This window comes from Hydrogenophaga pseudoflava (assembly GCF_004353865.1).
Taxonomy (GTDB): Bacteria; Pseudomonadota; Gammaproteobacteria; order Burkholderiales; family Burkholderiaceae_C; genus Hydrogenophaga; species Hydrogenophaga pseudoflava.
The window spans coordinates 4,379,597-4,435,440 of sequence record NZ_CP037867.1; the positions used below are offsets into that span (position 1 = coordinate 4,379,597).

Genomic DNA, 55,844 nt, shown 5'->3' on the forward strand with positions numbered 1-55,844 from the left:
CGAGGCGCCCAGCCCCACGCCGCCCGAGCTGCGCGAACTCCAGCAACAGCTGGCCACGGCGCGCGAGGACCTCACCCGGCTGCAGCAGACGCAGGACCAGATCACCCAGACCGTGGCCGAACTGGCCGAACAGAACACCCGGCTGGTGGCCGCGGTGGAGCTGCTGCGCACGCGCACGCGGCTGCTGATGGGGGCGGTGGTGGTGCTGGCGGTGGTGCTGGCCGCCTGGTATTTCAGCGCCGCTTGAAGGGCACCTGGTAGAGCCAGACCGGCTTGCCCTGGACGGTTTCGAGCCGGGCTTTCGGTGTGAAACCGGCGGCCTCGAACTCCAGGCTGGCCAGCCAGGCGCCGGGTGCCAGCTCGGCGGCGGCCTTCTCCATCGCGCGCGGCATGCTCTCGGGCCGCTGGAACAGATAGACCATGTGGTAGCCCGACCAGTCTTCGGCCCATATGTCGGCGCGGCGCACCGTTGCGAAGCGGCAGCGCAGCCGGCACAGCAGGGCCAGCGGCCAGCTCCACTCCAGGCCGTGGACCTGCGCCCGCGGGTACTGGCGGTGCAACGCGATCAGGCCGGCGCCGAGCCCGCAGCCGGCATCCACCACCGCCGCGCCATCGGGCAGCGGCGCCTTCTGCGCCAGCCCGTCCAGTGCGTTCCCCGGCGTGGGGAACAGCGGCGCGTCACCCCAGCTGCCCAGCGGGTACAGGGCCAGCAGCAGTGCCAGCGGCAGCAGCCAGACCCAGCCCGGCACGGCAGCGGCCGCGCCGCTGGCCAGCAGCGAAAGCGGAAAACCGGCGAGCATGAACAGGCGCCGCCAGGGTGTGCGGCCGGTCCAGGCGGCCAGGCCGGCGGCCAGCAGAGCGGGCACAAAGGCCGCCACCGGCCCCAGACCCACCGCCTGAAGGCCCATGAACAAGCCCCAGGCCAGTGCCCAGGTCAGCAGCGCGGGAAGCGGCCAGATCAGCATGCGGGCATTGTCATCGTTCGCGGCGCGGCCACAGCGCAGTCACCGGCGTCGCCAAGGCGATGGTGGCGGCTTGCCTCGGCGGCACGGCGTGTCTATGGTGCGTCTTCCACCACAACATTCAGGAGACACCCCAATGGCCCTCGCCCCCCGCTTTTCCGTGCTCGTCTCAGGCTACACCTTCTTCGAAAGCCCGCGCTGGCGCGACGACCACCTGTGGCTGTCGGACTTCTACACCCACCAGATCATCCGCGTCGACCGGCAGGGCCGGGTGGAAAAAATCGCCGACGTGCCGCAACAGCCCTCGGGCATGGGCTGGCTGCCCGACGGCCGCCTGCTGGTGGTCTCGATGCGCGACCGCAAGGTGTTGCGCCGCGAGGCCGACGGCCGCCTCGTCACGCACGCCGATCTGTCGTCCGTCGCGAACGGTCATGTCAACGACATGGTGGTGGACGCGCAAGGCCGTGCCTACGTGGGCAACTTCGGTTTCGACCTGATGGGCGGCGGCGCGCCACACACCGCCACGCTGGCGCGCGTCGACCCCGACGGCTCGGTGCACGCGGCGGCCGAAGGCCTGTACTTCCCCAACGGCAGCATGATCACGCCCGACGGCCAGACCCTGATCGTCGCGGAAACCATGGGCAACCGCATCTCGGCCTTCGACATCCAGCCCGACGGCCAGCTGGGGCCGCGCCGCGACTGGGCCGCCTGGGGTCCGTTGCCGGCCATGACCGACGTGCCGAGCGTGCTGGGCGCGCTCAAGGCGGCACCCGACGGCGCCACGCTGGACGCCGAGGGCGCGGTGTGGTTCGCCGACGCCGTGGGCCACCGCGTGGTGCGCATGGCCCCGGGCGGCGAGATCCTGGAGAGCATTTCCACCGGGGACCAGGGCGCCTTCGCCTGCACACTCGGCGGCCCCGATGGCCGCACCCTGTTCATCTGCGTGGCGCCGGACTTCCTGGAGCACGCGCGCCAGGCTGCGCGCGAGGCGGCCATCTGGACCACCACCGTGAACGTGCCAGGCGCCGGACGGCCCTGAACCCCGCCGCCCGCCCGACGGGCGGGCCGTTCAGCGCGCCAGCACCGGCGCGAGCACCTGGCCGGTGTGCGTGCCCAGCCGCACCACGTCTTCCGGCGTCGCCGCCGCCACGATGCGGCCGCCGCCCGAGCCGCCTTCGGGGCCCAGGTCGATGATCCAGTCGGCCTCGGCCATCACGTCCAGGTCGTGCTCGATCACGACCACGCTGTGGCCGCCGTCCACCAGGCGGTGCAGCACGCGGATCAGTTTTTCCACGTCGGCCATGTGCAGGCCCACCGTGGGTTCGTCCAGCACGTACAAGGTGTGCGGCGCCTTCTGGCCGCGGCGGCCGATGTCGTCGCGCACCTTGCTGAGCTCGGTCACCAGCTTGATGCGCTGCGCCTCTCCGCCCGACAACGTAGGTGAGGGCTGGCCCAGCGTGAGGTAACCCAGGCCCACGTCCTTGAGCAGCTGCAGCGGGTGGCTGATGGCGGGCATGCTGGCGAAGAACTCGACCGCCTCGTCCACCGCCATCTGCAGCACGTCGCCGATGTTCTTGCCCTTCCAGGTGACGGCCAGGGTCTCGGGGTTGAAGCGCGCGCCGTGGCAGACCTCGCAGGGCACCTTCACATCCGGCAGGAAGCTCATCTCGATGGTGCGCAGGCCCTGCCCTTCGCAGGCGGGGCAGCGGCCTTCGCCGGTGTTGAAGCTGAAGCGGCCCGGGCCGTAGCCGCGCGCCTTGGCTTCCAGCGTGTCGGCGAACAGCTTGCGCACCGTGTCCCAGAAGCCGATGTAGGTGGCCGGGCAGGAGCGCGGCGTCTTGCCGATCGGCGTCTGGTCGACCTCGAGCACGCGGTCCACGGTCTCGCTGCCCAGCAGCTTGCTGCAGCCGGTCCAGGCGGGGCGCACACCCTCGTTGTCCCAGGCCTGGCGGCCGGCGAAGGTGCTGCGCATCGACACCGCCTCGGCCACATTGGTCAGCAGCACGTCGCGCGCCAGCGTGGACTTGCCGGAACCGCTGACGCCGGTGACCACCACCAGGCGCTTGAGCGGCACGGCCACGTCCACCTGCTGCAGGTTGTGCATGGTGGCGCCGCGCAGTTCGAGCTGCTCACCGTCGGCGGTGACGGCGCGCCGCGGCTGCAGCGGGTGCTTCATGGCATGCAACAGGTAACGCCCGGTCAGCGACTCTTCGCTCGCCGACAGGTCGGCCACCGTGCCTTGCGCCACCACGCGGCCGCCGCGTTTGCCGGCGCTGGGTCCGATGTCGATGATGTGGTCGGCGCGGCGGATCGTGTCTTCGTCGTGCTCCACCACCACCAGGGTGTTGCCCATGTCGCCCAGCTTGTGCAGAGCGTCCAGCAGGATCTGGTTGTCGCGCGGGTGCAGGCCGATGGTGGGCTCGTCCAGCACGTAGCACACGCCCTGCAGGTTGGAACCCAGTTGTGCCGCTAGGCGGATGCGCTGCGCCTCGCCACCGCTGAGCGTGGGGGCGCCGCGGTCCAGCGTCAGATAGGACAGCCCCACTTCTTCGAGGAAGGCCAGGCGGCTTTCGATTTCGGGCAGCAGGTCACGAGCAATGTCGGCTTCCCGACTGCTCAAGCCTCCGTCGGCCATGAGCGCACGGACCTTCTGCCGCACCTCGCTCACCGACAGGCGCGCGATGTCGGTGATGCCCACGCCGCCGAACTTCACCGCCCGCGCCTGCGCATTCAGCCGCGTGCCTTCGCACGTCGGACAGGCCTCGTCGGTCAGGTCTTCCACCTCGGGCTCGGCGAAGCTCTGCTCGCGGCCCTTCTGGTCGTCGTCGCGCACCGAATCGTCCAGCGCCTTGCGCTGCTCACGCGAGAGCTTGACGCCCGTGCCCACACAGTCGGGGCACCAGCCGTGCTTGCTGTTGTACGAGAACAGGCGCGGGTCCAGTTCGGGGTAACTGGTGCCGCAGGTCGGGCAGGCGCGCGTGGTGGAGAACACCTCCAGTTTGCCCAAGCCGGCGGTGGAACGCCCCTCGGCCAGCGCGGGCGCGAGGCCGTCAAGATCGGTCAGCAAGTGCAGCGTGCCCTTGCCGATTTCGAGCGCCTTGGTCAGCTGGGTGCGCAGCCAGGCTTCGTTCGCCGGGTCCACCACGCCGTCGGCCACCGGCAGTTCGATGGTGTGTTCCTTGAAACGGTCGATGCGCGGGAAACCGGTGGTGGGCAGGAACTCGCCGTCCACTCGCAGGTGCGTGTAGCCGCGCGGACGCGCCCAGTCGGCCAGCTCGGTGTAGACGCCCTTGCGGTTGACCACCAGCGGCGCCAGCAGGCCAATGTGGCGGCCGCGGTAGCGGGTGAGGATGGCGGCGGCGATGCTCTCGGGGCTTTGCGGCATCACGGCCGAGCCGTCGTGCACGCAGTGCTGCGTGCCCAGCTTCACGTACAGCAGGCGAAGGAAGTGCCAGACCTCGGTGGTGGTGCCCACCGTGGACTTGCGACCGCCGCGCGAGAGCCGCTGCTCGATCGCCACGGTGGGCGGGATGCCGTAGACCGCGTCCACCTCGGGCCGGCCCGCGGGCTGCACGATGCTGCGCGCGTAGGCGTTGAGCGATTCGAGGTAGCGCCGCTGGCCCTCGTTGAACAGGATGTCAAACGCCAGCGTGGACTTGCCCGAACCGCTGACGCCGGAGATGACGTTGAACTTGCCGCGCGGAATGTCGACGCTCAGGTTCTTGAGGTTGTGCTCCTTGGCGTTGACGATGCGGATGGCGTTGCTGTGGCTTTCGGCGCGGGCGGCCGCGGCCTGTTGGCGCTGCGGCTGCTTCAGGTAGTCGACCAGCCGGCCTTCGTGCACCGCGTGCACCTCGCCCATGGACGCTGCGTACTCGCGCAGCGCCCTGGCGGTGTGGCTGCTTGCGTGTTGGCGCACCTCTTCGGGCGGGCCTTCGGCCACCACCAGGCCACCGCCCGAACCGCCTTCGGGGCCGAGGTCGATCAGCCAGTCGGCGCTGCGGATCACGTCCAGGTTGTGTTCGATCACGATCAGCGAATGCCCGGCTTCGAGCAGCTTGCGCAGCGAGCGCATGAGCTTGGCGATGTCGTCGAAGTGCAGGCCGGTGGTCGGCTCGTCGAAAAGGAACAGCGTGCCCTTGCGGGCCAGCGCCTGGCGGCTGGCCGCGCTGTTCTTCGCGGCCTCGGCCAGGAAGCCCGCGAGCTTGAGGCGCTGCGCCTCACCGCCCGAGAGCGTGGGCACAGGCTGGCCCAGCTTCACGTACTCCAGCCCCACGTCCACGATGGGCTGCAGCACGCGGATGACCTCGCGGTCGGCCTTGAACAGGTCGGCGGCTTCGCTGACGGTGAGTTCGAGCACATCGGCCACGTTGAGCATCCGCCCGCCGCGTTCGATGCGCACCTCCAGCACCTCGGGCCGGTAACGCTTGCCATCGCAGTCCGGGCAGCGCAGATAGACATCGCTCAGGAACTGCATTTCCACGTGCTCGAAGCCCGAGCCGCCGCAGGTCGGGCAGCGCCCGTCACCGCTGTTGAAGCTGAACTTGGCCGCGGTGTAGCTGCGCTGGCGCGCAAGCGGCGCGTCGGCGAACAGCGCGCGGATGGCGTCCCAGGCGCCGACGTAGCTGACCGGGTTGGAGCGCGCGGTCTTGCCGATGGGCGACTGGTCCACATAGACCACCTCGCTCAGGAAGTCGGCACCCAGCAGGCGGTCGTGCGCGCCAGGTGACTCGGTGGCCTTGCCGAAATGGCGCAGCAGCGCGGGCGCGAGCACGTCCTGGATCAGCGTGGACTTGCCCGAGCCCGACACGCCGGTGACCACGGTCAGGCGCTGCAGCGGGAGCTCGACGTAGAGGTTCTGCAGGTTGTGCTCGCGCGCGCCTTCGAGGATCAGGCGCGGCGTGCTGTCGGTGACCATGCGCTTGAAGCCCATGCCCACGGTCTTGCGGGCGCCGAGGTAGGCGCCCGTCAGCGTGTCGGCGCTGCGGATGGCCTCGGGCGTGCCGTCGAACACGATCTGCCCGCCGCGCTCGCCGGGGCCGGGGCCCATGTCGATCAGGCGGTCGGCCGCCAGCATCACGGCCGGGTCGTGCTCGACCACCACCAGAGTGTTGCCGGCATCGCGCAGGCGCAACATGGCGTCGTTGATGCGCGCCATGTCGCGCGGGTGCAGGCCGATGCTGGGTTCGTCCAGCACGAACAGGGTGTTGACCAGCGAGGTGCCGAGCGCGGTGGTGAGGTTGATGCGCTGGACTTCGCCGCCGCTGAGCGTGCGGCTCTGGCGGTCGAGCGTGAGGTAGCCGATGCCGACCTCGCACAAGTAGCGCAAGCGGGTGTTGATCTCTTCGAAGAGCAGCTTCAGGGCCTGCTGTTCACCCGAGGCTTTGGGTGCGCCCGGGTCCGGCGATGCGGGTGGGTGGGTGGAGTGCCCGGGGAAGGAATCGGAGCCTGCGACTGACGCCCCCGGGCGCTCCGCCCGCGCGCCCGCGTCGCCAGCGAGAGAAACCGACAGATCGGAGAAGAAGCGCCGCAGATCGGTCAGCGGCATCAGCATCAGGTCGTGCAGGCACAGGCCGGGCAGGGCTTCAAGCTGCGCGCGCGACCACTTCACCCCGGTCGGCAGGTAGCGCCTGCCGGCCGGCAGCACCGCGTCGGCCTGCGCCTTCGTGCCGATGCGCCACAGCAGGCTGTCGGTCTTCAGGCGCGCGCCGCCACAGCTGGGGCATTCGGTGTAGCTGCGGTACTTGGACAGCAGCACCCGGATGTGCATCTTGTAGGCCTTGCTCTCCAGGTACTCGAAGAACCGCGCCACGCCGTACCACTGCTTGCCCCACTGGCCGTCCTTGTAGCTGGGGGTGCCGCCGATGACCCACTGCTTCTGCTCGGACGTGAGCTTGTTCCAGGGCGTGTCGCGCGGGATGCCTGAGGCTTCCGCATGGCGCATCAGGTCGTCCTGGCATTCCTTCCACGCGGGGGTCTGGAACACCTTGATCGCACCGTTGCGCAGCGTGAGCTTTTCGTCGGGGATCACCAGGCCGTAGTCCACGCCGATGACGCGACCGAAACCGCGGCAGGCCTCGCAGGCGCCGACGGCGGAGTTGAAGGAGAAGGCCGAGGGCGTGGGTTCGGTGTAGCGGATGTCGCTTTCCGGGCAGTGCAGCCCGGTGCTGAAACGCCAGATGTCCGGCTCGCCCTCCTCGCGAAGCACATAGACCATCAGCTTGCCCGCGCCGCGCTTGAGCCCGGCTTCGATGGCTTCCATCACCCGCGCCGGTTCGGCGTTGCCGAGGCGGAAGCGGTCGGCCACCACGTCCAGCAGCTTCACGGCTTCGATCACCGGCTTGGCCTTCTTGCCCTTGGCCGGCGCTTCTTCCTTCGCTTCGCGCTGCACGGTGCGCTCGGCCTGCACGCGGGTGTAACCACTGGCCGAGAGCCACTGCTCCACCTCTTCGGGCGTGGTGGACGCGGGCAGCTCGACCGGGAAGGTCACCACCAGCCGCGGATCGCCCTGCTCGGCGGAACGCCTTTGCAGTTCCGCAAAGATCGACTCCGGCGAATCGTGCCGCACCGGCAGCGCGGTGGCGCGGTCGAACAGCTGCGCCCCGCGCGCGAACAGCAGCTTGAGGTGGTCGTTCAGCTCGGTCATGGTGCCGACCGTGGAGCGCGACGAGCGCACCGGGTTGGTCTGGTCGATGGCAATGGCCGGGGGCACGCCCTCGACCTTGTCCACCGCCGGCTTGTCCATGCGGTCCAGGAACTGGCGCGCGTAGGCGCTGAAGGTCTCGACGTAGCGCCGCTGGCCTTCGGCGAACAGGGTGTCGAACACCAGGCTGGACTTGCCCGACCCGCTGGGGCCGGTGACCACCGTCAGCTCGCCGGTGCGGATGTCCAGATCGAGGTTCTTGAGGTTGTGCTGGCGGGCACCGCGGATGCGGATCGTGCCGCCACCGTCTGCGGGCGCCTCGGCGGGGGACAGGGGTTCGTCGGCGGGGCGGAGATCGTCGGACATGCAGGCCTTCCTGAGAGGGAGCCGAACATTCTAGGAGCCGCACGTCGGGCTGTCCGGGGGCTACGTCATTCCCCCAATGCCGCACCCCCATCCACTGCCTAGACTGGCGCTCCCAAAGGAGACAGACGAATGACAAACACAACAAGCGTGCGCCGGACCCTCGGCGCCATGGGGCTGGCCGCTGCACTGGCCTGGCCCGCAGCCGCCTGGTCACAGATCCGCATCGGCCAGACCGCCGGCTTCAGCGGCCCCGTGGCCGCCGGGGTGAAAGAAACCACCGACGGCGCCAGGCTGTACTTCGACGCCATCAACGCCAAAGGCGGGGTGAACGGAGAGAAGATCGACCTGGTGTCGCTGGACGACAAGTTCGACCCCAAGCTGGCGGCCGAAAACGCCCGGAAGCTGGCCGACGACAAGGAGGTGGTCAGCCTGTTCCTGAACCGCGGCACCCCGCACACGCAGGCCATCCTGCCGGTGCTGGCGGACGCCAAGCTGCCCCTGGTGGGCCCGTCCACCGGCGCCATGGTGCTGCACCGACCCGTCAACCCGTGGGTGTTCAACGTGCGCGCCACCTACCAGCGCGAGGCCGAGCGCGCGGTGCAGCACCTGAGCCTGATCGGCATGGACCGCATCGGCGTGCTGCACGTGGAGGACAGCTTCGGCGCCGACCTGCTCGAAGGCGCCCAGAAGGGCTTTTCGTCGGTGGGCAAGAGCCCGCTGTTCATCGAGAAGTTCGACCGCGCCCAATGGGACTTCAGCGCGATCGCCCCCCGCATCGCCAGCTCGGGCGCGCAGGCGGTGCTGTTCATCGGCTCGGGCGTGGCGGTGGCCGATGGCGTGGCCGCGATCCGCAAGGCCGGCTCGCGCGCCCAGATCATCACCAACTCCAACAACGCCTCCGGCGGCTTCGTGAAGTCCCTGGGCACCCACGCCTCGGGCACCATCGTCACCCAGGTCTTCCCGTACGAGCGCTCGCTCTCGGTGGCCATGGTGAAGGAGGCGATGGACCTGGCCAAGGCCAAGGGACTGGAGGGCGTGAGCCCGGCGATGCTGGAAGGCTTCGCGGCGGCCAAGGTGCTGGTGGCGGGCCTGCAGCGCGCCGGCGCCAACCCGACACGGGCCAAGCTGCGCGACGCGCTGGAAGGGCTGTCCAAACTGGACATCGGCGGCCTTGAGGTGGGCTTCGGGCCGAACGACCACACCGGCCTGGAGTTTGTCGACCTGTCCATCATCGACAGCGGCGGCAAGTTCCGCCGCTGACCCCCTCAGCCCAGGAACCCGAGATTCCTGGTGCTGAAATTGGTGAGGTTCGGCAGGATGGTGTTGAGCTGCGGGTCCGAGGCACCGAACCAGCGCAGCAGGGTCGCGGCGTACTGGTCGACCGAGGTGGTGGGAATCCACCGCCCGTGCAGCTCCCAGGAGGAGACGCCGACGTCGTTGGGGCCACCGGCCACCAGCTCGGGATAGCTGCCATAAACCGCCCCACCCTGCACCGCACCGCCCATCACCAGATGGTGGTTGCCCCAGGCGTGGTCGGTGCCGGAGCTGCTGTTGGGCACGAAGGTGCGGCCGAAGTCACTCTGGGTGAACAGGGTCACGTTGTTGCCCATACCGATGGCCGCCATCGCGTTGTAGAAGCAGGCCATCGCGTCGGCCAGGCCCTGCAGCAGGCGGGCGTGCACGCCGCTCAGGCTGTCCGCTGCGATCTGCTCGTTGTGCGTGTCGTAGCCGCCCTGCTGGGCAAAGAAGATCTGGCGGTCGCCCTGCACGGTGGCACGCCCGGCCACCAGCTTGGCAATCTGGTAGAGCTGGCGGCCGAGGTCGGTGCCGATCGCCCCCTGTGCATTGGTCAGCGGCGCGAAGGCCGTGTCGATCAGGGTCGGCGCCGCCGGGTTGGGCTCCACCCCGACGATGGCGCCCAGCCGGGACGACACCTCGAACGCCGTGCGCTGCTGCTGCGCGTAGGCGTCCAGCAGCACGTTGGAGCTGCCCAGGTTGCCCGGCTGGTACAGCGCCTCCAGCGCGGTCTTGCGCGCGACCGTGGGTGCCCAGGTGCCCTCCAGGCCTTCCACCCCGAAGGTGTCGCCCGGCCCCGGCAGCACCAGGGGCGTGCCGAGCGCGGACAGGCCGAAGTGGCCGTTGCCTCCCACGGAGATCACCGGATTGGTGGTGCCCAGGGTGTCGGTGGCGCGACCGCCCCAGCCGGTGCGTTCGAGTGAACGGGCGCTGGACGCCTCCCACTCGATCTGCTGGTCCGAGTGCGAGAACAGATTGTCCGGAATCAGCGGCGAGGTGCCCGGCAGGCTGCGGAACTCGGTCTTGGTCAGCGGTCCGAAGAGCGGACCGACGTTGGCCACGGCGGCGATCTTGCGCGCGCTGCACACCGGCGCCAGCGCGGCCATGGACGGGTGCAGGCCCACGTCTGTGCCCGCCATCGGCACCAGGCTGTTGCGCGGCAGGGCGAGGGCGCCGCGCGCCGTGGCGTACTGGTTGTAGCGCGTGGTGTCGGTCGGCACCACCGTGTTCTGCCCGTCGTTGCCGCCGTACAGGAAGACGCACACCAGGGCCTTGTAGCCGTCGGCCTGGGCCTTCACCGGGTTCTGCAGCAGGGCCGACAGGCTGCCCACCCCGAGTGCGCCCGCCAGTGACGCGCCGCCCCAGCGAAGCCACTGCCGCCGGTCCATCGGCGCCCACTGCGATGCATGTTGTCGGTTCATGTCGGTCACATCCCTTCAGCGGACCAGGTGGTACTGGGGCGAGGCAAACACCAGGAAGGCGGCCTGGCGCACCCGGTTGGTCCGGTCACTGGAGGTCCCGGACCCAAACTGGTTGACCGCAGAAATCACCGCCGTGCGCGACGTGGCGGGCAGCAGCTCGCCCAGCGCCAGCATGGAGATGCGGTCCACCAGACGGCCGGCATCGGTCACATCCGCCTCGAACCCGCTGAGATTGACCCGGGTGCCCACCGCGCCGGGCACAGTCGAGCTGGCACCGGAGCCATTCCAGAAGATGAGGTAGTTGAGGTAGTTGATCCGGTTGAGCGCGGTGTTGGCGTTGTGGATGCCGAAGGCCGGCCCCACCAGCGCGGTGCCGGCCACCGGGTAATCCGGCGAATAGAAGTTGAACACCGACGGCGGACGGAAGACGTGCTGGCGCATCTCTTCGCCCCACCACCAGCCCAGCGCCTCGCCATCGGTCCGGCCGTTGAGGGCGCGCAGCACGCCGGTGAACAGCTGAATGGGCTCGCGCAGCCGGCCGGCCGAGCTGGCCACTGTCGTGCTGCGGGCTTCTGCATCCAGCAGCACCGCGGCCACGGTGGCGGCGAGATCGCCCTTCCGGCCGGTGCCCAAACGGCCGTGCCGGCCGGCGCTGAACGCCCCCGCCACGCGCTGTACGTACGCAGGGCTCGGGTTGCTCGTCACCAGCTGCTGGATCAGGTGCCGGCTCACGAACGGCGCCACGTTCTGGTGGGCCATGATGCTGTCGAGCACCGCCTCCAGCGCCGCCGGCGCAGTGTTGCCCGAAGGCAGGCTCACCCCGGACAGCAGCGAGCGCGCCGCGGTGTTGTGGAACGACGCCACCGAGACCATGTCGCCGTCGTAGAACTGGCAGTTGGCGCCCCGGGGCCAGCAGCCCCACGGCGTGGCGCCACCAGGGGGATAGGTCCAGCCGGTGAGTGCGTGGGCGTAGGCGCGCACACGCTCGTTGTCGTAGGTGGGCGTGCAGCTGCCGCCCTGCAGCGAGCCGTCCGGGTTGAGCAGGCAGGTGCCCAGCGAGAACAGCTGCAGCAGCTCGCGGGCGAAATTCTCGTTGGGCGCGTCCTTGTCGTTGTTGACATGGTCGAGGTAGTCGCCCATGACCGGCGACAGGATGACCTTGCGCAGCAGGTCGCGGTAGTTGCCGAATGCGTGGTCCAACAGCATGTTGTGGTAGTTGCGCAGACCATAGGTGCCGCTGACCTCGTAGTTGGACACCACCAGCATCTGCTGCAACGCCAGCCCGACGCGCTGGCGCAACTGGTCCTGACCGGTCACCGCATTGCGGTAGAAGTCCCAGACCAGGGGTGTGGACGAATACCAGTCGCGCCAGCACTGGTCGCCCCGGTTGTCGCAGAAGTCGGCGCCCTGGCTGGTGTGCTTGTGCACGGCGTTGGTGCCGCCGCTGGTGTAGCGGGACCGGGGCAATGGCACGATGACGGGTACGCGCGGCCCATTGGGACTGGGCTTGAAGGCCTGGCGCTGCAGGCTCATCTGGTCGGCGACCCAGCGCGAGGCCCCCCACTCGCGGATCTGCGTCACCAGCGACTCGGTGGGCCCGAAGGTCGCCTGGTTGGCCAGCCGCACCGCATCGGCCTGCGTCATCACAAGGGCCTTGGGCGCTCCACCCTCGCCGGCCTCCGGCACAGGTTCATCGTCGAAGACCGAACTCAGGCTGGGCCAGCTGGTCCCTGTGGAACCCCCAGACTCCGACGCCGCCGTCTTCCGGGCCGAGGTCCGATCTGTACCGCCTGCAGTTTCACCGCCGCCGCAGGCCGCGAGCGCCGCCACCACGACCACCAGCGGCAGCCGAAGCCAGAGGCGCCGGCGCGAGGGGCCGGGCAGTGCGATAGGGGGCGCTGTGGCGTTCATGGGCCGCCAATGTAGGCGGCCGAACCCGGACCGCGAAGGACCGGATTCGGCCGCTGTTACATGCCACAAACAACTTACAGAACGTGACAACCCCGTCGGGTGCACGCACACCAGGCCCGCCGCCTGGTTGAGAAAGGCGCCCGCCGGGCGCTCAGTCCTTGACGATCAGCACTGGCAGGCGGGTGTGCGTGAGCACCTTCTGCGCCACGCTGCCCAGCACCAGCGCCTTGACGCCCTGGCGGCCGTGCGAGGCCATCACGATCAGGTCGCAGCCTTCGGCCTGCGCCGTTTCGATCACCCCTTCGTAGACCACGTTGCGCTCGATGGTGTCGCCGGCAAACGGCACGCCTTCGGCCGCGAAGACCTTGCCCAGCTCATCCAGCGCCTGCCCGGCCACGCTGCGCGATTCGGCCAGGTAGGCCTGCAGGCCGGCGGCCGATGCGTCCCCGATGCCGATGTAGGGGAACGGGTCGATGACGTAGACACCGATCACCTGGGCGCCGTGCGCCTTGGCCAGCTGCACGGCGGTGGAGGCCGCACGCAGGGCCAGCGCGGAACCGTCGGTGGGGACGAGGATTTTCTTGAACATGTCGTATCTCCTTGTGGGTGAGCGCATTTCTCAGAGCGCCTGGGCGCCGGGACAGGCCCAGGACACAGTCATATTAGTGGCATCCTGCGCCAGCAGCTCTGCGCGAGATCAATGAGGCCGCTTCAGGCCTTGCGCTGCACGCCCACGGGCAGACGGTGCGCCGCCTCCCAGTCGCCGCACTGGAACCACGCCGCGCCGTCCAGGCTTTCGCGCAGCATCGGCAGCGCGTCCAGCCCCCAGAACACCCGCCCACCCGCGACCATGGACGGCACACCGAACAGGCCCAGCGCCAGCGCCCGCTCGGTGTTGTCGCGCAGCCGCTGCTTCACCACCTCGCTGTCGGGTTCGTTCCAGGGTTTGTCGCGCTGCCGCATGTGGTCCTGCAGCTGCGATTGCAGGGCCTGCAGACGCACGGGGTCGAGCGGGTCTGCGCCGCCGTGCCAGACGTGGTGGAACAGCTGCTCGGTCACATACCGGTTGGTCTGGCCGGGCGCGTCGTCGGTGGAGGCGCACAGCCCCAGGCGCAGCAGCGGCAGCGGGTTGAAGGGGTGCATCGCTGGCAGGTCCAGCCGCACGCCGTGGTGCTGCGCCAGCCAGAGCACCTGGCGGTAGGTCCAGTCGCGCTTGGACGGGATCTCGGCCGGGCCGAGCTGTCCGTGCGCCTTGAGCAGCGCCGCGAACAGTACCGGGCGGTAGTGCACCAGCACACTCAGTCCTTCGAGGGCCTGGGGCAGCCGCTCGAAGGCCAGGTGGGCGTAAGGCGAGATCGGGTCGTAGAAAAAGTCGATCTCGTGCAGGGTGGCGGACATGGCGGCGGAGGGGATCAGGTGATGGTGCGCGGCACCTGGCGCGACTCGATGCGCTCCCAGATCGCCAGCCGCTGTGCTTCGCCGGCCTGGCCCCAGCCCGCGATTTCTTCCACCGTGCGGTAGCAGCCGCTGCACAGACCGGTGGCCGCGTTCATCTGGCAGACCGAGATGCAGGGCGAAGGCACCTCGGGGTCGAGGTGGCGCGCGCGCGCGTCTTCCAGGTTGATCAGGGGTTTGGGGCGCGGTGGCGGTGGGGCCTCGCGGCGCCCGAAGAGTTTCTTGAACATCTTGAAAAGCTCAGGGGGAAGGCGGCACCGTCACGTCGTGCACCGGCGCGCCGGTCAACCGTGTCAGGTCGTCGGGGGTCAGGCGGAACACGCCGTGCGGGTGGCCGGCCGCGGCCCAGATCACGTCGAAGCGGAACAGCTGGTCGTCGATCAGCGTGACCGGCGGCTCGGCGTGCGCCAGCGGCGACACACCACCGATGGAGAAACCGGTCTTGGCCTTGACGAAATCGGCATCGGCACGGCCGAGCTTGCCGCCCTCGGCGCAGACGATGGCCTGGACCTTCTTTTCGTCGACGCGCAGGTCGCCCGAGGTGATGACCAGCACGGCCGCGTCGTCGGACTTGCGGCGGAAGATGATGCTCTTGGCGATCTGGCCCAGGGCCACTCCCAGCACATCGGCGGCCTGCTGCGCGGTGCGCGCCGCGTCGTCGAGCATCACCGGCGCGTGCGGATGGCCCAGTGCGGCCAGCACCTCGGTCACGCGCAGCACGCCGGGTGGAAGGGGTACGGAAGCAGAGAGGTTCATGGCCCGCGATGGTAGCGGGCTCAGCCGCCCTTGCGCACCAGCAGCAGGCTCGCCCCCATGGCCATCAGCACGCCGCCGAACACGCGGTTCTGCGCGCGCCGCGCCTTCGCCGTGGCCAGCCAGCGCTGCGCGCGCGAGGCCAGGAAAGCGTAGCCGTGCATCACGATCAGGTCCACACCCACCGAGGTGGCGAGCAGGATCAGCAGCTGCAGCCACAGCGGCCGCTGCGGGTCGATGAACTGCGGCAGCACCGCCACCATGAACACGATGCCCTTGGGGTTGGTCACATTGGTCATGAAGCCGGTCAGCACCCGCTCGCGCACCGACGGCAGGCCGGCGTGCTTCACCAGCGCCTCGCCAGCGGCGGGGGCCTGCTGCGCGACCGGCGCGCGCCACTGCTTCACGCCGAGGTAGATCAGGTAGGCCGCGCCCACCAACTTGACCACGGTGAACGCGGCCGCCGAGGCCAGCAGCAGCGCGCCCACGCCCACCCCGGCGATCAGCAGGATCACCGCCAGTCCCAGCTGCAGGCCGGCGATCGTGGCGCTGGTCTGGCGCACGCCATAGGCCAGGCCATGGCTCATCGACAGCACGGCACCGGAACCTGGCGAAATCGCGATCACCCAGGACGCTGCAAAAAAAGCAAGCCAGACACTGAACTCCATGGCGATCACCCTGCCCGTTTCGCCAGCAGCGCCCGCGCCACGCGCGAGCCGCTCGGGCGGCCGAGGTGCCCGCTGATGAATTGGCCGGCGTCGACCAGTTTGTCCAGGTCAATGCCGGTCTCGATGCCCATGCCGTGCAGCAGGTAGACCACGTCCTCGGTCGCGACGTTGCCGGTGGCGCCCTTGGCATACGGGCAGCCGCCCAGCCCCGCGACCGACGACTGGAAGTTCCAGACCCCCATCTCCAGCGCCGCCAGCGTGTTGGACAGCGCCTGGCCGTAGGTGTCGTGGAAATGGCCGCTGATGTGGTCGATGCCGAAGTGCTGCAGCGTCGCCCCGATGGCGGCCTGCACCTTGCGCGGCGTGCCCACGCCGATGGTGTCCGCCACGTCCACACGCTCGACGCCGATGCCCTTCATCAGCCCGGCTAGGTAGGCCACGCGCTCGGGCGCGATGTCGCCCTCGTAGGGGCACCCCACGGTGCAGCTCATCGCACCGCGCACCGCGATGCCGGCCGCCTTGGCCGCCGCGACCACGGGCGCAAAGCGTTCGATGCTCTCGGCGATGGAGCAGTTGATGTTCTTCTGGCTGAAGGCCTCGCTGGCGGCGCCGAAGACGACGATCTCGTCGGGCTTGTCGAGCACCGCTGCCTCGTAGCCCTTGAGGTTGGGCGTGAGCACCGAGTAGCGCACGCCGCCCTGGCGCGTCATGCCCGCCATGACCTCGTGGTTGTCGGCCATCTGCGGCACCCACTTCGGACTGACGTAACTGGTGACCTCGATCTCCTTCAGGCCCGCAGCCTGCAGGCGGTGCACGAGCTCGATCTTGACCGCCGCCGGCACCGGCTGCTTCTCGTTCTGCAGGCCGTCGCGCGGGCCGACGTCGATGAGGCGGACTTTCGATGGGATGTTCATGGTGTGTCTCTTCTTCAATAGCCGCGGACCGGGTCCACGACACCGGCCACCGGCTGGCCGGCTTCGAGCGCGCGGATCTTGCCGGCGATCTGGGCAATGCTCTCGTCGCGCAGCGTGCGCGCCGACGTGTGGGGTGTGACGGTGATTTTCGGGTGCTGCCAGAAGGGGTGGCCGGCGGGCAGCGGCTCGGTGCGGAACACGTCCAGCGTGGCGCCGGCCATGTGGCCGCTGTCCAGCAGGGCCAGCAGGTCGTCTTCCACCAGGTGGGCGCCGCGCGCCACGTTGATCAGGTAGCCGCCCGGCTTGAGCCGGCCCAGCGTCTTGCGGTTGAGGATGTCGCGTGTGTCCGGCGTGAGCGGCAGCAGGTTCACCAGCACCCGGCTGTTGCCGAGGAAGGTGTCCAAGCCGACCTCGCCGCTGTGGGTCACCACACCCTCGATGGCCTTGGGGCTGCGGCTCCAGCCGAAGACCGGAAACTCGAACACCCGCAGCGCCTTCGCCACGCGCTCACCCAGAACGCCCAGCCCCATCACGCCGACCGGGAAGTCCTTGCGCTCGCGCGGCTTGCGGAACGACCACTGGCCGGCCTTCACGTCGGCCTCGTAGCCGTCGAACTCGCGGAAGTGGCGGATCACGGCGTGGCACACGTACTCGGCCATCTGCACCGACATGCCCGCATCATCCAGACGCACGACCTTCACACCTGGCGGCAGACGCAGCTTCAGCAGCGCATCGACGCCGGCACCGATGTTGAACAGGCCCTTGAGCGCGGGCTGTTCGTCCAGAAACTGTTGGGGCGGCGCCCAGACCACGGCGTGGTCGGCCTGGGGCGCGCCGGCTTGCCAGACGGTGACGGTGGCGCCGGGCAGCGCCGCGCGCAGGCCCTCCAGCCAGGGCTCGGCCTTGGTGTCGGTGCAGCAGAATGTGATGTTCATGCGCCGAGCTTAGCGGGCCCGGAGCCGCCGGGCCGCCCCAAGGCGACGAGCGCCCCCTTGGGGGGCAGCGCCGGACACGCAGTGCCGAGCGTGGGGGCACCCATTCTTACCCTTGGGTTCACGCGGTGGCGACCGCCAGCTTCAACAGTTCCGCGCCCTCGGCCACCTGGTCGCCCGGGGCGAACAGCAGCTCGGCCACCGTGCCGTCGGCCGGCGCGGCGATGGTGTGCTCCATCTTCATGGCTTCCATCACCGCCAGGGGCTGGCCCTTGCGGACGGTGTCGCCGGCCTTGACGGCAAAGCTCACCACCTTGCCCGGCATGGGCGCGGTCAGGCGCCCGCCTTCGGCCGCGGTCTCGCCGGCGTGGGCCAGCGCGTCCAGCTCGGTGATCACGGTCGCGCCGCGGTCGCAGAACAGGTGCACGCTCTCGCCGAGCTGCCAGCACTGCACCGTCTGGCGCTGGCCGTTGTACTGCAGGTCCACCACCGTGCCGCTGTCGGCCGGCTGGGCCTGGAAGCTCAGCACGGCGTCGGCATCGCCCACCGCCAGCTGCAGCGCACCGCCGTGCCCATAGGTCAGCTGCGCGGTCAGCGCGTCGCCCTGGTATTCGAAGTCGAAGCGGCGCTGGGTCAGACCGAAGGGCCGCCAGCCGTCGGTGCGCGAGAACGGGTCTGCGCCCTCGCCGGCCTTCTCGTGCACCAGGGTCTGGGCCACGGCCGCGGCCACGGCCAGGGTACGGCCCACCGGGTCCTGGTTGAACAGCGCCTCGGCTTCGCGCGGGATCAACGCGGTGTCGAGCCTGGCGGACGAGAACGCGCCTGAGCGCACCACGTGGCGCAGGAACTGCACATTGGTCGCCAGGCCCACGATGCGGGTCTGCGCCAGCGCCGCGTCCAGCCTGGCCAGCGCCTCGGCGCGCGTGGCGCCATGCACGATCAGCTTGGCGACCATGGAGTCGTAGAACGGGCTGATCACATCGCCCTCGCGCACGCCATCGTCGAAACGGATGGCGCCGCGCTCGAACGCCACGTGCGCGGGCTTGCGGTACACGTCCAGGCGGCCGGTGGCCGGCAGAAAGTTGTTGTCCGGGTTCTCGGCGCAGATGCGCGCCTCGATGGCGTGGCCCTGCATGCGCAGCTCGTGCTGCTGCAGCGGCAGCTTCTCGCCCGAAGCAACGCGCAACTGCCACTCGACCAGATCGAGCCCGGTGATGGCCTCGGTGACCGGGTGTTCGACCTGCAGGCGCGTGTTCATCTCCATGAAATAGAAGCGCATCTGCTCGGGGTGGTCGTAGCCGCCGGGCTGCTCGACGATGAACTCCACCGTGCCGGCGCCCACATAGTTCACCGCCTTGGCCGCGGCCACCGCCGCCTCGCCCATCTGCTGGCGCAGCTCGGGCGTCATGCCCGGCGCGGGCGCCTCTTCCAGCACCTTCTGGTGGCGCCGCTGCACCGAGCAGTCGCGCTCGAACAGGTAGACGCAGTCGCCGTGCGTGTCGCCGAAGACCTGGATCTCGATGTGGCGCGGGCGCTGCACGTATTTCTCGACCAGCACCGCGTCGCTGCCGAAGCTGTTGATGGCCTCGCGCTTGCAGGAGGCCAGCGCCGCCGCAAAGTCCTCGGCCTTCTCGACCGCGCGCATGCCCTTGCCGCCGCCGCCCGCGCTGGCCTTGATCAGCACCGGGTAGCCGATGCGGTCGGCCTCGCGCTGCAGCAGCGCCGGGTCCTGGTCTTCGCCGTGGTAGCCCGGCACCAACGGCACGCCGGCCTGCTCCATCAGACGCTTGGATTCGGCCTTCAGGCCCATGGCCTGGATCGCCGACGAGGGCGGGCCGATGAAGACCAGACCCGCTTTCGCGCAGGCGTCGGCAAAGGCCTCGTTCTCGCTCAGGAAACCGTAGCCGGGATGGATGGCCTGCGCGCCCGTGGCCCGGGCGGCGTCGATGATGCGTTCCCACTGCAGGTAGCTCTGCTTGGGCGCGCTGCCGCCGATGTGCACCGCTTCGTCGCAGGCCGCCACGTGCTTGGCGTTCGCATCGGCGTCGGAGTACACGGCCACGGTGCGCACGCCCAGGCGGCGGGCGGTGGCGGCGACACGGCAGGCGATTTCGCCGCGGTTGGCGATCAGGATCTTGGAGAACATGCGGCTTTTCCTATGCGGGAGCGGAGTCGGGGGAGAACAGGTTGCGCAGACGGCGGAACGCCGCGCGCAGGAACTTGAACAGCATCCAGGTGACGATCCACATCAGCACCAGCGCGATCAGCAGCAGGATGCCGAAGACCACCGGGTGGCTGGTCGCCAGCCAGACGGCACCGATCACCAGGCCATCCTCGACCAGGCTCATGGCGACGTTGGAGAAGGGCTCGGGCGAGGTGTTGATGGCTGCGCGCGTGCTGGTCTTGGCCGCCTGGCTGCTGGCGGCCAGCGTGCCGCCCAGCAGCGCCGCGACCACGGCCATGGTGGCGTTGTCGGCGCCGAACACGCCCGCGGCCAGGGCGGCGCCGGCCGGCACACGGACCACGCTGTTGACGATGTCCCACAGCGAGTCCAGGCCCGGAATCTTGTCGGCGAAGAACTCGACGAACAGCAGCGCGCCGCTGGCCGCCAGCACCGCCGGGTGCTGCAGCACCTGCAGGCCCTCGGGCAGCGGCAGCCAGCCCACCAGGCCCATGGAACCGACGAGGAAGACCACCGCGTAGAGCCGGAAGCCACTGGCCCAGCCGAGCGCGGCGGCGAGCGCGAGCAGGCTGGTCATGTCCAGCTGGTTGGCGGCCGCGCTCACGCCCTCGGCGACCTGGCCGCCGATCTGCGCGCCGGCCTCGGCCGCCTGCTGTCCGGCCTGGGCGCCGAAGCCCCTGAGCCATTCCACGAAGCTGTTCCAGATCGCGTCCATGCCGTGTCCTCCTGAAGGGAAAGGACCAGATTACCCCGCCAGCCAGGCGGGTTTGCGCTTCTGCAGAAAAGACGCCACACCTTCGCGGCCTTCGTCACTCGCGCGGATGTCGGCGATGCCTTCCACCGTCGCGGCAATCAGCGCGTCGTCGATGGTGCGTTCGGCCACGTCCTGCACCAGCCGCTTGCAGGCACGCACGGCGGCCGGGCTGGCGCTCACCAGCGCGGCGCTCAGTTCGGCCACCTTGGTCTCCAGCGCATCGGCGTCCACGAGTTCGTGCACGAAGCCGATGCGGTGCGCCTCCTCGGCGGAGAAACGCTCGGCGGTGAGGAAGTAGCGGTGCGCGGCGCGCGCGCCCATGGCTCGGATCACGTAGGGGCTGATGGTGGCCGGGATCAGGCCCAGCTTCACCTCGGACAGGCAGTAGGTCGCGGTGCGCACGCTGACCGCCATGTCGCAGGCCGCGACCAGACCCATGCCACCGGCGAACACGTCGCCCTGCACGGCGGCGATGGTCGGCTTGGGGCATTCGTAGATGGCCTTGAGCATGGCGGCGAGCTGGCCGGCGTCGGCGATGTTCTCGTCGCGCGTGTAGTCGGCCATGCGGCGCATCCAGTTCAGGTCGGCGCCGGCGCAGAAGGCCGGGCCCTCGGCCGCCAGCACCACGGCGCGCACGTCGTCGCGCGCACCCACGCTTTCAAACGCGGCCTTGAGCTGCTGGATCACCTCGTCGTTGAAAGCGTTGCGCACCTCGGGGCGGGTGAGCGTGATGCGGGCGGTGCGTTCCTGCACCTTGACGGTCAGGGCCATGGTCGTGGGGGTCGTCATTTCGAGGCTTCCTCTTGCAGCAGGTACACCAGGTCCAGCTCCGGGCTGGCGTGACCCAGCGCTGTCAGCGCCGCTGTGATCTGGCCGCGGTGGTGCGTGCCGTGGTTGAACACGTGGGCCAGCGTAGGCGCAAAGGGCAGGCTCATCACCTGGCCGCGCATGTTGGTGTAGTTCAGGGCCCCGTCGAAGCGCTCGGCGGGCCAGCCCTCGATCAGAGGCAGCCAGTTGGCCGCGCCGCCCTTGAGCGCCTGGCCCAGCCGGTCGCGGTCGGGCTCGACCTCGGCGTTCAGCTCCACCTTGGGCGAGACGCCCCGGGCAAAACGCGGATACCACAGCATGTGCTCGCCCACCAGCAGGTGGTTCAGCGTGCCGTGGATGCTCTTGAAGAACAGGCCCACGTCCTTGCGGTAGTCGGCCTCGGACACATTCGCCACCGCGTCGAGCAGGCGGCGTGTGGCCCACACGTTGTAGCGGGCGAGCTGCAGGAAGTGGGCGCGGGCGTCCATGCCGACCTCACATGCGGAACAGGCCGAACTTGGTGTCCGGGATCGGCGCGTTCAGCGAGGCGGAGAGGCCCAGGGCCAGCACGCGGCGCGTGTCGGCCGGGTCGATCACGCCGTCGTCCCACAGGCGCGCGGTGGCGTAGTACGGGTGGCCCTGCACCTCGTACTGTTCCTTGATGGGGGCCTTGAACGCGGCCTCTTCTTCCGCGCTCCAGCTGCCGCCCTTGGACTCGATACCGTCGCGTTTGACCGTCGCCAGCACGCTCGCGGCCTGCTCGCCGCCCATCACGCTGATGCGCGCGTTCGGCCACATCCAGAGGAAACGCGGGCTGTAGGCGCGGCCGCACATGCCGTAGTTGCCGGCGCCGAAGCTGCCGCCGATGATGACGGTGAACTTGGGCACCGCAGCGGTGGCCACGGCCGTCACCATCTTGGCGCCGTTGCGCGCGATGCCTTCGTTCTCGTACTTGCGGCCGACCATGAAGCCGGTGATGTTCTGCAGGAAGACCAGCGGCGTCTTGCGCTGGCAGCACAGTTCGATGAAGTGCGCGCCCTTGAGCGCCGACTCGGAAAACAGGATGCCGTTGTTGGCGATGATGCCGACCGGCATGCCTTCGATGCGAGCAAAGCCGCAGACCAGGGTGGTGCCGAAGCGCGCCTTGAATTCGTCGAACTCGGAACCGTCGACGATGCGGGCGATGATCTCGCGCACATCGAACGGTTTGCGGGTGTCGGTCGGGATCACACCGTACAGCTCCTCGGCCGGGTACAGCGGTGCGACCGGGTCGATGGTGGTGATGGGCGGGACCTTGCGGGCGTTGAGGTTCTTCACCGCCTGGCGCGCCAGCGCGATGGCGTGCAGGTCGTTCTGCGCCAGGTGGTCGGCCACGCCCGACAGGCGCGTGTGCACGTCGCCACCGCCCAGGTCCTCGGCGCTCACCACCTCCCCGGTGGCGGCCTTCACCAGTGGCGGGCCGCCCAGGAAAATGGTGCCCTGGTTCTTGACGATGATGGTCTCGTCGCTCATGGCCGGCACGTAGGCACCGCCGGCCGTGCACGAACCCATGACCACCGCGATCTGCGCAATGCCTTGCGCGCTCATATTGGCCTGGTTGAAGAAGATGCGGCCGAAGTGGTCGCGATCCGGGAAGACCTCGTCCTGGTTCGGCAGGTTGGCGCCGCCCGAGTCCACCAGGTAGATGCAGGGCAGCTGGTTCTGCTGCGCCACTTCCTGCGCGCGCAGATGCTTCTTGACGGTCAGCGGGTAGTAGGTGCCGCCCTTCACCGTCGCGTCGTTGCAGACGATCATGCAGTCCACGCCGCTGACGCGGCCGATGCCAACGATGACGCCGGCGCAGGGCGCGCTGTCGCTGCCGTCGCGGTCCGGGTACATGCCCATCGCGGCCAGCGGGCTCAGTTCCAGGAAGGGCGTACCCGGGTCCAGCAGCATCTGCACCCGGTCGCGCGGCAGCAGCTTGCCGCGTGCGGTGTGTTTGGCGCGGGCGGCCTCGCCACCGCCGAGCGTGGCCTTCTGGATCTGTGCCTTCAGGTCGTCCACCACCGCGCGCATGGCGGCGGCGTTGGCCTGGAAGTCGGCGGAACGGGCGTTGAGTTTGGTGTCGAGTGCGGGCATGGTGTGCTCTGGTTCAGGCGGTCTTGGCTTCGGCCAGCCCCAGCTGGTCCTTCATGGCGTCGCGGATCTTGAACTTCTGGATCTTGCCGGTCACCGTCATCGGGAAGGCGTCAACGAAGCGGATGTAGCGGGGCACCTTGTAGTGCGCGATCTGGCCCTTGCAGAAGGCGCGCACGGCGTCCTCGTCCAGGCTCTGGCCGGGCTTGACGATGACCCAGGCGCACAGCTCCTCGCCGTACTTCTGGTCGGGCACACCGACCACCTGCACGTCTTGCACCTGCGGCATGCGGTAGAGGAATTCCTCGATCTCGCGCGGGTAGATGTTTTCGCCACCGCGGATCACCATGTCCTTGATGCGGCCAACGATGTTGACGTAGCCCTCGTCGTCCATGGTGGCGAGGTCGCCGGTGTGCATCCAGCCGTCAGCGTCGATGGCTTCCTGCGTCTTGGCCGGGTCGCCCCAGTAGCCGTGCATCACCGAATAGCCCTTGGTGCAGAACTCGCCGCGCTCGCCGCGTGGCACGGTAGCACCGGTTTCGGGGTTGACGATCTTCACTTCCAGGTGCGGCTGCACCAGGCCCACGGTGGACACACGCTTGTCCAGCGGGGTGTCGGTGCTGCTCTGGCAGCTCACCGGGCTGGTCTCGGTCATGCCGTAGGCAATCGTCACCTCGCCCATGTGCATGTCGGCCTGCACCCGCTTCATCACTTCCACCGGGCAGGGCGAGCCGGCCATGATGCCGGTGCGCAGGGTGTGCAGGTCGAACTCCTTGAAGCGCGGGTGGTCCAGCTCGGCGATGAACATGGTGGGCACGCCGTGCAGGCCGGTGCACTTTTCGGCCTGCACCGTCTGCAGCACGGCCAGCGGGTCGAAGGCGTCGCTAGGGTAGACGATGGTGCTGCCGTGCGTGAAGCAGGCCAGGTTGCCCAGCACCATGCCGAAGCAGTGGTACAGCGGCACGGGGATGCACAGGCGGTCGTCCGGCGTGAGCTTCATGCACTCGCCGATGAAGAAACCGTTGTTCAGGATGTTGCGGTGGGTCAGCGTGGCGCCCTTGGGAAAGCCCGTGGTGCCGCTGGTGAACTGGATGTTGATCGGGTCGTTCGCTGTCAGGCCCGCGGCGGCCTGCGCCACGCGCGGGTCGCCCACCTGGCCGCTGGCCAGCAGCGCGGAGAAGCGTTGCATACCCGGCTGCTCGGTGCCCTCGCCCGCCACGTCGATCCAGGCCACCGTGCGCAGCGCCGGCAGGCGCGCCGATTGCAGCGCGCCGGGCGCGCAGGTGGCCACTTCGGGCGCCAGCTCGCGCAGCATGCCCAGGTAGTCGCTGGTCTTGAACGTCGCCATCGACACCAGCGCCTTGCAGCCCACCTTGTTGAGCGCGTATTCCAGCTCGGCGGTGCGGTAGGCGGGGTTGATGTTCACCAGCACCAGGCCGACCTTGGCGGTCGCCAGCTGCATCAGCACCCATTCCACGTTGTTGTGCGACCAGATACCGATGCGGTCGCCCGGCTGCAGGCCCAGGCCCAGCAGCGCGCTGGCCAGCCGGTCCACCTCGGCCGCCAGCGCGGCGTAGGTGTAGCGCCGGCCCTGGTGCACGCTCACCAGCGCCTCGCGCTGCGGGTGGCGCGCGGCCATGGCGTCGAAGAAGGCGCCGATGGTCTGTTCGATCAGGGGCACATCGGTGCGGCCCGCGGCGTGGCTCAGCGTCAGGTCCATGGGGTTTGTCTCCTCTGGCGTACAGGCGAAATCCGGTCACCAGCATAGCGGCCTGCCCCGGTTTCGGGGCGGGCAAACAGGTTACAAATCGCGCCATACGTGGCAGACTCCGGCCATGCCCGCCCCGCGCCCGAACGCCCACGCTCGCAGCACTGTCGTCGCGGCCACCCCGATGGCCTTTGTGCAGGCGATTGCACGCGCCTATGCGCTGCGGCAGCTGGCGCCCGACGCCGCGCTCGCCGCCGCACAAATCGCGCCAGCCGATCTGGACCGGCCCGGCGCCCGCATCACCGCCCTGCAGATGGAGTGGCTGTCGGCCGCCGCCATGCAGGAGCTCGACGACGAAGGTCTGGGCTGGTTCGCCCGCCCCCTGCCCTGGGGCAGCTACGGGATGCTCGCCCGCGCCTCGCTGTCGGCGCCGACGCTGGGCGTGGCGCTCAAGCGCTGGTGCCGCCACCACGGCCTGCTCACGCGCGACATCACGCTCGCCGTCCAGACCGAGGGCGACGAGGCCCGCATCGTGCTCGGCGAACACCGTCCGCCCGGCGGCGACGGTTCGCTGCGCGAGTTCTGCTTCGTCTCGGTGCTGCGCAATATCCACGGCCTGGCCTGCTGGTTCGTGGACTCGCGCATCCCGCTGCTGGGCGCCAGCTTCCCCTACTCCGCGCCGCCGCACGCCGAGACCTACCGCGTGCTGTTCGACGGTCCGACGCGCTTTGATGCGGAAGACACCTCGATCCGCTTCGATGCCCGCTACCTGGCCCTGCCGATCAAGCGCGACGAGGCCGCGATGAACCAGATGCTGCAGCGCGCGCTGCCCATCCAGGTCCGCCCCTACCGGCGCGACCGCCTGCTGGTGCAGCGCGTGCGGCAGGTGCTGCTCAACCAGCCCCAGGACGCCCACAACGCCGACGACCTGGCCGCCCTGCTCCACACCTCGGCGCGCACCCTGCACCGCCAACTGAAAGAAGAAGGCGCCACGCTGCAGGCGCTGAAAGACGAGGTGCGGCGCGAGCGCGCGATGGCGCTGCTGCAGCGCACGAATCGCCCCATCAAGCAGATTGCCGCGGCGACCGGCTTCCTCAATGAAAAGAGCTTCATCCGCGCGTTCAAAACCTGGACCGGGATGGCACCGGGCGAGTGGAGGGCCATGCGGTGAAGCGCGACCGTGGCAGGCGCCACAGCGGCTCAGACGCGATCCGCAGCGAATGCACTCCGTGCCGACCTACAGGTGGTAGTGGCCCGCAGCCTCCGGCTGATACAGCACCTTGCCAATGCGGATGTGGCAAGTCCGGTTCGGCATCCGCCAATTGAAGGTATCGCCTTCCTTGTAGCCCAGGATCGCGGTGCCGATACCGGAGAACACCGACAGCTTCCCTGCGTGATCGTCTGCATCTTCCGGGTATACCAGCACAACCTCCCGCTCTTCGTCATCCACCTTCAGCAAGGCCCTTGAATTCATCGTGACAACGTCCTCCGCCACCTTCCTGGGATCGACGACGACGGCGCGCTCGATTTCGTGCTCCAGCTCGAAAATCTCCGACCCCGGCTCGAGGTCGACCAAGCGCCTGAGCCGGGCCTTGTCGACCTCGGTGATGTGAATGTCGGCGACATGAACCGCAGGACTTTCCCGCAACAGCCTGAGATAGCGCGCCGATTCCATGACCAGGGACTTGATCGTTGGCGTCTCACTGTGCGGCACGAAGCCACTTCGCAGGAAAGCGTTCAATGATCTGACGTTGTCCGGGTGGATATTGGCGATGAGCTTCTCGGCCCGCATCTCGAAGAAGGCGAGCTTCATGCCTTCTCGGATCGCGCTCGCGCCAAGCTTGCGCCCCCAGTTGTCGCGGTTCCCAATGACCAGGACCATCTCGCAGTTCGACCCCGTCTTGACCAGACGCACAAAGCCCACCGGCACGTCGTGCTGGTCGCAGGCCATGAAGAACCGCCCGCCCTGGTTGAACAAATGGGTCAGGATGGGCAACTGAACCCGACCGAGAACCTGCTCGATCATTCGGGAGACGTTGCGCGAATCGCTCAAGTAGCGAGTGACCGCCTCATCCTCCAGCCAGTCCGTCAGCGTCAGCGCGTTGGAGCGCGTGATCTCGGGGCAAAGGGCAATGAAAGGTGTGTTCATCTCGACAGCGCCTGCGAGCACCCTGCTGTGGCAGTTGGCGTTGTCGGGCGGCGGCCAAAGACTGTGGTGGTGAACATTCATAAAACTCCTGTTTGACAAAGATGGTTCAGCACCGAACGTCAAGGAACGGGCATCAAGGAACCACGGAGGGGCGAGCAAGCGTCGTCACGTGCAAGAACACAACGTGCTGAGAAAGCACGTCTACGACGCGAAGAGGGAAAGCGCGAGATCTGAATGTGCGGGACCGCATGCGGTCGACCACTGTCTCGCTTCAGATGAGCCCGGCGATAGGGATGATGCGCTGCGAGTAACGCGTATCGCCGGGCTTAGGAGTCTGCGGCCGTCAAGCAGACTCTGGGCCGTTCCGGGTGGAACAGCGCTGCACCACCCCGCTTCGACGCCACACAGGGTGCGAATGTCATTGGAATGGAGTGCGACAACAACGCCATGGCTCGACTATAGGGCGATGCCAGGAAGCCTGTCAAACCCGGCCCGCCCCCGCTGCCGCCGAATGGGTTCAGCTGAGGGCTCCCGTTCAGATCATCAGCCGCCGAAAGACGAGCAAGAGCGCTCCGACATCACGTCCAATAGCCACGCGCCACAATAGGCGACGCCTCACCCGGAGACCCTGATGGCACTGCTCAAATGGACCTTGTGCGCCTTGCTGGTAGCGGCCACCACTCTTGTGCTGGCCGGGCAGCTCGGGCTGCTCGGCGGTCGCATGCCTGACGACCTCGGTGTGAAAGACGGCCGGCTCAAACCACCCTCTGCCACTGAAAACAGCGTCAGCAGCCAGGCCGGCCTCTACCCCGACCACCCCATGCGCGCCTACGCCGAGATTGCGCCGCTGCCGCTCCAAGGCGACGGCCCCGCCACCCTCGCCCGCCTCCGGCAGCTGCTGCAGGACATGCCGGGCGTGACGATCGTTGAGGACGGAGGCGACGGCTACCTCTACGCCCAGTGCACCACGCGCTGGATGAAATTCGTCGACGACCTCGAACTCTGGGTCGACCCGGTCCAGCAGGTGGTGCAGGTGCGCTCGGCCTCGCGCGTGGGGCGCAAGGACTTCGGGGTGAACCGGGAGCGGGTGGAGACGTTGCGGGCGGGGTTGGCCGCATTGAACTGAGAGCCCCGGCACCACCGGCTGCCGACCTTCAGAGTCTTTTCAAAGCGAATCGCAATTCAGCGCGGTCGACTTTCCCTCCCCCTCGATCGGAAGCAACCGATTCCAGTTTTTTGACCGAATACACTGCACGCGCGCAACCAATCGAATGGGCGTGCACCTTCCCTATTCACAAGCCATCGCAACAAAAATTCAATGAAGATTACATCTATCGCTGTCATCGCCGCCGCCCTGCTCATGTCCGGATGCGCATCCGTGAACATGGCATCCAAGGAACAATCGGCGAAGGCCAAGGAGTTCAATCCGCCCAGCCCTGGGAATGCTGGCCTCTACATCTACAGAAACAGCTACATGGGCCGGGCACTCAAAAAAGACATCTGGGTGGACGACAAATGCATCGGAGAAAGCGCGCCAGACGTTTTCTTCTACACCGAGGTTGAGGGCGGTAAAACCCACCGAATCGACACGGAATCCGAGTTTTCTCCAAACAGCCTGGAACTCCTTTTTGAGTCAGGCAAGAACTACTTCATCAAGCAGTTCATCAAGATGGGCGCATTTGTTGGCGGAGCGGGGCTTGTGCAGGTTCAGGAAAGGCAAGGCATGACCGATGTGGTGGAACTGGACATGGCTCTTCCCGGAAACTGCAGCTCAACCAAATAGGTTGATCACCCACATCTGAACTCTAGGACATGGATTCCGCGCAGCGTCAGCGTCCCGCTGGCGCCCCATCCGCCGACGGCCCTGGAATCCCCCGCCCCTCCACCGTCGTCGGCGCCACCGGATGGGCGCTTGCCGACGGCCTGGCGGGCTGTACCGTCGGCGCCGCCGGAGCCGGAGCGGGTGGTGCGAGCGGCGAAGCCGTTGGCGCCGCAGCGGGTGCCGGCGCAGGCACCACCGCCTTGCCCAGCCCCAGCTGGCTCACCAGGCTCTGCAGCGCCGCGTCCACCTGCACTTTCAGCGATTCGCGCGCCGCAGCCGCCACGTCTTCATTGAGCCGCGGGCCGGTCAGCAGGGCCGGTGCGGGCACTCGCTGGGCGGTGTTCACCGTGGCCTCACCGAGCACCGCGCCGAAGGTGCTGGGCACCAGCAGGTCGGCGCGCAACGAGACGTGCGCGGCGGATTCGGTGTTCACCCGCACAATGCTGCGCTGGGCAATGCCCAGACCGTTGAACCCCTCCCGGGTGCCCCAGAGGCTGTCGCCCGAGGGTGCGGCCGAGAGCAGCAGCACGTGGTCGGTGGGGGTCTTGAGTTCCTTCAGCTCCTTGAGCGCTTCTTCGCGGCGGGTCGAGGTGATGGTGACGCGCTGCACGCTGGAGAAGCGCCCCGAGGCCTTGAGCAGTTCCACCGTGCTGTTCTCCAGCTGTTCCTTGAGGCCCCAGCCGGGCACGAAGGCCTCGCCGAATTCGTTGTTGAACGGCGTGGTGCCGCGCCAGGACAAGCGCAGCGTGGTGCCCACGGTGCTGATGACGGTGATGGAACGGCCCTGCAGCCGCGCCTGCACGCTGGGTTTGTCGACGGTGGCGCAACCCGCCAAGCCCAGGCTGGCCAGCGGCAGAGCGGAAGAACGGAGCAGGAGTTGTCGGCGGGTGATGGGCATGGCCTGTTTTTACCGCAGCGGGGCGAGGTGCTGCACCAGTTCGCCCATGTGCTGCATCACCCGAGCCACCGGCAGGCCGCCGAAGGCGCGGCCGTCGCCGTGCGGGCAGTAGCCCCAGACGGTGGCGCCCGCGGCGAGGCCCGCCTGCGCGCCGGTGGCGGTGTCTTCGATCACCAGGCAGCGCGCGGGGTCCACGCCCAGGTGCGCGGCCGCGGCGAGGTAGACGTCGGGGTGCGGCTTGGAGCGCGGCAGGTCGTGGCCGCTGAAGATGCGCTCCCCGAAGTACGGCGCCATGCCGGCCATGCCGATCTGCATCACCACCTTGGGCCGGTCGGCACCCGAAGCGCAGGCGATGCGGCCCGCCGTGTGGCCGTGCGCGGCGATGACCGCGTCCAGCGCGCCGGCGACGGCCTGCAACTCGGCCACCAGGCGCTCATTGCGGCGCGCGTAGAAGGCGCGCATCCACTCTTCGGTGAGCGGCTTTCCAGTCTCGGCTTCGATGAGCGCGCGCTGGTCGCGCACCGCGCGGCCGATGAAATGGTGTTCGCACTCGGCGGGTGTGAGCGCCCAGCCCGCCTCGTTGAGCATCTGGCGCAGCACGCCGTTGGTGATGGGCTCGCTGTCCACCAGCACGCCATCGCAGTCGAACAGGACCGCGTCAAACCGTTCCATCAATGCATGTCTCCGTCAACGTAGTACCAGCGCCCGCCCTCGCGCACGAAGCGGCTGGTTTCGTGCAGGCGCACGCCGCGCCCGCCCAGGCGCGAACGGGCGACGAACTCGACCTCGGCGTGCTCGGCATCGATCACGCGGTGCCGCTTCACCTCCAGCCCCAGCCATTTCTGCCCCGGCTCCAGCGTGAGCCCGGCGGGCCGGGTGCTGGCGTGCCAGCTGGCTTCCAGATAGCCCACCCGGCCGAGCACGAAGGCGCTGTAGCGCGAGCGCATCAGGCACTCGGCGTCGGGCGCAGGGGTGTCGTGGTCGAGGTAGCGGCCGCAGCATGCTTCGTAGGCCGTCGCGCGGCCGCGCGCATCGGTGCGGCCACAGGGGCATGCGGTGCCAACGCTCATCCGCGCGCCGCCTTGCTGGCCGCCTTGTGCGCTTCCAGTGTTTCCGTGGGCGCGCCCGCCTTCACCCAGGCGGTGAAGCCGCCGTCGATGTGCGCCACGTTGGTCATGCCCATGTCCTTGAGCGCCTTGGTGGCCAGCGCGCTGCGCCAGCCGGCGCCGCAGAACAGCACGAACTCCTTGCCCTCGTCGCCGAACACCGGCTTGAAATAGGGCGAGTCGGGGTCGACCCAGAACTCCAGCATGCCGCGCGGCGCGTGCACGCAGCCGGGCACCGTGCCTTCGCGCTCCAGCTCGCGCGGGTCGCGGATGTCGACGATCTGCAGCGTCGGGTCGCTGCCCATGCGGGCGCGCACCTGTTCGACGCTGTAGGTGGTGATCTGCGCGTTGGCTTCGTCGACGAGGGCGCGGAACCCCTTGGTGATCGGCATGGTGGTGTCTCCTGTCCGGTGGGTGGGCGAAAAGGCCATCGTAGCGCGCCCTGCAGGGCCGGCGCCAAGCTGCTAGGGTACGGGCCGCAAAGGAGATTGACATGACCGACCTGTCCGCTTTTCCCGTCACCCGCAAGTGGCCCGCAGAGCACCCCGACCGCCTGCAGCTCTACAGCCTGCCCACGCCCAACGGCGTGAAGGTCTCGATCATGCTGGAGGAATGTGGCCTGCCCTACGAGGTGCACCGCGTGAGCTTCGACACCAACGACCAGTTCACACCCGAGTTCCTGTCGCTCAACCCGAACAACAAGATCCCGGCGATCCTGGACCCGAACGGCCCCGGTGGCCAGCCGCTGGCGCTGTGGGAGTCGGGCGCGATCCTGGTCTACCTGGCCGAGAAGACAGGCAAGTTCCTGCCCGCCGACCCGGCGCGCCGCTACGAGACGCTGCAGTGGCTGATGTTCCAGATGGGCGGCGTCGGCCCGATGTTCGGCCAGGTGGGCTTCTTCACCGTCTTCGGTGGCAAGGACTACGAAGACAAGCGCCCGCGCGACCGCTACACCGGCGAATCGAAGCGCCTGCTGGGCGTGCTGAACCAGCGCCTGAAGGGCCGCAGCTGGATCATGGGCGACGAGTACACGGTTGCCGACATCGCCATCCTGCCCTGGGTGCGCAACCTGGTCGAGCGCTACAAGGCGGGCGACCTGGTGGGCTATGGCGAATTCACCGAGGTGCAGCGCGTGCTGGCTGCCTTCGTGGCCCGTCCCGCGGTGGAAAAAGGCCTGGCCATCCCCGCCGCACCGAACTGAGCGCCCGCGTTGAGGCCGGCGGCGCCGGTTTCAACGCCTCCAGAACGCGCCGGTGAAGAGCACGAGGAACGACAGCAGCTCCAGCCGCCCGAGCACCATCGCAAAGCTCAGCATGTTCAGCTGCAGGTCGCCCAGCACGCCGAAGTTGCTGGCCGGGCCGACCTGGCCCAGCCCCGGACCGATGTTGTTGACCGTGGCCACCACCGCGCTGAACGCGGTGACGATGTCCAGCCCGGTGAACAGCATCAGGAAGGTCAGGCCCATGGTGGCGGCACCGTAGATCAGCATGTAGCCCAGCACGGACGTCATCACCGGCAGAGGCACCACCTGCCCGCCCAGCGTGACCGGGTTGACCACCCGCGGGTGGATGATGCGCACCAGCTCGCGCCGCGCCTGCTTGATCAGCAGGATCATGCGGACCATCTTGATGCCGCCGCCGGTGGAGCCGGCGCACGAGACGAAGGTGCCCAGGAAGATCAGCAGCACCGGCGCGAACACCGGCCACTGGGAAAAGTCGGTGGTGGCGTAGCCGGTGGTGGTGGCCATCGACACCACGTGGAAGGCGCTGTCGCGCAGCGCGTCCTCGAAACGGGTGTGCACGCCGTGCACCATCAGCAGCAGCGCCACCAGCAGGATGGCCACCAGCAGCACCGCCACGTAGGTGCGGATCTCGCGGTCGTGCGTCAGCGGGGTCAGCCTGCGGGTGCGCAGCACCACGAAGTAGCGCACGAAGCTGATACCCGAGATGGCCATGAAGAAGGTCGCCACCAGCTCCACCCGCAGCGAGTCGAAGTGGCCCAGGCTCGCGTCGTAAGACGAAAACCCGCCCAGACCCATGGTGGTGCACATGTGCATGAAGGCGTCGGCCCAGCCCATGCCGGCCCAGCGGTAGGCCAGCAGGCAGGCGCCCGAGAACAGGAAGTACACGCCCCAGAGGCCGCGCGCCGTCTCGGCGATGCGCGGGGTGAACTTGGTGTCCTTCATCGGGCCGGGCGTCTCCGCCTTGTAGAGCTGCATGCCGCCCAGGCCCAGCATGGGCAGCACCGCCACCACCAGCAGCATGATGCCCAGGCCGCCGATGAGCTGCAGGAAGCAGCGCCAGACATTGACCGACACCGGCAGCGCGTCCAGCCCCGACAGCGCGGTGGCACCGGTGGCGGTCAGTGCGCTCATGGCTTCGAAGTAGGCCTTGCTCCAGCTGATGTCGGGCACGGTGAACATCAGCGGCACCGCCGAGAAAGCGGGCAGCAGCAGCCAGACCATGTTGACGAGCAGAAAGCCGTCGCGCGCCTGCAGTTCGCGCCGGTGGCTGCGCGTCAGGACCCAGAGCAGCCAGCCGCTGGCGGCGGCCAGCGCGAACGAACCCTCCCAGACGTAGCGGTACTGCTCGTGGTCCTCGCTCCAGGCCCAGGCCAGCGGCACCAGGAAGGCGAAGGCGAACGCCACCAGCACGCGCGAGAACACGTTGAGCGCGGGAAACAGCATGCGCATGGAATCAGCCGAAGAAGGTGGCGCCGACCTGGAACAGCTTCTCCACCTCGCGCACCAGGCGCTTGTGGGGAATGAAGATGATCACGTGGTCGCCGTCCTCGATGACGGTGTCGTGGTGCGGCATCAGCACCTTGGAGTCGCGGCCATCGCCGCGCACGATGGCGCCGAAACGGGCGCCCTGCGGCAGCCGGATTTCGTCGATCCGGCGGCCCACCAGCTTCGAGGTCTTGATGTCACCGCGCGCCACGCCCTCAAGCGCCTCGGCCGCACCGCGGCGCAGGCTGTGCACCGCCGCCACGTCGCCGCGTCGCAGGTGCGCCAGCAGCTCGCCGATCACCGTCTGCGAGGGCGAGATCGCGATGTCGATGGTGCTGCCCTGCATCATGTCGGCATACGCGCGGCGGTTGATCAGCGACAGCACGCGGTTGGCGCCCAGCCGCTTGGCCAGCATGGCCGACATGATGTTGTCCTCGTCGTCGCTGGTCAGGGCCAGGAACATGTCCATGTCGCCGACGTTCTCTTCCTCCAGCAGGTCCTCGTCGGCCGCGTCGCCGTTGAGGACCAGCATGTTCGACGGCAACTGGCTGGCCAGGTACTCGCAGCGCTTGTGGTCGCTCTCGATGAGCTTGACCTCGCACTGCCCGACCAGGCTGCGCGCCAGCCGCAGCCCCACCTTGCCGCCGCCTGCGATCATCACGCGCTGCACCGGTTTGTCGATGTTGTGGATGGCGGCGAGCACCATCCGGATCTCGCGCACGTCGGCCAGCACGAAGACCTCGTCGCCCGGCAGGATGCGGGTCGAGGGCGTGGCCTCCATCTCGGTGTCCAGGCGGTAGAGCGCGACGATGCGCATCTCCACATGAGGAATGCGGTTGCGCATCTCGGCGATGGTGTGCCCCACCACCGCACCACCGGCCGCCGCGCGCACCACCACCAGGGCTGCGCGGTTCTGCGAGAACTTGACCACCTGCAGCGCCTCGGGGTAGCTGATGAGCAGGTGGATGTAGCGCATGACCGACTCTTCGGGGCAGATCACGTTGTCCACCGCGAAACCGCCCTTGCCCAGCAGCTCGTCGCCCTCGATGAATTCGGGCGAACGCAGACGGGCGATGGTGGTGGGCACGTTGAACACGTCGTGCGCCACCTTGCAGACCACGAGGTTGGACTCGTCGGCCGCCGCGCAGGCGATCACCATGTCGGCGTCGCGCGCGCCGGCCTCGGCCAGCACCGAAGGCTGGATACCGTTGCCCACCACGCCGCGCAGGTCCAGCTTCTCTTCCAGCAACCGCAACCGGGCGGGGTCCTGGTCGATAACGGTGATGTCGTTCTGCTCGGACACCAGGCTCTCGGCCACGCTCTCACCGACGCGACCGGCACCCAAAATGATGATCTTCATAGGGCTGGATCGTACCCCCGCACCGGGGGCTGCCAGCACCTACAGTGCTCGCTGAATGATGATCTTCTGCACGTCGCTTGTGCCTTCGTAGATCTGGCAGACGCGCACGTCGCGCCAGATGCGCTCGACCGGGAAATCGTTCACATAGCCGTAGCCACCCAGCGTCTGGATCGCCGCGGAACACACCTGTTCGGCGGTCTCGCTGGCGAACAGCTTGGCCATGGCGGCTTCCTTCAGGCAGGGCCGGCCGGCGTCGCGCAGGGCGGCGGCGTGCCAGATCAGCTGGCGCGCGGCTTCGAGCTTCGTGGCGCACTCGGCGAGCCGGAAACCCACGGCCTGGTGGTTGAAGATGGCCGTGCCGAAGCTCTGGCGCTCCTTGGCGTAGGCGATGGCCACGTCCAATGCGCTGCGCGCCATGCCTACGCTCTGTGCCGCGATGCCGATGCGCCCGCCTTCGAGCGCGCTCAGGGCGATCTTGTAGCCCTCGCCTTCCTGGCCGATCAGGTTCTCGGCCGGAATGCGGCAGTTGTCGAAGTTGATCTGCGCGGTGTCGCTGCTGTGCTGGCCGACCTTGTCTTCCAGCCGCGCCACCACGTAGCCCGGGTTGTCGGTCGGCACCATGAAGGCGCTCATGCCCTTCTTGCCCGCGCCCTTGTCGGTCACCGCGATCACCACCGCCGCCTGCCCGTTCTTGCCCGAGGTGATGAACTGCTTGACGCCGTTGATCACGTACTCGTCGCCCTCGCGCACCGCCGTGGTCCGCAGGCCGGAGGCGTCCGACCCCACGTGAGGCTCGGTCAGGCAGAAGGCGCCGAGGATGTCGCCGCGCGCCGCGGGCACCAGCCACTGCTGCTGCTGCGCGGGCGTGCCGTACTTCATCAGGATGGCGTTGTAGGGGCAGTTGGTCACGCTGATGGCGGTGCTGGTGCCGCCGTCGCCGGCCGCGATCTCTTCCAGCACCAGCGCGAGTGTCAGGTAGTCAAGCCCCGCGCCGCCCAGTTCCTCGGGCACACAGATGCCGTAGGCGCCGAGTTCGGCCAGGCCCTGGTGCACGTCTTTCGGGAAGTGGTGTTCCTTGTCCCACCGCGCGGCGTTGGGCCACAGCTCTTCCTGCGCAAAGCTGCGCACGGCGTCGCGGATCATTTCCTGGTCTTGGGTCAGCAGCATGTCTTGTCTCTTTGTGTGTGTCGGTTCACCACGAGCTGGCGCGGCGGCCGTCGTGGTGGATGAGTTGTCCGTTGTCGTCCGGCGTCAGGCTGGCCAGCACGGCGCGCAGGCCGCTCACGCTGGCCTCGGCGCTCAGCGGCGCCGCACCGCCGCCCATGTCGGTCTGCACCCAGCCCGGGTCCAGCGCGACCAAGGTCGCCTTGGGGTAGTCGAAGCGCGCGCTGCTCACCGCCATGTTCAGCGCCGCCTTGCTCACGCGGTAGAGCCAGGCGCCGCTGCCGCTCACCGGACCGATCTGCGCCATGCGGCTGGACAGCGCGCCGAACACGCCGCCCGCCGCCTCCACCATGGGCATGACCTGCGGCAGCACCTGCATCAGGCCCAGCACATTGGTGTGCATGAGGTGGTCGAAGGCCTGCTGCGTGGGCGGCGTGGTGGCGTTGCCGCGGTCGATGACGCCGGCCACATAGAGCGCGACATCGATCTCCACGCCATCGAGCTGCCACGACAGCCCGCTCACGCTGGCAGGGTCGGCCACGTCCACGCGCAGCGGCTCGGCGCCCAGAGCGCGCAGACGTGCCAGCCCCTCGTCGTCGCGCGCCGTGGCGATCACGCGGTCACCCGCCGCGCGGTACTGCCGCACGAATTCCAGGCCGAGGCCGCGCGAGGCGCCGATGACGAGGACGGTGGCCATCAGAGCAGCTCGATGGCCATGGCGGTGGCTTCACCGCCACCGATGCACAGCGTCGCCACACCCTTCTTGCCGCCACGGGCTTGCAGCGCATGCAGCAGCGTGACCAGAATGCGCGCGCCTGACGCGCCGATGGGGTGGCCCAGTGCGCAGGCGCCGCCGTTGACGTTGACCTTCTCGTGCGGGATCGACAGCTCGGTCATCAGCGCCATGGGCACGACGGCGAAGGCTTCGTTGATCTCCCACAGGTCCACATCACCGACCGACCAGCCGGTCTTGGCCAGCAGCTTCTGCGTGGCGCCCACCGGCGCGGTGGCGAACCAGTTGGGTTCCTGCGCGTGGGTGGCGTGGGCCACGATGCGCGCCAGCGGCTTGAGGCCCTGGGCCTGGGCGGTGGACTGGCGCATCAGCACCAGCGCGGCGGCGCCGTCGTTGATCGACGAGGACGAGGCGGCGGTGATGGTGCCGTCCTTCTTGAACGCTGGCTTGAGCGAGGCGATCTTGTCGAGCTTGACTTTGCCCGGGCCTTCGTCCACCGAGACCACGCGCTCGCCGCTGCGGTCTTTCACCGTCACGGGCGCGATCTCTTTCGCGAAGGCTCCACTCTCGGTCGCGGCCTTGGCGCGGGTCACCGAGGCGATGGCAAACGCGTCCTGCTGCTCGCGGGTGAAGCTGTACTTGGCGGCGCAGTCTTCGCCGAAGGTGCCCATGCTGCGGCCGGGTTCGTAGGCGTCTTCCAGGCCGTCGAGCATCATGTGGTCGTAGATCTTGTCGTGGCCCATGCGGTAGCCGCCGCGGCCCTTGAGCATCAGGTAGGGCGCGTTGGTCATGCTCTCCATGCCGCCCGAGACCATCACGGTGGCGCTGCCGGCCAGCAGCATGTCGTGCGCCAGCATGGTGGCCTTCATGCCCGAGCCGCACATCTTGGACAGCGTGACGGCGCCGGCCGACAGCGGCAGCCCGCCCTTGAGCGCGGCCTGGCGGGCGGGCGCCTGGCCCTGGCCGGCCATCAGGCAGTTGCCGAACAGCACCTCGTCGACCAGCTCGGCCTTGACGCCAGCGCGCTCGACGGCGGCCTTGATGGCGACGCCGCCCAGGTCGTGGGCGGAGAGGCTGGCGAAGTCGCTCTGGAACGAGCCCATGGGGGTGCGGGCGGCGCCGACGATGACAACGGGATCGGTGGTGTGGCTCATGGGAATCTCCTTTGAAAAGTCAGTCTAGAAGTTCTTTGTGCGCCTGCGCGCGGAAGCGCCGGGCACGTTCGTAGGGAAACACGTCGTACACATGTCCGGCGGCGATGCGTTCCTTGTGCGCCTGCCAGAACGAGGCATCCAGCAGGTCGGCGTGATGCTTCATGAAGTCTTCGCGCACCATCGGGTTGCCCAGCAGGAAGGGCTCGAATGTCTCGGGGAAGACATCGTGCGGGCCGACCGAGTACCAGACCTCGCCCGACATCTCGTCCTCTTCGTTGCGCGGTGGCGGCACGCGGCGGAAATTGCAGTCGGTGATGTATTCGATCTCGTCGTAGTCGTAGAACACCACCTTGCCGTGGCGCGTGATGCCAAAGTTCTTCCACAGCATGTCGCCCGGGAAGATGTTGGCCGCCACCAAATCCTTGATGGCGTTGCCGTACTCGACCACGGCTTTGGTGATCTGTCCGCGCGCGCGCCGCAGCGATGTGTCGTCCACATCGGGCGTCTGCAGGGTGTCGAAGGCTTCCTGCAAATAGATGTTCAGCGGGATCATGCGCCGCTCGATGTAGCAGTGCTTGAGGATGACCTCGGTGGTGCCGTCGCCGTCGCGGTCGCTGATCTCCAGCTGGCTGGGCGCGAATTTCTGGATCTCGGCGATCAGCTCGTCGGTGAAGCGGGCACGCGGAAACCCCACCTCGGAGAACTCCAGCGTGTCGGCCATGCGGCCCACGCGGTCGTGCTGTTTCACCAGCAGGTACTTGCCGCGGATCTGTTCGCGCGTGGTGTCCTTGGGCGCGGGGTAGAAGTCCTTGATGAGCTTGAACACGAAGGGGAAGCTCGGCAGGTCGAACACCAGCATGACCATGCCCTTGATGCCGGGCGCGATGCGGAACTTGTCGGTGCTGTGGCGCATGTGCGCCAGGAAGTCGCGGTAGAACAGGGTCTTGCCCTGCTTGGCCAGGCCGAGTGCGTTGTAGAACTCGGCGCGCGGCTTGCGTGGCATCAGGCTGCGCAGGAACTGCACGTAGGCGCTGGGCACCTCCATGTCGACCATGAAGTAGGCCCGCGCGAAGCTGAACAGCATCAGCAGGTCGTCCTCGCCGAACAGCGCGGCGTCGATCACCAGGCGGCCGTTCTCGTTGTGCAGGATGGGCAGTGCGAACGGCACTTCCTGGAAGCCGTTGATGATCTTGCCGACCACGTAGGCGCCCTTGTTCCGGTAGAACAGCCCGGACAGCGCCTGGATCTGGAAGTTGGCGCGCAGCTTGTGGTGATCGAAGCGCTGGCGCATGGCTTCGAGCACCAGTCCGGCGTCGCGCCCCAGGTCGTCAAAGGGCACGCGCAGGTCGAAGTCCTCGACCATGCGGCGCACCTCGGCGCGCATGGTCTCGTGCGTCGGGTAGTAGCTGCGGTAGGTCGGCAGCGCCCTGGGTTCGTCGTTCTCGATGTACTCGGTCGAGACCGCCGGCCGCACGAAGATGAAGTCGTTCTGGAAGTACGCCCGCTTGAGGATTTTGGTGGTGACCGAGTTGAAGAAGGTCTCGGCCAGCTCGGGCTGGTGGTGGTTCACCAGCAGGCCGATGTAGTGCAGCTTGACCTGCTCCCACACCGCCATGGGCTGCTGGTCGGCCTTGAACTCCTTGACCAGGCGCTGCAGGCATTCGCGCACCCGCAGGTCGTAGAACTCGATGCGCTCGCGCTGGGCGCGTTGCTGGGCGGGCCAGTCGCGCGATTCGAAGCGGTGCTTGGCGCGCGCCGACTCGGCGCGGAACAGCCGGTAGTGGCGGTTGAACCCGTCCATCATCGCCTTCGCGATGTCATAGGCCACGGTCGAATCCAGCCGCTGGGGGAACATGGCCTGCGGGTGCCTCAGGTCTCGGCGCGCGGGTATCGCTTGAGCGCCGAGCGGAAGATGGGCATGACCTCGTCGCGGTGGCTCATGCTCACGCCCAGGTCCTTGACCAGCCCGTCCTTGAGGCCATAGCACCAGCCGTGCACCGACACGTTCTGGCCGCGCGCCCAGGCGTCCTGCAGCACGTTGGTCAGCGCCACGTTGCCGACCTGCTCGATCACGTTCATCTCGCACAGCACGTCTTCCTGCACCGCCATGGGCAGATGGTCCAGGCGCTTGCGGTGGCGCATCTTCACGTCGTGCACATGGCGCAGCCAGTTGTCGGCCAGGCCCACGCGTGCACCCTTGAGCGTGGCCAGCACGCCGCCGCAGCCGTAGTGGCCCACGACCAGGATGTGCTCGACCTTCAGGAACTCGACCGCGAACTGGATCACCGACAGCGCGTTCAGGTCCGAATGCACCACCACGTTGGCCACGTTGCGGTGCACGAAGACCTCGCCCGGCTCCAGACCCGTGATCTGGTTGGCCGGCACGCGGCTGTCGGAACAGCCGATCCACAGGTACTTGGGGTTTTGCTGCTGCGCCAGCTTCTGGAAATAGCCGGGGCGCTCCAGTTCGGTCTGGGCAGCCCAGCGGCGGTTGTTCTCGATCAGGGTCTGGATGGATGTGCTCATGCGGCGATGTTACCTAGGCGACACGCGCAGCGGCAAAGCGTGGGGCCACATTCACATGGTCTCGGCGAACAGCTCGCGCCCGATCAGCATGCGGCGGATTTCCGACGTTCCCGCTCCGATCTCGTACAGCTTGGCGTCGCGCCACAGGCGACCCAGCGGGTACTCGTTGATGTAGCCGTTGCCGCCGTAGATCTGCACGCCCTCGCCGGCCATCCAGGTCGCCTTCTCGGCGGTCCAGAGGATGACCGAGGCGCAGTCCTTGCGCACCTGGCGCACGTGCTCGGTGCCCAGCAGGTCCAGGTTCTTGGCCACGGTGTAGGCGAAGCTGCGCGCCGCCTGCAGCACGGTGTACATGTCGGCCACCTTGCCCTGGATCAGCTGGAACTCGCCGATGCTCTGGCCGAACTGCTTGCGGTCGTGGATGTAGGGGATCACGTTGTCCATGACCGCCTGCATGATGCCCAGCGGCCCGCCGGTCAGCACCGCGCGCTCGTAGTCCAGGCCGCTCATCAGCACCTTGGCGCCCATGTTCAGGCCACCCAGGATGTTCTCGGCCGGCACCTCGACGTTCTGGAACACCAGCTCGCCGGTGTGGCTGCCGCGCATGCCCAGCTTGTCGAGCTTCTGCGCGATGGAAAAGCCCTTCATGCCCTTCTCGATCAGGAAGGCGGTCACACCGCGCGCGCCCATCTCGGGCTCGGTCTTGGCGTAGACCACCAGGGTGTCGGCGTCGGGGCCGTTGGTGATCCACATCTTGCTGCCGTTGAGCAGGTAGTAGCCGCCCTTGTCCTCGGCCTTGAGCTTCATGCTGATCACGTCCGAGCCGGCGCCCGGCTCGCTCATGGCCAGCGCACCCACGTGTTCGCCGCTGATCAGCTTGGGCAGGTACCTGGCCTTCTGCGCGTCGCTGCCGTTGCGGTTGATCTGGTTCACGCACAGGTTGCTGTGTGCGCCGTAGCTCAGGCCCACCGAGGCGCTGGCGCGGCTGATCTCCTCCATGGCGACCATGTGGGCCAGGTAGCCCATGTTGGCGCCGCCGTACTGCTCGGGCACGGTGATGCCGAGCACACCCAGCTCACCCATCTTGCGCCAGCAGTCCATGGGGAACTGGTCGCTGCGGTCGATCTCGGCGGCACGCGGGGCGATCTCGGCCTGCGCGAAGTCGCGCACCGCGTCGCGCAGGGCGTCGATGTCTTCACCGAGCTGGAAATTGAGGCCGGGCAGGTTGGTCATGAGGGTCTCCGTGGGACGTTGAATGCGTTGAGGGGGTCAGTAGGTCTTGGGCACCGGCACCAGGGTCTGCTGCATCACGGCACAGTCGGTCCGCTGCCCGTCGGGTGCCACGTGCACCACCTCGGCGGTGGTGACGATGATGCGTCTGCCGCTGCGCACGACGCGGCCGGTGGCCTGCAGCTCGCCGCCCTGGAAGGCCGCGAGGAAATTGATCTTGTATTCGACGGTGGTGACTTCCATGCCCTCGGGCGCCACGGTCAGCGCGGCATAGCCACCGGCGATGTCGGCCAGCGCGCCCATGGCGCCGCCGTGGAAACCGCCCTGCTGCTGCGTCACGCGGTCGGAGTACGGCAGGGCCAGCGTCACCATGCCCGGCGCCACGGCCAGCAGCCGGACGCCCAGCTGCCGCATCATGCCCTGGCGGTCCAGGCTGGTCTGCACGCGCTGGCGCAGGGCGTCGTGGTCGGGTGTTGTCTCGCTCATGTTTTGATTTACGTTTACGTAAACGTCAATTATGACCGACACCACTGGAAGGCGGCAAGCCCGCAGGGACCCGTGTGGGCGGGACAACCGTTTTTGGACCGTCGATCAGCCCCGGGCCAGGCCGGTGAAGAGCCGCCGGAATGCCTCGCGGTACGGGCCGGGGGCCTCACCCTGTGCCATGGCCAGCGCCGCGCGGTCGAAGGCGGCGGAGAGCAGCACGGTCAGCTCGTGCAGCGGCACCGGTTCACGGGCCGGGCCGAGCAGGTGGGCCAGACCTTCCTTCAGCGCCTGAGAACCGGCCCGCTCGCTCAGCGCCATCAGCTGCGCGGGCGACAGCACGGAGGGCGCTTCCAGCAAGAGCAGCCGGGCGCGGCCCGGTCGACCCATCGAGGAGAAATAGGCCTCCGCCCCCGCCAGCAGCGCGTCGATGGGGCGGTTGTGGTGGGCCGAGCCCCGGGCCACGTCGTCGGCGACCTCTTGCGCCAGCTGCTCGGCGACCGCGAGGAACAGCGCCGTCTTGTCGGCAAAGTGGTGGTACAGCGCCCCCCGGGTGAGCCCGGCGGCGGCCACGATCTCCGGTGTGCCCGTGGCGGCGTAGCCGCGGCCCAGGAACAGTTCGCGCGCCGCCGCCATCAGGGCCGCACGGGTGGCATCGGTGCGCTCGACCTGCGAGCGACGAACGGCAACGGCAGTTCTTTGCATACATGCAGCCTGTATGTTAAATTGAAGATACATGCAGATTGTATGTATTCAACCGGAGCACCGCCATGAAGATCACCCAGTACTACCCCGTCCTCATGACCGATCGCGTCGAACCGACGGCGCAGTTCTATGAACGGCATTTCCGTTTTGTGCGCCAGTTCAGCAGCGACTGGTACGTGCACCTGCAGTCGACCGACGACCCCGCAGTCAATCTCGCCATCCTCGACGGCGACCACGGCAGCATCCCGACGGGCGCGCGGGGCGGGCGGGCCGGCGGGCTGCTGCTGAACTTCGAGGTGGCCGATGTCGATGCCGAGTACGCCCGCGTGCAGTCCGAGGGCCTTGATGTGCAACTGAGCTTGCGGGACGAGGCCTTCGGGCAGCGCCACTTCATCGTGCGCGACCCCAACGGGGTGTTGATCGACGTAATCCAGCCCATACCGCCGAGCGCCGAGTTCCTGGCGCAGTACGCCGACGGCGCTGCGGCGGCCCCGCAGGTGTCCGCCCTCAGCGGCTGAACCAGAGCGCCAGCAGGCCTAGCGCCGCCGGCACGGCCTGGACGAACAGGATCTTGCGGCTGGAGGTGGCGGCGCCGTACAGGCCTGCCACCAGGATGCAGGCGAGGAAGAAGACCTTCACGCCGAAACCCTCGTCGCCCAGCCACAGCCCCCAGAACAGGCCGGCGGCCAGAAAGCCGTTGTACAGGCCCTGGTTGGCCGCCAGCACCTTGCTCGCGGCCGAGAACTCCGGCGTCAGGCCAAAGGCCTTGCGGCCCTTGGGCGTGTCCCAGAGGAACATCTCCAGCACCAGGATGTAGACGTGGATCAGCGCCAGCAGGGCGACGATGGTGGTGGCGACAAGGCTCATGGAGCGGCTCCGGCAGCAGAAGGAGCCGCCGAGTCTAGGCCTTGTCGGCCTTTTCCACCTTGGCCAGCAGCGCCCGCGCCTCCTTCTCGTGCACCTTGACCTCGTCGAGGTTGGCCATCAGATCGGCCAGCTGCTCTTCGAGCTGGCGCTTGTGGTCGGCCAGCACGGCGAGGAACTTGCGCAGCTGCGGCCCGGTGTCGCGCGGGCTGTCGTACATGTCGATGATGTCCTTCGCCTCGGTCAGGGACAGGCCCAGGCGCTTGGCGCGCAGCGTGAGCTTCAGCCGCGTGCGGTCGCGCGAGCTGTACACGCGGTTGCGCCCACCCGGCCCTTCGCGCTGCGGCTGGATCAATCCCATGTCCTCGTAAAAGCGGATGGCGCGCGTGGTCAGGTCGAACTCGCGCGCGAGGTCGCTGATGGAATAGGTCGGGTTGGTCGCCATGGTGCTCACAGGGGGTGTCGGCTTTCGGACAGCGGTGACGGGGATCGCTCCCTAGAATGCGTCGCATCTTGACGTTTACGTCAACGTCAGTTTAACGGAAGCTTTTCAGGAAACACCCCGTGACCCCACCCTCCAGGGACGCGCTCGAAGCCCGTCTGCACTACCCGCTGGGCGATGCCCTGCCCCCGTCCGGCGGCGCCATCGCCGTGGCGCCCGGCGTGAAATGGGTCCGCATGGCCCTGCCCTTTGCGCTGGACCACATCAACCTCTGGCTGCTGCGCGACACGCTGGACGGCCGCGAGGGCTGGACGGTGGTGGACACCTGCATCGCACGCGACGAGGCGAAGGCGCAGTGGGAGCAGGTCTTCGAGCACGAGCTCGACGGCCTGCCGGTGCTGCGCGTGATCGTCACCCACATGCACCCGGACCACATCGGGCTGGCGCAGTGGCTGTGCGAGCGCTGGAGCACCGCCGAGCACGACTGCCGCCTCTGGATCAGCGGCATGGACTACCACATGGCCCGCATCGGCTCGCGCAGCACCACCGGCTTCGGTGGCGACGGCGCCGCCGCCTTCTTTCGCGCCAACGGCCTGCTCGACGCCGACGCCCTGGAAAAGATCCGCGCCCGGGCGGGCTACTACCCCGGCCTGGTGCCCGGCGTGCCCGACCAGTTCCGGCGCCTGATGGATGGGCAGGTGGTGGACATCGGCGGCCATGGCTGGCGCTGCATCGCCGGCTACGGCCACGCGCCCGAACACATGGCGCTGCATTGCGAGGCGCTCGGCGTGCTGATCAGCGGCGACATGGTGCTGCCGCGCATCAGCACCAACGTGAGCGTCTACGACGTCGAACCCGAGAGCGACCCGCTGGCGCTGTTCCTCGACTCGCTGCAGCGCTACCTGCCCCTGCCCCACGACACGCTGGTGCTGCCCTCGCACGGCAAACCCTTCACCGGTCTGCACGAGCGCATCCGGCAGCTGCAGGAGCACCACGACGAGCGGCTGGCCGAGGTGATGGCCGCCTGCACCGAACGCCCGCACAGCGCCTGGGAGATGATCCCGGTGCTGTTCCCCCGGCCGCTGGACCTGCACCAGAGCACCTTTGCGCTGGGCGAATCGGTGGCCCACCTGCACCGGCTCTGGTTCCAGGGAGGGCTGCAACGCCGCACCGGCGACGACGGCGTACACCGCTTCCAGCCAAGGGATTGAACGGGGCATGCCCGCGGCGCCGGGCCCGGTTCCTACAATGACGCCCCCAGTCAAGAGAACCGTCCCGTGCACCCCATCCTGTCCCGGCTCCGATCCCTTGTCCCTGCTCCGCTGACTGTCGGCCGACGCGAGATGCTGCTGGGCTGCCTGGGGGCTGGCCTGGGCCTGTGCGTCACCGAATGGCTCAGCCTGCACACCCTGGGCACCACCGATCCCTGGTTTCTCGCCCCCATGGGGGCCTCGGCCGTGCTGCTGTTCGCGGTGCCCGCCAGCCCGCTGGCACAGCCCTGGTCCATCCTCGGCGGCAACACCGTCTCCGCTCTGGTGGGCGTGAGCTGCGCCCTGCTGCTGGGCCACACCGGGCTGGCCGCCAGCGCGGCGGGGGCGCTGGCCATCGCGGCCATGTTCGCGCTGCGCTGCCTGCACCCGCCGGGCGGCGCGGTGGCGGTGACGGCCGTGCTGGGCGGGCAGGCGGTGACGCACCTGGGCTACCAGTTCGCGCTTTCGCCGGTGGCACTCAACTCGGGCCTGCTGATGCTGGCGGCCCTGCTGTTCAACCACTTCACGCACCGGCGCCATCCTCACCCAGCCCCGGGCCCCTCCCACCACACCCGCGACCCGCTGCCCAGCCGCCGGCTGGGCTTCACCCACGACGACCTGACCCGCGCGCTGGCCAGCCAGGGCGAGCTGCTGGACATCCGGCCGGAGGACCTGGAAGACATCCTGGTGCAGGCCCAGCTGCTCGCAAGCCAGCGCCAGTGGGGCGAGGTGCGGTGCCGCGACATCATGTCCCGCGACGTGGTGCACATCGGCCCGCGCGACTCGGTGGACGAGGCCTGGGCCCGGCTGGCGTACCACAAGATCAAGGCACTGCCGGTGGTCGAGGCGGACGGCACGCTGTGCGGCATCGTCTCGCTGCACGACTTCTTCATCGGCCACAGCGCGCCCGACCCGCGCCGCCAGCCGGTCATGAGCACCGCCCGCTATGTCGAGGAGATCATGACCCGCGAGGTGCGATCGGCGCGGCCGGAACAGCCCATCGGCGACCTGGCCGGCCTGTTCTCCGACGGCGGCCTGCACCACATGCCGGTGGTCGATGGCGCACAGCGGGTGGTCGGCATGATCACGCAGTCCGACGTAGTGGCCGCGCTGTTCCGCAGCCGCCCGGGCGCTGACGCCTGAGCCGGGCGCTCAGTCGCCCAGCGGCACCGCCACGCGCCTGAGCGCCTGGCGACGGTCCAGGTGGTCGGGCATCACGCTGGCCACCACGTCCCAGAACTGGGGGCTGTGGTCCATGTGGCGCAGGTGGCTCAGCTCGTGCACCACCACGTAGTCGATCATCTCGGGCTTGAGGTGGATCAGGCGCCAGTTCAGGCGGATGGTGCCGTCGGCACTGGCGCTGCCCCAGCGGGTGCCGGCGCTGGACAGCCGCAGCTTGCTGTACGACACACCCAGCTGCGGCGCAAAGCGCTGCAGGCTTTCGCTGAACACCTGCTGCGCCTGCCGCATCAGCCAGGCCTGTGCGGCGTCCCGGATCTGGACTTCGGTCGCGGTGCGGGCCAGCCCCAGGCGCAGCACCGGCAGGGCGTCCCCGTCGCCCGGCTCCAGCGCCGCACCGGCGGAAGCGAACACATGGGCCGAGTCCAGCACCAGGCGCACGCGCTGCCCCAGGAAGTCGAACTCCGCGCCGTCGGACCAGACCGTCCTCGCGCGCTCCAGCGCCCCGGCGCGCTCGCGCGAGGCGCGCAGCTTGTCGAGCACCCAGCCCGATTTTTCCTGGATGAAGGCCTCGACCTCACCGACCGTGGTCCAGCGCGGCGCCCGCACGCTCAGCCCCTCCGGCCCGACCGACAGGCCGATGGTGCGGCGCTTGCCGCGCTTGAATTCGTAGCCCACCTCGCAACCGGCGAGCCGCACGCGGCGGTTGGCGCGCGGGTGCTGCCAGGTCCCGGGCTGGAACACCGACGACATGGGCTCGGCCGGCGACGCGTCGTCGCGCGGCGACGGTGCCATCGTTTGCGGCGGCGGGACCACCGGATCGGGTCCGGTCAGGAAATCAAGCGCCAGCTGGACGAAGCGCTGCATGTCCCGTATCAGCCCTTGGCGTAGGCTTCAGGGTCGAGACGGTGCATCTCCGCCTCGATCCAGTTTTCCACTTCCAGCATCAGCTCGTCGGCCTCGCGGCCCTGGCTGGGGATCGGCTTGCCGATCGAGAACTCCACCGTGCCCGGCTTCTTGATGAAGGCCTTGCGCGGCCAGCACTTGGCCGAGGTCACGGCGATCGGGATCACCGGCGCGCCGGTGCGGATCGCCAACCGCGTGCCACCGGTCTTGTAGACCCCTTTTTCGCCACGGGCGATGCGGGTGCCCTCGGGGAACATGATCACCCAGGTGCCCTGGTCCAGCAGGCGCTGGCCTTGCTGCACCACCTTGACAAAGGCGCGTGCGCCGTCGGCGCGGTCGATGTGGATCATGTCCATGCGCGCCATGGCCCAGCCGAAGAAGGGCACCTTCAGCAGCTCCTTCTTGAACACGAAGGCCAGCGGGTGCGGCATCAGGGCCGCCATGCTGAAGGTCTCCCACAGCGACTGGTGCTTGACCAGCAGCACCGCCGGCGCCGTCGTGCCCACGGGCAGGTTTTCGTAGCCGATCACCTGGTTGCGGATGCCCAGGATCACCGTGCCCCCATCGACCGCCAGCTTGAGCCAGCGCGCGCACATCCAGTAGATCTGCGTGCTGTTGAGAAACGGGGCCGCGATGACCACCGCCAGCGCCCACGGCACCACGGTCACTACCATGAACAGCATGTGCAGCACCGAGCGCAGGAAATTGATCAGGATCATGTAGAAACCAAAGTCATGAAGTGGCCACCGGCTGCGCCAGCAGCCAGTCGGCAAAGGCACCCAGGTCGTCGTGCAGCAGGGTGCCGGAGGGCAGCCCCGGCACCAGCGCCGAGTCGGGCACACCGGCTTCCCGGCGCAGATGCCCCGACTGGCCGGTCATCAGCAAGTGGGTCGGACAGCCCGCCGCTGCCCCGGCTTGCACGTGGCGCAGCGCGTTGCCCGCCACCGGCACCTCGGCGGGTGGGATGCCGAAGCGCTCCGCCACCTGCTCGAACAGGCCGGGCTCGGGCTTGCGGCAGTGGCAGGCGTCTTCGGGCGCGTGGGGGCAGAAGAAGATCGCCTCGACCCGCGCCCCCACCGCGGCCAGCGCGCGGTGCATCTTGGCGTGGATGGCGTTGAGCGAAGCCATGTCGAACAGGCCGCGACCAATGCCCGACTGGTTGGTCGCCAGCACGACGCGCCAGCCCCCCTGGTTCAGCCGCGCCACGGCTTCAAGCGCGCCAGGCAGCGCCTCCCACTCGTCGGGCGAGGCCACGTGGTCGTCGCGGCTGCGGTTGAGCGTGCCGTCGCGGTCGAGGATCAGCAGTTTCATGCGAGCTTCCTTCGGTGTTCCGGGACGGCCAGATCGTACGGGTTACGCGGCAAGTCTGGACAGATCGGCGACGCGGTTCATGGCCTCGTGCAGCGACTTCAGCAGCCCCAGGCGGTTGGCCTTGAGCGCCGCATCGTCGGCATTGACCATCACACCGTCGAAGAAGGCGTCCACCGGCGTGCGCAGTGCGGCCAGCGCCTGCAGACTGGCGGTGTGGTCGCCCGCGTCGAACTTGGCGTTGGCGGCGGGCACGGTGGCCTGCATGGCGGCGTAAAGGTCTTTTTCAGCGGGCTCCACGAACAGCGCCGGGTTGACCGCAGCGCCCTCGCCTTCGGACTTCTTGAGGATGTTGCCGATGCGCTTGTTGGCCGCGGCCAGCGCAGGTGCCTCGGGCAGCGCGGCGAAGGCGCGCACCGCCTGCAGGCGTTGGGCCACGTCGGCCAGGCGCTGCGGGCGCAGGGCCAGCACGGCGTCGACTTCCTGCGCGCTCGCGCCCTGCTCGCGCAGGCCACCGGCGAGGCGGTCGTAGATGAAGTCGGCCAGAGCCGGCGTCGCGTCGCTGATCTTGTCGCCGAAGGCGGGCACGGCAGCGGACAGCAGCTCGGTCAGGGCCAACGGCAGGTCTTTCTCGACCAGCATGCGGATTACGCCCAGCGCATGGCGGCGCAGCGCGAACGGGTCCTTGTCGCCGGTCGGCAGGTTGCCGATGCCGAACATGCCGACCAGGGTTTCCAGCTTGTCGGCCAGCGCGACCACCACACCGGTCTGGGTGCGCGGCAGCTCGTCGCCGGCAAAGCGCGGCTTGTAGTGGTCTTCGATGGCCAAGGCGATGTCGTCGGACAGGCCGTCGTGGCGCGCGTAGTAGCCGCCCATGATGCCCTGCAGCTCGGGGAACTCGCCCACCATGTCGGTCACGAGGTCGGTCTTGGCCAGGCGCGCGGCCAGCAGCGAACGCGCCGCCAGTTCGGGGCCGCCCAGCCGCAGGCCGATGGTCTCGGCGATGGCGCAGACGCGCTCCATGCGCTCACCCTGCGTGCCCAGCTTGTTGTGGTAGACCACCTTGGACAGGGCCGGCACGCGGCTCTCCAACGTCTTCTTGCGGTCCTGGTCGAAGAAGAACTTGGCGTCGGCCAGGCGCGGGCGCACCACGCGCTCGTTGCCGCCGATCACCGCGCTCGCGTCGTCCGGGCGGATGTTGCTGACCACGAGGAACCGGTTGGTCAGCTTGCCCTGGGCGTCCAGCAGCGGGAAGTACTTCTGGTTGGCCTTCATCGTGAGGATCAGGCACTCCTGCGGCACGTCGAGGAACTGTTTCTCGAACTCGCAGATGAGCACGTTCGGGCGCTCGACCAGTGCGGTCACTTCGTCCAGCAGCGCGTCGTCCTCGATCGGCTGGCAGCCGCCGCCGACCTCGGCGGCCGCGGCGGCCAACTGGCGCGCGATCTCGGCCTTGCGTTCAGCGAACGATGCGATCACCGCGCCGTCCCTGGCCAGCGTCGCGGCGTAGGCGTCGGCATCGGCCAGCGGCACCGGATCGATGGCTGCTTCAAAGCGGTGGCCGTGCGTGCTGTTGCCCGCCGTCAGGCCCAGGGCCTTGACCGGCACCACGTCGGCGCCGTGCAGCGCCACCAGGCCGTGCGCCGGGCGCACGAAGTTCACGCTGGACCAGCCGGGCAGTTCGCAATCCGTTTCGAGCTGGTAGCTCATGACCTTGGGAATCGGCAGCTTGGCGATGGCCTCGTGGAGCGCCTTTTGCAGGCCCTCGGCCAGCTCGACGCCGGGCTGCACGCTGTCGAAGAACAGGGCTTCGGCCTTGCCATCCATGGCGCGCTTGAGGCCGGCCACGGCCGACGCATCGGCGCCCAGACCGGCCAGGCGCTTGAGCAGCGCGGGCGTGGGTGCGCCGCTGGCGTCCAGGCCGACGCTGACCGGCATCAGCTTCTGCGACACGGCCTTGTCGGCCGCTTTGGCGGCGACGCCGGTCACGTGCGCGGCCAGTCGGCGCGGCGAGGCGAACGGCGTGACCACCGCGTCGGCGGCGGTCAGTCCCTGGGCCTTGAGTTGGTCGGCCAGCACGCCGGCAAAGGCGTCGCCCAGCTTCCTGAGCGCCTTGGGCGGCAGCTCTTCCACAAACAGTTCGACGAGGAGGTTCTTCGTTGTCATTCTTGTTGCTCCGGCTCAGGCGGCTTTCTTTTCGATCTGCGCCACCCACTCGCGCGGTGCCATGGGGAAGCCCAGGCGTTCGCGGCTCTCGTAGTAGCTCTGCGCCACGGCGCGGGCGAGGTTGCGGATGCGGCCGATGTAGGCCGCGCGCTCGGTCACGCTGATGGCGCCGCGCGCGTCCAGCAGGTTGAAGCTGTGCGCGCACTTGAGCACCTGCTCATACGCGGGCAAGGCGAGCTGCTGCTCCATCAGGTGTTTGGCCTGCTTCTCGTGCGCGTTGAAGGCGGTGAACAGGAAGTCGGCGTCGCTGTGCTCGAAGTTGTAGGCCGACTGCTCCTTCTCGTTCTGCAGGTAGACGTCGCCATAGCTCATGGTCTCGGTCCACTTCAGGTTGTAGACGTTGTCCACACCCTGCAGGTACATGGCCAGGCGCTCCAGGCCGTAGGTGATCTCGCCGGTGGCGGGCTTGCAGTCGATGCCGCCGACCTGCTGGAAGTAGGTGAACTGCGTGACCTCCATGCCGTTGAGCCACACCTCCCAGCCCAGGCCCCAGGCGCCGAGCGTCGGGTTCTCCCAGTCGTCCTCGACAAAGCGGATGTCGTTCTTCTTCAGGTCGAAACCCAGGGCTTCGAGCGAGCCGAGGTACAGCTCCAGGATGTTGGCCGGCGCGGGCTTGAGCACCACCTGGTACTGGTAGTAGTGCTGCAGGCGGTTGGGGTTCTCGCCATAGCGGCCGTCCTTGGGCCGGCGGCTGGGCTGCACGTAGGCGGCCTTCCAGGGCTCGGGGCCGATGGCGCGCAGGAAGGTGGCGGTGTGGCTGGTGCCGGCGCCGACCTCCATGTCGTAGGGCTGGAGCAGGGCGCAGCCTTGCTTGTCCCAATAGGACTGCAGGGTCAGGATGATTTGCTGGAAGGTCAACATGGTCGGGTGCCGACGACGGGCCGGTCGGCAAGGTGATGCGGTGTGTGGCGCGGCGGCCGCCCCAACGGCGGGCCGCGCAAAACCCTGGATTTTACGGGCCGGCCTGCGCGTCGCCGCCGCCCGCGCGCACCGGCCGGCGCGTCCCCAGGCGGCGCACCAGCAGCGCCAGCGCCACCACCGCCAGGCACAGTCCCCAGACCGGCCCCTGCCCCCAGCGCGAGGCCCAGGCGGCGTAGGGTGTGAGGCCCGTGCGCCCCTGCACCGAAACCTCCAGCCGGTCGCGCACCAGGCGCGGCAGGCGCTGCGTCACCACGCCACGGTGGTCGATGGCGGCGGTGGCGCCGGTGTTGGTGGCGCGCAGCATGGGGCGGCCCAGCTCCATCGCCCGCAGGCGCGAGATCTGCAGGTGCTGGTCGATCGCCACGGTGTCGCCGAACCAGCCGATGTTGCTCAGGTTGACCAGCACCGTGGGTGCCACAGCCGGGTCGGCGAACGAGGCCGCCAGCTCCTCGCCGAACAGGTCCTCGTAGCAGATGTTGGGTGCCACGCGCTGGCCCGCCCAGTTCCAGCCCGGCTGCGCCAGCTCGCCGCGCGCGAAGTCGCCCAGCGGGATGTGCATGAGGTCGGTGAACCAGCGGAACAGCGGCGGAATGAACTCGCCGAAGGGCACCAGGTGGTGCTTGCTGTAGCGGTAGAAGCGCTCACCCGGGAAGCCCCCGTCGCGGCCCTTGAGCATGTCGGCCGACAGCCCCCAGGCCGAGTTGGTGTAGCCCGACTCTATGGACCCCAGCGGAATGCCGACCATCACGCCCAGGCCCGGCGACCCCACCGGGGCCGACGACTCGATCACGCCGAACAGCGGCTCCCAGAACTCCGGCCCCAGCTGCTGCGGCAGCACCGGCACGGCCGTCTCGGGCGCCACCACCAGGTCCGGGCCGGCGCCGGCCAGCTTCGCGCGCGCCGCGTCGGCGATCTGCGCCGGGTACCAGGTCAGCGCCGTGGCGACACCGGTACCGGTCTCGAACTTCTCGTTCTGCGGGATGTTGCCCTGCAGCAGCCAGACGCGCAGCGGCCCCGCGTCGCCCGTTCCGCGCAGGCCGGCGTCGCGCCAGCGCTCACCCAGCACCACACTCAGCAACAAGGCCAGGGCGACGGCGCCCGCTGCCACCTGGCCCAGGGTCGTGGTCCAGTGACGCACCGGCGCCTGCAGACGACCGCCGATCCGGCGCACGTTGGGAAACAGCCGCCGCAGCAGCCCGCCCCACACCGCCGGCACCAGCAGCGCCAGCGCGTAGGCCAGCAGCGCGGCGATCAGGCCAATGCCGTAGACCCCGACCCAGGGCGCCCAGGCGGCCATCAGGTCCGCCTGCGCATAGCCGCCAGCGCCCCAGGGCAGACCGGTGAGCCAGCGGCCACGCACCAGCTCGGCCAGGGTCCAGAGCGCAGCAAACAGCAGCGCCTGCAGCCAGCGGGGCCGCGGCGCCCAGGCGCACAGCGCCCACGCCACCAGCCCGTAGAACAGGGCCAGCGCGCCGGACAGCGCCGCCACGGCAAGCACTGCCATCCACGACGCCAGACCGCCGTAGGTGTGCATCGAGACATACAGCCACCAGAGGCTGCCGGCCAGCCAGACCCAGGCGAACACCCAGCCGCGCCAGAAGCCTTGGCCGTTGCGGTGGGCGTGGCGCAGCGCAAACACCAGCAGGGCCAGCGAGACGATCTGCAGCCAGCCCGAAGGCGCCCCGGCCACGACACCGGGCGGCGCCCAGGCCGGCCACGGCCAGGCGAGCGAGGCGGCCTGCAGGGCACCACCCAGCACACAGACCAGGAACCAGAACACACCCGAGCCCCGCGCCGGGCGGCCGGGCGGCAGGCCCGTCAACGGGGACAGACTGGAGGGCGTGTGCAGGTTGCCGAACAGGCTGCGCATGGGCCGGGGGGTCAGGCGCCGGTGGGCACGGGCATCACCTTGAACCACTTCACCGCGCCGCCCTTGGTGTGCAGCACGACAAAGCGCAGACTGTCGAGCTCGTGCATCTCGCCGCGCTTGGGCACGTGGCCCATGGTGTGGGCGATCAGGCCGCCGATGGTGTCGAAGCCGTCATCGGCCAGCTTCAGGCCGAAGGACTCGTTGATGCGTTCGATGGCGGTGTCGCCGCTGACGCGCCAGGTGCCGTCCGCCAGGGCGAAGATGTCGCCGTCATCTTCGGCCACATCAAACTCGTCCTCGATCTCGCCGACGATCTCCTCGAGCACGTCCTCGATGGTGATGAGTCCGGCCACGCGGCCGAACTCGTCGATGACGATGGCCAGGTGGTTGCGGTTGCCGCGGAATTCGCGCAGCAGGTCGTTGAGCCCCTTGCTCTCGGGCACGAAGGTGGCCGGGCGCAGCAGGGCGCGGATGTTGAGCTCGGGCGCCCGCTGCAGCTTGAGCAGGTCCTTGGCCAGCAGGATGCCGATGATGTTCTCGCGCTCGCCCTCGTAGACCGGGAAGCGCGAGTGCGCGGTGCCGATGACCAGGTGCAGCAGCTCGTCGAACGGTGCGTCGATGTCGAGCACGTCCATGCGCGGTGCCGCCACCATCACGTCGCCCGCACTCATGTCGGCGATGCGGATCACGCCTTCGAGCATGACGCGCGATTCGGCGTTGATGATGTCGTTGTCCTCGGCCTCGGCGAGCGTCTCGATCAGCTCGTCCTTGGAGTCGGGCCCGGGGTGGATGAATTCCGCGAGCTTCTGCAGGAATCCACGTTTGTCTTCATGCCGCAGGCTGCGCTGCGGCCCCGTACTGGGGGGGTTGTCGGCCACTGGGGAGAGGGGGTGGTTGAAACAGCGGCAAAGGATACCGCAAGGCCGTGACACCGGCCAGACGCCGCGTCAGCGGCGCAGGGGGGGTCACTTCATCCGGTCGCGCGAATCGCGCACGCCCTGCCGGATTTCCTGCAGCAGCGCCAGCGCGTCCCAGAAGTTCTTGGCCTGGGCCTTGAGCTGGTAGTTGGTCAGGGCCAGCTGCTCATCGATGAGCTCGGTGACGCGGGAGTCGAAATCGGCCGGCGGCAGGCGCAGGTGCGCCTCGGCCTCGGGACCTTCGCGCTCGATCGACGCGCCCGCCTTGCGGGCGATGCGCAGCATCGCAGTGTTTTCGGACAACGCGTGGATGAACAGCTGGCTCACGCCTTCATTGCGCGCATGCATCACAGCCCGCTCGAACAGGCGGCTGCCATAGCCCCGGCCGCGAGCCGACTTCGACACCGACACACCGAACTCCGCGCAGCTGGCGCAGCTCGGGTCGATCGAGTAGGCCAGGTGCGCCATGGCGATCAGTTCCAGCTTGCGGTTGAAGATGCCGAACAGTTCGTCGCGCCCGAAGTTGAGCTTGTCCACGTAACGGGCGATCTGCTCGTCGTTGGCGGCGTAGCCGAAGCGGAGGTAGCGGTCGTGGGGCGTCAGCGCCAGCAGGTGCGCCTGGATGCTCGCCGCGTGGGAGCGGCCAATGGAACGGATCGGCACCGCAGCGCTGGCGGCCGTGGGCGTGCGTTCCGGTGCGGGGGTGGCGGTGGCGTCGTTCGACATGGCGTGAATGTAAGGGTTTTCCCTATATCGACAAGGTCGTATGGCTCTAAATCCGGAAATGCCCGATGAACGGCGTCAGACCGGCAAGGCGGTGGTGCTCTTGACCCGGTCCATCACGAAACTGGTCTTGCAGTCCTGCACGCTGGGGTGGCGCAGCAGCACGTCCATCATGAAGCGCGAGTAGGCGGCCATGTCGGCCACCACCAGGCGCAGCAGGAAGTCCATCTCGCCGGTCAGCGCGGCGCATTCCACCACCTCGGGCCAGCCCATCACGCTGGCGCGGAACTCGT

General features: G+C 68.6%; 53 protein-coding genes (2 of these 53 running past the window's edge). 10 read left to right on the forward strand and 43 right to left on the reverse strand.

All coding sequences use genetic code 11. The features are described 5' to 3' along the window. Positions 1–247: the 3' portion of a hypothetical protein gene (locus HPF_RS21095; RefSeq protein ID WP_066155236.1), read on the forward strand. It extends 161 nt beyond the left edge of the window; 247 of the gene's 408 nt are visible here — the last part of the coding sequence; the start codon falls outside the window, past its left edge; it ends in the stop codon at positions 245–247. Here the strand turns inward: HPF_RS21095 and HPF_RS21100 are convergent. Continuing rightward, positions 234–965, reverse strand: a complete 732-nt coding sequence (locus HPF_RS21100; protein ID WP_066155239.1) for a class I SAM-dependent methyltransferase — start codon at positions 963–965, stop codon at positions 234–236. The two genes, HPF_RS21095 and HPF_RS21100, sit on opposite strands and share 14 nt — an antisense overlap. A gap of 133 nt (positions 966–1,098) precedes the next feature. Between HPF_RS21100 and HPF_RS21105 the strand changes: the two genes are divergently transcribed. Then, entirely contained in the window at positions 1,099–2,001 is a 903-nt protein-coding gene (locus HPF_RS21105) for an SMP-30/gluconolactonase/LRE family protein (protein ID WP_066155242.1), read from the forward strand. A gap of 30 nt (positions 2,002–2,031) precedes the next feature. On the opposite strand, the gene uvrA is transcribed toward HPF_RS21105, so the two are convergent. Continuing rightward, positions 2,032–7,971, reverse strand: coding sequence for an excinuclease ABC subunit UvrA (gene uvrA / locus HPF_RS21110; RefSeq protein WP_133157743.1), 5,940 nt, complete (start codon positions 7,969–7,971; stop codon positions 2,032–2,034). Positions 7,972–8,100: 129 nt separating this feature from the next. Between uvrA and HPF_RS21115 the strand changes: the two genes are divergently transcribed. Further along, positions 8,101–9,231, forward strand: coding sequence for an ABC transporter substrate-binding protein (locus HPF_RS21115; RefSeq protein WP_066155245.1), 1,131 nt, complete (start codon positions 8,101–8,103; stop codon positions 9,229–9,231). Between the two features lie 5 nt (positions 9,232–9,236). On the opposite strand, the gene HPF_RS21120 is transcribed toward HPF_RS21115, so the two are convergent. From HPF_RS21120 to HPF_RS21190, 15 genes are all read right to left on the reverse strand, one after another. Beyond that, complete coding sequence (locus HPF_RS21120) at positions 9,237–10,688, reverse strand: DUF1501 domain-containing protein (protein ID WP_243721635.1); 1,452 nt, start codon at positions 10,686–10,688, stop codon at positions 9,237–9,239. A gap of 15 nt (positions 10,689–10,703) precedes the next feature. Continuing rightward, the gene (locus HPF_RS21125; protein ID WP_243721636.1) at positions 10,704–12,599 is read right to left on the reverse strand and encodes a DUF1800 domain-containing protein; all 1,896 of its coding nucleotides are present in this window, start codon (positions 12,597–12,599) and stop codon (positions 10,704–10,706) included. Positions 12,600–12,750: 151 nt separating this feature from the next. Next, positions 12,751–13,188, reverse strand: coding sequence for a universal stress protein (locus HPF_RS21130; RefSeq protein ID WP_066155259.1), 438 nt, complete (start codon positions 13,186–13,188; stop codon positions 12,751–12,753). Positions 13,189–13,310: 122 nt separating this feature from the next. Beyond that, positions 13,311–13,997 (reverse strand): 2-hydroxychromene-2-carboxylate isomerase, encoded by a 687-nt coding sequence (locus HPF_RS21135; protein ID WP_243721637.1) that lies wholly within the window; start codon positions 13,995–13,997, stop codon positions 13,311–13,313. Between the two features lie 14 nt (positions 13,998–14,011). Then, entirely contained in the window at positions 14,012–14,284 is a 273-nt protein-coding gene (locus HPF_RS21140) for a DUF1289 domain-containing protein (protein ID WP_133157744.1), read from the reverse strand. 10 nt (positions 14,285–14,294) lie between these two features. After that, complete coding sequence (locus tag HPF_RS21145; RefSeq protein WP_133157745.1) at positions 14,295–14,810, reverse strand: YbaK/EbsC family protein; 516 nt, start codon at positions 14,808–14,810, stop codon at positions 14,295–14,297. 20 nt (positions 14,811–14,830) lie between these two features. After that, on the reverse strand, positions 14,831–15,475 hold the full coding sequence (locus tag HPF_RS21150; protein ID WP_066155438.1) for a LysE family transporter: 645 nt from the start codon (positions 15,473–15,475) through the stop codon (positions 14,831–14,833). Between the two features lie 5 nt (positions 15,476–15,480). Next, a complete protein-coding gene (locus HPF_RS21155; RefSeq protein ID WP_133157746.1) occupies positions 15,481–16,389 on the reverse strand; it encodes a hydroxymethylglutaryl-CoA lyase in 909 nt (302 codons plus the stop codon). A 14-nt stretch (positions 16,390–16,403) separates the two neighbouring features. Further along, entirely contained in the window at positions 16,404–17,324 is a 921-nt protein-coding gene (locus HPF_RS21160; RefSeq protein WP_133157747.1) for a 2-hydroxyacid dehydrogenase, read from the reverse strand. Positions 17,325–17,442: 118 nt separating this feature from the next. Further along, positions 17,443–19,467 (reverse strand): acetyl/propionyl/methylcrotonyl-CoA carboxylase subunit alpha, encoded by a 2,025-nt coding sequence (locus tag HPF_RS24210; RefSeq protein WP_133157748.1) that lies wholly within the window; start codon positions 19,465–19,467, stop codon positions 17,443–17,445. A 10-nt stretch (positions 19,468–19,477) separates the two neighbouring features. After that, positions 19,478–20,218 carry a DUF4126 domain-containing protein gene (locus HPF_RS21170; RefSeq protein WP_133157749.1) on the reverse strand — a complete coding sequence of 247 codons (741 nt, stop codon included), beginning with the start codon at positions 20,216–20,218 and terminating at the stop codon, positions 19,478–19,480. A gap of 30 nt (positions 20,219–20,248) precedes the next feature. Next, on the reverse strand, positions 20,249–21,046 hold the full coding sequence (locus HPF_RS21175; protein ID WP_243721638.1) for an enoyl-CoA hydratase/isomerase family protein: 798 nt from the start codon (positions 21,044–21,046) through the stop codon (positions 20,249–20,251). After that, on the reverse strand, positions 21,043–21,552 hold the full coding sequence (locus tag HPF_RS21180; RefSeq protein WP_079366602.1) for a DinB family protein: 510 nt from the start codon (positions 21,550–21,552) through the stop codon (positions 21,043–21,045). Before HPF_RS21180 ends, HPF_RS21175 begins: the two co-directional genes overlap by 4 nt. Before the next feature lie 7 nt (positions 21,553–21,559). Continuing rightward, positions 21,560–23,182 (reverse strand): carboxyl transferase domain-containing protein, encoded by a 1,623-nt coding sequence (locus HPF_RS21185; RefSeq protein WP_133157750.1) that lies wholly within the window; start codon positions 23,180–23,182, stop codon positions 21,560–21,562. Between the two features lie 13 nt (positions 23,183–23,195). Continuing rightward, positions 23,196–24,899 carry an AMP-binding protein gene (locus tag HPF_RS21190; RefSeq protein WP_127806861.1) on the reverse strand — a complete coding sequence of 568 codons (1,704 nt, stop codon included), beginning with the start codon at positions 24,897–24,899 and terminating at the stop codon, positions 23,196–23,198. Positions 24,900–25,014: 115 nt separating this feature from the next. Between HPF_RS21190 and HPF_RS21195 the strand changes: the two genes are divergently transcribed. Then, positions 25,015–26,058 carry an AraC family transcriptional regulator gene (locus tag HPF_RS21195; protein ID WP_243721639.1) on the forward strand — a complete coding sequence of 348 codons (1,044 nt, stop codon included), beginning with the start codon at positions 25,015–25,017 and terminating at the stop codon, positions 26,056–26,058. A 66-nt stretch (positions 26,059–26,124) separates the two neighbouring features. On the opposite strand, the gene HPF_RS21200 is transcribed toward HPF_RS21195, so the two are convergent. After that, on the reverse strand, positions 26,125–27,036 hold the full coding sequence (locus HPF_RS21200; RefSeq protein WP_133158199.1) for a bifunctional GNAT family N-acetyltransferase/nucleoside diphosphate kinase regulator: 912 nt from the start codon (positions 27,034–27,036) through the stop codon (positions 26,125–26,127). A 631-nt stretch (positions 27,037–27,667) separates the two neighbouring features. Here HPF_RS21200 and HPF_RS21205 point away from each other — a divergent pair. Both HPF_RS21205 and HPF_RS21210 read left to right on the forward strand, forming a co-directional pair. Beyond that, a complete protein-coding gene (locus tag HPF_RS21205; protein ID WP_066155299.1) occupies positions 27,668–28,162 on the forward strand; it encodes a DUF1499 domain-containing protein in 495 nt (164 codons plus the stop codon). A gap of 192 nt (positions 28,163–28,354) precedes the next feature. Then, entirely contained in the window at positions 28,355–28,819 is a 465-nt protein-coding gene (locus HPF_RS21210) for a DUF2846 domain-containing protein (RefSeq protein WP_066155301.1), read from the forward strand. A 46-nt stretch (positions 28,820–28,865) separates the two neighbouring features. On the opposite strand, the gene HPF_RS23795 is transcribed toward HPF_RS21210, so the two are convergent. The 4 genes from HPF_RS23795 to HPF_RS21230 are packed head-to-tail and all read right to left on the reverse strand — an operon-like array spanning position 28,866 to position 31,254. Next, positions 28,866–29,756, reverse strand: coding sequence for a hypothetical protein (locus HPF_RS23795; protein WP_066155303.1), 891 nt, complete (start codon positions 29,754–29,756; stop codon positions 28,866–28,868). Positions 29,757–29,765: 9 nt separating this feature from the next. Continuing rightward, positions 29,766–30,428, reverse strand: coding sequence for an HAD family hydrolase (locus HPF_RS21220; RefSeq protein WP_066155306.1), 663 nt, complete (start codon positions 30,426–30,428; stop codon positions 29,766–29,768). After that, entirely contained in the window at positions 30,428–30,826 is a 399-nt protein-coding gene (locus tag HPF_RS21225; RefSeq protein ID WP_066155308.1) for a YchJ family protein, read from the reverse strand. Before HPF_RS21225 ends, HPF_RS21220 begins: the two co-directional genes overlap by 1 nt. Beyond that, positions 30,823–31,254, reverse strand: a complete 432-nt coding sequence (locus HPF_RS21230; protein ID WP_066155311.1) for a rhodanese-like domain-containing protein — start codon at positions 31,252–31,254, stop codon at positions 30,823–30,825. Before HPF_RS21230 ends, HPF_RS21225 begins: the two co-directional genes overlap by 4 nt. Before the next feature lie 101 nt (positions 31,255–31,355). Here HPF_RS21230 and HPF_RS21235 point away from each other — a divergent pair, with 101 nt between their 5' ends. Then, on the forward strand, positions 31,356–32,063 hold the full coding sequence (locus HPF_RS21235) for a glutathione S-transferase N-terminal domain-containing protein (RefSeq protein ID WP_066155314.1): 708 nt from the start codon (positions 31,356–31,358) through the stop codon (positions 32,061–32,063). Positions 32,064–32,093: 30 nt separating this feature from the next. Here the strand turns inward: HPF_RS21235 and HPF_RS21240 are convergent, their stop codons facing one another. From HPF_RS21240 to HPF_RS21285, 10 genes are all read right to left on the reverse strand, one after another. After that, the gene (locus HPF_RS21240) at positions 32,094–33,554 is read right to left on the reverse strand and encodes a TrkH family potassium uptake protein (RefSeq protein ID WP_079366595.1); all 1,461 of its coding nucleotides are present in this window, start codon (positions 33,552–33,554) and stop codon (positions 32,094–32,096) included. A 4-nt stretch (positions 33,555–33,558) separates the two neighbouring features. Beyond that, positions 33,559–34,950 carry a Trk system potassium transporter TrkA gene (gene trkA, locus HPF_RS21245; protein ID WP_133157751.1) on the reverse strand — a complete coding sequence of 464 codons (1,392 nt, stop codon included), beginning with the start codon at positions 34,948–34,950 and terminating at the stop codon, positions 33,559–33,561. Between the two features lie 39 nt (positions 34,951–34,989). After that, complete coding sequence (locus HPF_RS21250) at positions 34,990–36,117, reverse strand: acyl-CoA dehydrogenase family protein (RefSeq protein ID WP_133157752.1); 1,128 nt, start codon at positions 36,115–36,117, stop codon at positions 34,990–34,992. A gap of 25 nt (positions 36,118–36,142) precedes the next feature. After that, positions 36,143–36,811 carry an SDR family oxidoreductase gene (locus HPF_RS21255; RefSeq protein WP_133157753.1) on the reverse strand — a complete coding sequence of 223 codons (669 nt, stop codon included), beginning with the start codon at positions 36,809–36,811 and terminating at the stop codon, positions 36,143–36,145. Next, positions 36,811–38,001: an acetyl-CoA C-acyltransferase gene (locus tag HPF_RS21260; protein WP_133157754.1), complete on the reverse strand. Its 1,191-nt coding sequence runs from the start codon at positions 37,999–38,001 to the stop codon at positions 36,811–36,813. The genes HPF_RS21255 and HPF_RS21260 overlap by 1 nt, the downstream gene beginning before the upstream one ends. Before the next feature lie 19 nt (positions 38,002–38,020). Beyond that, a complete protein-coding gene (gene aceK / locus HPF_RS21265) occupies positions 38,021–39,856 on the reverse strand; it encodes a bifunctional isocitrate dehydrogenase kinase/phosphatase (RefSeq protein WP_133157755.1) in 1,836 nt (611 codons plus the stop codon). A gap of 14 nt (positions 39,857–39,870) precedes the next feature. Further along, positions 39,871–40,527, reverse strand: a complete 657-nt coding sequence (gene can / locus HPF_RS21270; protein ID WP_066155334.1) for a carbonate dehydratase — start codon at positions 40,525–40,527, stop codon at positions 39,871–39,873. A gap of 51 nt (positions 40,528–40,578) precedes the next feature. After that, positions 40,579–41,760, reverse strand: a complete 1,182-nt coding sequence (locus tag HPF_RS21275; RefSeq protein ID WP_133157756.1) for an isovaleryl-CoA dehydrogenase — start codon at positions 41,758–41,760, stop codon at positions 40,579–40,581. 36 nt (positions 41,761–41,796) lie between these two features. Beyond that, on the reverse strand, positions 41,797–42,243 hold the full coding sequence (locus HPF_RS21280) for a PaaI family thioesterase (RefSeq protein WP_243721640.1): 447 nt from the start codon (positions 42,241–42,243) through the stop codon (positions 41,797–41,799). Between the two features lie 105 nt (positions 42,244–42,348). Continuing rightward, a complete protein-coding gene (locus HPF_RS21285; RefSeq protein ID WP_207959230.1) occupies positions 42,349–42,945 on the reverse strand; it encodes a TetR/AcrR family transcriptional regulator in 597 nt (198 codons plus the stop codon). 65 nt (positions 42,946–43,010) lie between these two features. On the opposite strand from HPF_RS21285, the gene HPF_RS21290 reads away from it, so the two are divergent. Beyond that, on the forward strand, positions 43,011–43,463 hold the full coding sequence (locus HPF_RS21290) for a VOC family protein (protein ID WP_133157758.1): 453 nt from the start codon (positions 43,011–43,013) through the stop codon (positions 43,461–43,463). On the opposite strand, the gene HPF_RS21295 is transcribed toward HPF_RS21290, so the two are convergent. Both HPF_RS21295 and HPF_RS21300 read right to left on the reverse strand, forming a co-directional pair. After that, positions 43,453–43,812 carry a DUF1304 domain-containing protein gene (locus HPF_RS21295; RefSeq protein WP_079366587.1) on the reverse strand — a complete coding sequence of 120 codons (360 nt, stop codon included), beginning with the start codon at positions 43,810–43,812 and terminating at the stop codon, positions 43,453–43,455. The two genes, HPF_RS21290 and HPF_RS21295, sit on opposite strands and share 11 nt — an antisense overlap. Positions 43,813–43,846: 34 nt before the next feature. Further along, complete coding sequence (locus HPF_RS21300) at positions 43,847–44,254, reverse strand: MerR family transcriptional regulator (RefSeq protein ID WP_079366586.1); 408 nt, start codon at positions 44,252–44,254, stop codon at positions 43,847–43,849. Positions 44,255–44,373: 119 nt separating this feature from the next. Between HPF_RS21300 and HPF_RS21305 the strand changes: the two genes are divergently transcribed. Next, complete coding sequence (locus HPF_RS21305) at positions 44,374–45,462, forward strand: MBL fold metallo-hydrolase (RefSeq protein ID WP_133157759.1); 1,089 nt, start codon at positions 44,374–44,376, stop codon at positions 45,460–45,462. Positions 45,463–45,528: 66 nt separating this feature from the next. Next, on the forward strand, positions 45,529–46,644 hold the full coding sequence (locus HPF_RS21310; RefSeq protein ID WP_307173716.1) for an HPP family protein: 1,116 nt from the start codon (positions 45,529–45,531) through the stop codon (positions 46,642–46,644). Positions 46,645–46,653: 9 nt separating this feature from the next. On the opposite strand, the gene HPF_RS21315 is transcribed toward HPF_RS21310, so the two are convergent. The 9 genes from HPF_RS21315 to HPF_RS21355 form a co-directional block, all read right to left on the reverse strand. After that, entirely contained in the window at positions 46,654–47,547 is an 894-nt protein-coding gene (locus HPF_RS21315) for a M48 family metallopeptidase (RefSeq protein ID WP_066155359.1), read from the reverse strand. An 8-nt stretch (positions 47,548–47,555) separates the two neighbouring features. Further along, positions 47,556–48,296 (reverse strand): lysophospholipid acyltransferase family protein, encoded by a 741-nt coding sequence (locus HPF_RS21320; protein WP_133158201.1) that lies wholly within the window; start codon positions 48,294–48,296, stop codon positions 47,556–47,558. Between the two features lie 22 nt (positions 48,297–48,318). After that, positions 48,319–48,897, reverse strand: coding sequence for a D-glycero-beta-D-manno-heptose 1,7-bisphosphate 7-phosphatase (gene gmhB, locus HPF_RS21325; RefSeq protein ID WP_066155362.1), 579 nt, complete (start codon positions 48,895–48,897; stop codon positions 48,319–48,321). A gap of 42 nt (positions 48,898–48,939) precedes the next feature. Beyond that, a complete protein-coding gene (gene glyS / locus HPF_RS21330; RefSeq protein WP_133157760.1) occupies positions 48,940–51,060 on the reverse strand; it encodes a glycine--tRNA ligase subunit beta in 2,121 nt (706 codons plus the stop codon). A 15-nt stretch (positions 51,061–51,075) separates the two neighbouring features. After that, a complete protein-coding gene (glyQ, locus tag HPF_RS21335; RefSeq protein ID WP_066258267.1) occupies positions 51,076–51,981 on the reverse strand; it encodes a glycine--tRNA ligase subunit alpha in 906 nt (301 codons plus the stop codon). Positions 51,982–52,072: 91 nt separating this feature from the next. Next, the gene (gene lnt, locus HPF_RS21340) at positions 52,073–53,911 is read right to left on the reverse strand and encodes an apolipoprotein N-acyltransferase (protein ID WP_133157761.1); all 1,839 of its coding nucleotides are present in this window, start codon (positions 53,909–53,911) and stop codon (positions 52,073–52,075) included. A gap of 11 nt (positions 53,912–53,922) precedes the next feature. After that, on the reverse strand, positions 53,923–54,789 hold the full coding sequence (locus HPF_RS21345; RefSeq protein ID WP_164868445.1) for an HlyC/CorC family transporter: 867 nt from the start codon (positions 54,787–54,789) through the stop codon (positions 53,923–53,925). An 87-nt stretch (positions 54,790–54,876) separates the two neighbouring features. After that, positions 54,877–55,554 (reverse strand): GNAT family N-acetyltransferase, encoded by a 678-nt coding sequence (locus tag HPF_RS21350; RefSeq protein ID WP_133157762.1) that lies wholly within the window; start codon positions 55,552–55,554, stop codon positions 54,877–54,879. Between the two features lie 75 nt (positions 55,555–55,629). After that, a protein-coding gene (locus HPF_RS21355) for an Lrp/AsnC family transcriptional regulator (protein ID WP_133157763.1) crosses the window boundary here: on the reverse strand, positions 55,630–55,844 show its 3' end. 259 nt of this gene lie beyond the right edge of the window; the window shows 215 of its 474 coding nt (coding positions 260–474); the start codon falls outside the window, past its right edge; its stop codon occupies positions 55,630–55,632.

Coding starts and splice junctions, on each gene's coding strand:
- HPF_RS21185 (WP_133157750.1), bottom strand. CDS start 23,182: ATGCCCGCACTCGACACCAAACTCAACGCCCGTTCCGCCGACTTCCAG.
- HPF_RS21160 (WP_133157747.1), bottom strand. CDS start 17,324: ATGAACATCACATTCTGCTGCACCGACACCAAGGCCGAGCCCTGGCTG.
- HPF_RS21225 (WP_066155308.1), bottom strand. CDS start 30,826: ATGAGCGTTGGCACCGCATGCCCCTGTGGCCGCACCGATGCGCGCGGC.
- can (WP_066155334.1), bottom strand. CDS start 40,527: ATGAGCACATCCATCCAGACCCTGATCGAGAACAACCGCCGCTGGGCT.
- HPF_RS23795 (WP_066155303.1), bottom strand. CDS start 29,756: ATGCCCATCACCCGCCGACAACTCCTGCTCCGTTCTTCCGCTCTGCCG.
- lnt (WP_133157761.1), bottom strand. CDS start 53,911: ATGCGCAGCCTGTTCGGCAACCTGCACACGCCCTCCAGTCTGTCCCCG.
- HPF_RS21280 (WP_243721640.1), bottom strand. CDS start 42,243: ATGAGCGAGACAACACCCGACCACGACGCCCTGCGCCAGCGCGTGCAG.
- HPF_RS21200 (WP_133158199.1), bottom strand. CDS start 27,036: ATGAACACACCTTTCATTGCCCTTTGCCCCGAGATCACGCGCTCCAAC.
- HPF_RS21220 (WP_066155306.1), bottom strand. CDS start 30,428: ATGGAACGGTTTGACGCGGTCCTGTTCGACTGCGATGGCGTGCTGGTG.
- HPF_RS21105 (WP_066155242.1), top strand. CDS start 1,099: ATGGCCCTCGCCCCCCGCTTTTCCGTGCTCGTCTCAGGCTACACCTTC.
- glyS (WP_133157760.1), bottom strand. CDS start 51,060: ATGACAACGAAGAACCTCCTCGTCGAACTGTTTGTGGAAGAGCTGCCG.
- HPF_RS21240 (WP_079366595.1), bottom strand. CDS start 33,554: ATGCGCATGCTGTTTCCCGCGCTCAACGTGTTCTCGCGCGTGCTGGTG.
- uvrA (WP_133157743.1), bottom strand. CDS start 7,971: ATGTCCGACGATCTCCGCCCCGCCGACGAACCCCTGTCCCCCGCCGAG.
- HPF_RS21155 (WP_133157746.1), bottom strand. CDS start 16,389: ATGAACATCCCATCGAAAGTCCGCCTCATCGACGTCGGCCCGCGCGAC.
- HPF_RS21300 (WP_079366586.1), bottom strand. CDS start 44,254: ATGGCGACCAACCCGACCTATTCCATCAGCGACCTCGCGCGCGAGTTC.
- HPF_RS21120 (WP_243721635.1), bottom strand. CDS start 10,688: ATGAACCGACAACATGCATCGCAGTGGGCGCCGATGGACCGGCGGCAG.
- HPF_RS21135 (WP_243721637.1), bottom strand. CDS start 13,997: ATGTCCGCCACCCTGCACGAGATCGACTTTTTCTACGACCCGATCTCG.
- HPF_RS21125 (WP_243721636.1), bottom strand. CDS start 12,599: ATGAACGCCACAGCGCCCCCTATCGCACTGCCCGGCCCCTCGCGCCGG.
- HPF_RS21230 (WP_066155311.1), bottom strand. CDS start 31,254: ATGCCGATCACCAAGGGGTTCCGCGCCCTCGTCGACGAAGCCAACGCG.
- HPF_RS21140 (WP_133157744.1), bottom strand. CDS start 14,284: ATGTTCAAGAAACTCTTCGGGCGCCGCGAGGCCCCACCGCCACCGCGC.
- HPF_RS21290 (WP_133157758.1), top strand. CDS start 43,011: ATGAAGATCACCCAGTACTACCCCGTCCTCATGACCGATCGCGTCGAA.
- HPF_RS21350 (WP_133157762.1), bottom strand. CDS start 55,554: ATGTCGAACGACGCCACCGCCACCCCCGCACCGGAACGCACGCCCACG.
- HPF_RS21195 (WP_243721639.1), top strand. CDS start 25,015: ATGCCCGCCCCGCGCCCGAACGCCCACGCTCGCAGCACTGTCGTCGCG.
- HPF_RS21285 (WP_207959230.1), bottom strand. CDS start 42,945: ATGCAAAGAACTGCCGTTGCCGTTCGTCGCTCGCAGGTCGAGCGCACC.
- HPF_RS21190 (WP_127806861.1), bottom strand. CDS start 24,899: ATGGACCTGACGCTGAGCCACGCCGCGGGCCGCACCGATGTGCCCCTG.
- HPF_RS21260 (WP_133157754.1), bottom strand. CDS start 38,001: ATGAGCCACACCACCGATCCCGTTGTCATCGTCGGCGCCGCCCGCACC.
- gmhB (WP_066155362.1), bottom strand. CDS start 48,897: ATGAAACTGCTGATCCTCGACCGCGACGGCACGCTCAACCGCAGCCGC.
- HPF_RS21115 (WP_066155245.1), top strand. CDS start 8,101: ATGACAAACACAACAAGCGTGCGCCGGACCCTCGGCGCCATGGGGCTG.
- HPF_RS21205 (WP_066155299.1), top strand. CDS start 27,668: ATGGCACTGCTCAAATGGACCTTGTGCGCCTTGCTGGTAGCGGCCACC.
- HPF_RS21100 (WP_066155239.1), bottom strand. CDS start 965: ATGCTGATCTGGCCGCTTCCCGCGCTGCTGACCTGGGCACTGGCCTGG.
- HPF_RS24210 (WP_133157748.1), bottom strand. CDS start 19,467: ATGTTCTCCAAGATCCTGATCGCCAACCGCGGCGAAATCGCCTGCCGT.
- HPF_RS21150 (WP_066155438.1), bottom strand. CDS start 15,475: ATGGAGTTCAGTGTCTGGCTTGCTTTTTTTGCAGCGTCCTGGGTGATC.
- HPF_RS21250 (WP_133157752.1), bottom strand. CDS start 36,117: ATGCTGCTGACCCAAGACCAGGAAATGATCCGCGACGCCGTGCGCAGC.
- HPF_RS21130 (WP_066155259.1), bottom strand. CDS start 13,188: ATGTTCAAGAAAATCCTCGTCCCCACCGACGGTTCCGCGCTGGCCCTG.
- HPF_RS21295 (WP_079366587.1), bottom strand. CDS start 43,812: ATGAGCCTTGTCGCCACCACCATCGTCGCCCTGCTGGCGCTGATCCAC.
- HPF_RS21175 (WP_243721638.1), bottom strand. CDS start 21,046: ATGACGACCCCCACGACCATGGCCCTGACCGTCAAGGTGCAGGAACGC.
- HPF_RS21210 (WP_066155301.1), top strand. CDS start 28,355: ATGAAGATTACATCTATCGCTGTCATCGCCGCCGCCCTGCTCATGTCC.
- HPF_RS21170 (WP_133157749.1), bottom strand. CDS start 20,218: ATGGACGCGATCTGGAACAGCTTCGTGGAATGGCTCAGGGGCTTCGGC.
- HPF_RS21235 (WP_066155314.1), top strand. CDS start 31,356: ATGACCGACCTGTCCGCTTTTCCCGTCACCCGCAAGTGGCCCGCAGAG.
- HPF_RS21315 (WP_066155359.1), bottom strand. CDS start 47,547: ATGCAGCGCTTCGTCCAGCTGGCGCTTGATTTCCTGACCGGACCCGAT.
- HPF_RS21180 (WP_079366602.1), bottom strand. CDS start 21,552: ATGGACGCCCGCGCCCACTTCCTGCAGCTCGCCCGCTACAACGTGTGG.
- aceK (WP_133157755.1), bottom strand. CDS start 39,856: ATGTTCCCCCAGCGGCTGGATTCGACCGTGGCCTATGACATCGCGAAG.
- HPF_RS21255 (WP_133157753.1), bottom strand. CDS start 36,811: ATGGCCACCGTCCTCGTCATCGGCGCCTCGCGCGGCCTCGGCCTGGAA.
- HPF_RS21145 (WP_133157745.1), bottom strand. CDS start 14,810: ATGAACCTCTCTGCTTCCGTACCCCTTCCACCCGGCGTGCTGCGCGTG.
- trkA (WP_133157751.1), bottom strand. CDS start 34,950: ATGAAGATCATCATTTTGGGTGCCGGTCGCGTCGGTGAGAGCGTGGCC.
- HPF_RS21275 (WP_133157756.1), bottom strand. CDS start 41,760: ATGACCAACCTGCCCGGCCTCAATTTCCAGCTCGGTGAAGACATCGAC.
- glyQ (WP_066258267.1), bottom strand. CDS start 51,981: ATGTTGACCTTCCAGCAAATCATCCTGACCCTGCAGTCCTATTGGGAC.